The organism is Streptomyces sp. CA-294286 (genome assembly GCF_050947155.1).
GTDB lineage: Bacteria > Actinomycetota > Actinomycetes > Streptomycetales > Streptomycetaceae > Streptomyces.
The window spans coordinates 685,566-740,572 of record NZ_CP192005.1; the positions used below are offsets into that span (position 1 = coordinate 685,566).

52 protein-coding genes and 1 pseudogene (1 of these 53 only partly in view) are annotated in these 55,007 nt (G+C 72.3%); 28 read left to right on the plus strand and 25 right to left on the minus strand.

Going from position 1 to position 55,007, the window contains the following annotated elements; translation table 11 throughout:
- Positions 1-122: 122 nt before the first annotated feature.
- Positions 123-914: a hypothetical protein gene (locus ACQPZG_RS07840; RefSeq protein ID WP_433549302.1), complete on the plus strand. Its 792-nt coding sequence runs from the start codon at positions 123-125 to the stop codon at positions 912-914.
- A 73-nt stretch (positions 915-987) separates the two neighbouring features.
- Here the strand turns inward: ACQPZG_RS07840 and ACQPZG_RS07845 are convergent, their stop codons facing one another.
- Positions 988-1,767 (minus strand): GntR family transcriptional regulator, encoded by a 780-nt coding sequence (locus ACQPZG_RS07845; protein WP_433545108.1) that lies wholly within the window; start codon positions 1,765-1,767, stop codon positions 988-990.
- Positions 1,768-1,906: 139 nt separating this feature from the next.
- Between ACQPZG_RS07845 and ACQPZG_RS07850 the strand changes: the two genes are divergently transcribed.
- Entirely contained in the window at positions 1,907-2,782 is an 876-nt protein-coding gene (locus ACQPZG_RS07850; RefSeq protein WP_433545109.1) for a (2Fe-2S)-binding protein, read from the plus strand.
- 263 nt (positions 2,783-3,045) lie between these two features.
- Entirely contained in the window at positions 3,046-4,116 is a 1,071-nt protein-coding gene (locus tag ACQPZG_RS07855; RefSeq protein WP_433545110.1) for a DUF2637 domain-containing protein, read from the plus strand.
- Between the two features lie 47 nt (positions 4,117-4,163).
- Here ACQPZG_RS07855 and ACQPZG_RS07860 read toward each other — a convergent pair whose 3' ends face one another.
- From ACQPZG_RS07860 to ACQPZG_RS07870, 3 genes are all read right to left on the minus strand, one after another.
- Positions 4,164-4,697, minus strand: a complete 534-nt coding sequence (locus ACQPZG_RS07860) for an ATP-binding protein (RefSeq protein ID WP_433545111.1) — start codon at positions 4,695-4,697, stop codon at positions 4,164-4,166.
- Positions 4,698-4,890: 193 nt separating this feature from the next.
- Entirely contained in the window at positions 4,891-6,633 is a 1,743-nt protein-coding gene (locus tag ACQPZG_RS07865; protein ID WP_433545112.1) for a pyruvate dehydrogenase, read from the minus strand.
- 73 nt (positions 6,634-6,706) lie between these two features.
- Positions 6,707-8,167, minus strand: a complete 1,461-nt coding sequence (locus ACQPZG_RS07870) for a protein phosphatase 2C domain-containing protein (protein ID WP_433545113.1) — start codon at positions 8,165-8,167, stop codon at positions 6,707-6,709.
- Positions 8,168-9,764: 1,597 nt separating this feature from the next.
- Between ACQPZG_RS07870 and ACQPZG_RS07875 the strand changes: the two genes are divergently transcribed.
- A complete protein-coding gene (locus ACQPZG_RS07875) occupies positions 9,765-10,781 on the plus strand; it encodes a helix-turn-helix domain-containing protein (RefSeq protein WP_433549303.1) in 1,017 nt (338 codons plus the stop codon).
- 96 nt (positions 10,782-10,877) lie between these two features.
- On the opposite strand, the gene ACQPZG_RS07880 is transcribed toward ACQPZG_RS07875, so the two are convergent.
- Positions 10,878-11,444 (minus strand): CGNR zinc finger domain-containing protein, encoded by a 567-nt coding sequence (locus tag ACQPZG_RS07880; protein WP_433545114.1) that lies wholly within the window; start codon positions 11,442-11,444, stop codon positions 10,878-10,880.
- Between the two features lie 56 nt (positions 11,445-11,500).
- Here ACQPZG_RS07880 and ACQPZG_RS07885 point away from each other — a divergent pair, with 56 nt between their 5' ends.
- Positions 11,501-12,181 carry an AzlC family ABC transporter permease gene (locus ACQPZG_RS07885; protein ID WP_433545115.1) on the plus strand — a complete coding sequence of 227 codons (681 nt, stop codon included), beginning with the start codon at positions 11,501-11,503 and terminating at the stop codon, positions 12,179-12,181.
- A complete protein-coding gene (locus tag ACQPZG_RS07890; RefSeq protein ID WP_433545116.1) occupies positions 12,178-12,495 on the plus strand; it encodes an AzlD domain-containing protein in 318 nt (105 codons plus the stop codon). The genes ACQPZG_RS07885 and ACQPZG_RS07890 overlap by 4 nt, the downstream gene beginning before the upstream one ends.
- Here ACQPZG_RS07890 and ACQPZG_RS07895 read toward each other — a convergent pair.
- On the minus strand, positions 12,464-14,050 hold the full coding sequence (locus tag ACQPZG_RS07895) for an AlkA N-terminal domain-containing protein (RefSeq protein ID WP_433545117.1): 1,587 nt from the start codon (positions 14,048-14,050) through the stop codon (positions 12,464-12,466). The two genes, ACQPZG_RS07890 and ACQPZG_RS07895, sit on opposite strands and share 32 nt — an antisense overlap.
- Positions 14,051-14,220: 170 nt before the next feature.
- Between ACQPZG_RS07895 and ACQPZG_RS07900 the strand changes: the two genes are divergently transcribed.
- The gene (locus ACQPZG_RS07900; RefSeq protein WP_433545118.1) at positions 14,221-14,694 is read left to right on the plus strand and encodes a carboxymuconolactone decarboxylase family protein; all 474 of its coding nucleotides are present in this window, start codon (positions 14,221-14,223) and stop codon (positions 14,692-14,694) included.
- 266 nt (positions 14,695-14,960) lie between these two features.
- Here ACQPZG_RS07900 and rsgA read toward each other — a convergent pair whose 3' ends face one another.
- Positions 14,961-16,076 carry a ribosome small subunit-dependent GTPase A gene (gene rsgA / locus ACQPZG_RS07905; RefSeq protein ID WP_433549304.1) on the minus strand — a complete coding sequence of 372 codons (1,116 nt, stop codon included), beginning with the start codon at positions 16,074-16,076 and terminating at the stop codon, positions 14,961-14,963.
- A gap of 504 nt (positions 16,077-16,580) precedes the next feature.
- A complete protein-coding gene (locus tag ACQPZG_RS07910) occupies positions 16,581-17,135 on the minus strand; it encodes a CGNR zinc finger domain-containing protein (RefSeq protein ID WP_433545119.1) in 555 nt (184 codons plus the stop codon).
- A gap of 56 nt (positions 17,136-17,191) precedes the next feature.
- Between ACQPZG_RS07910 and ACQPZG_RS07915 the strand changes: the two genes are divergently transcribed.
- Complete coding sequence (locus tag ACQPZG_RS07915) at positions 17,192-18,808, plus strand: MFS transporter (protein WP_433545120.1); 1,617 nt, start codon at positions 17,192-17,194, stop codon at positions 18,806-18,808.
- An 8-nt stretch (positions 18,809-18,816) separates the two neighbouring features.
- Positions 18,817-19,407 (plus strand): DM13 domain-containing protein, encoded by a 591-nt coding sequence (locus ACQPZG_RS07920; protein ID WP_433545121.1) that lies wholly within the window; start codon positions 18,817-18,819, stop codon positions 19,405-19,407.
- A gap of 21 nt (positions 19,408-19,428) precedes the next feature.
- On the opposite strand, the gene ACQPZG_RS07925 is transcribed toward ACQPZG_RS07920, so the two are convergent.
- The 3 genes from ACQPZG_RS07925 to ACQPZG_RS07935 form a co-directional block, all read right to left on the minus strand.
- Positions 19,429-20,172: a hypothetical protein gene (locus tag ACQPZG_RS07925; protein ID WP_433545122.1), complete on the minus strand. Its 744-nt coding sequence runs from the start codon at positions 20,170-20,172 to the stop codon at positions 19,429-19,431.
- Between the two features lie 245 nt (positions 20,173-20,417).
- Positions 20,418-21,671, minus strand: a complete 1,254-nt coding sequence (gene dhbC / locus ACQPZG_RS07930) for an isochorismate synthase DhbC (RefSeq protein ID WP_433549305.1) — start codon at positions 21,669-21,671, stop codon at positions 20,418-20,420.
- Positions 21,672-21,742: 71 nt separating this feature from the next.
- Positions 21,743-22,582: a 2,3-dihydro-2,3-dihydroxybenzoate dehydrogenase gene (locus ACQPZG_RS07935; RefSeq protein ID WP_433545123.1), complete on the minus strand. Its 840-nt coding sequence runs from the start codon at positions 22,580-22,582 to the stop codon at positions 21,743-21,745.
- Positions 22,583-22,778: 196 nt separating this feature from the next.
- Here ACQPZG_RS07935 and ACQPZG_RS07940 point away from each other — a divergent pair, with 196 nt between their 5' ends.
- Entirely contained in the window at positions 22,779-23,432 is a 654-nt protein-coding gene (locus ACQPZG_RS07940; RefSeq protein ID WP_433545124.1) for a phosphotransferase family protein, read from the plus strand.
- Positions 23,433-23,439: 7 nt separating this feature from the next.
- On the opposite strand, the gene ACQPZG_RS07945 is transcribed toward ACQPZG_RS07940, so the two are convergent.
- The 3 genes from ACQPZG_RS07945 to ACQPZG_RS07955 form a co-directional block, all read right to left on the minus strand.
- Positions 23,440-24,468: an NAD-dependent epimerase/dehydratase family protein gene (locus ACQPZG_RS07945; RefSeq protein ID WP_433545125.1), complete on the minus strand. Its 1,029-nt coding sequence runs from the start codon at positions 24,466-24,468 to the stop codon at positions 23,440-23,442.
- Positions 24,469-24,566: 98 nt separating this feature from the next.
- Positions 24,567-25,697 carry a sensor histidine kinase gene (locus tag ACQPZG_RS07950; protein ID WP_433549306.1) on the minus strand — a complete coding sequence of 377 codons (1,131 nt, stop codon included), beginning with the start codon at positions 25,695-25,697 and terminating at the stop codon, positions 24,567-24,569.
- A 53-nt stretch (positions 25,698-25,750) separates the two neighbouring features.
- Positions 25,751-26,662 carry a response regulator transcription factor gene (locus ACQPZG_RS07955; RefSeq protein ID WP_433545126.1) on the minus strand — a complete coding sequence of 304 codons (912 nt, stop codon included), beginning with the start codon at positions 26,660-26,662 and terminating at the stop codon, positions 25,751-25,753.
- Positions 26,663-26,955: 293 nt separating this feature from the next.
- Here ACQPZG_RS07955 and ACQPZG_RS07960 point away from each other — a divergent pair, with 293 nt between their 5' ends.
- Complete coding sequence (locus ACQPZG_RS07960; protein ID WP_433545127.1) at positions 26,956-27,363, plus strand: VOC family protein; 408 nt, start codon at positions 26,956-26,958, stop codon at positions 27,361-27,363.
- On the opposite strand, the gene ACQPZG_RS07965 is transcribed toward ACQPZG_RS07960, so the two are convergent.
- Complete coding sequence (locus tag ACQPZG_RS07965; RefSeq protein ID WP_433545128.1) at positions 27,288-28,052, minus strand: helix-turn-helix domain-containing protein; 765 nt, start codon at positions 28,050-28,052, stop codon at positions 27,288-27,290. The two genes, ACQPZG_RS07960 and ACQPZG_RS07965, sit on opposite strands and share 76 nt — an antisense overlap.
- Positions 28,053-28,299: 247 nt before the next feature.
- Between ACQPZG_RS07965 and ACQPZG_RS07970 the strand changes: the two genes are divergently transcribed.
- A complete protein-coding gene (locus ACQPZG_RS07970; protein WP_433545129.1) occupies positions 28,300-28,752 on the plus strand; it encodes a CU044_2847 family protein in 453 nt (150 codons plus the stop codon).
- A gap of 123 nt (positions 28,753-28,875) precedes the next feature.
- Here ACQPZG_RS07970 and ACQPZG_RS07975 read toward each other — a convergent pair whose 3' ends face one another.
- Positions 28,876-30,096 (minus strand): YihY/virulence factor BrkB family protein, encoded by a 1,221-nt coding sequence (locus ACQPZG_RS07975; RefSeq protein WP_433545130.1) that lies wholly within the window; start codon positions 30,094-30,096, stop codon positions 28,876-28,878.
- Between the two features lie 17 nt (positions 30,097-30,113).
- On the opposite strand from ACQPZG_RS07975, the gene ACQPZG_RS07980 reads away from it, so the two are divergent.
- From ACQPZG_RS07980 to ACQPZG_RS08040, 13 genes and pseudogenes are all read left to right on the plus strand, one after another.
- Positions 30,114-31,754, plus strand: a complete 1,641-nt coding sequence (locus tag ACQPZG_RS07980; protein ID WP_433545131.1) for an acyl-CoA dehydrogenase family protein — start codon at positions 30,114-30,116, stop codon at positions 31,752-31,754.
- A 65-nt stretch (positions 31,755-31,819) separates the two neighbouring features.
- Complete coding sequence (locus ACQPZG_RS07985; protein ID WP_433545132.1) at positions 31,820-32,392, plus strand: GNAT family N-acetyltransferase; 573 nt, start codon at positions 31,820-31,822, stop codon at positions 32,390-32,392.
- 153 nt (positions 32,393-32,545) lie between these two features.
- Positions 32,546-32,629 (plus strand): putative leader peptide, encoded by an 84-nt coding sequence (locus ACQPZG_RS07990; protein WP_373312475.1) that lies wholly within the window; start codon positions 32,546-32,548, stop codon positions 32,627-32,629.
- 157 nt (positions 32,630-32,786) lie between these two features.
- Positions 32,787-34,493 carry a nitrite/sulfite reductase gene (locus ACQPZG_RS07995; RefSeq protein ID WP_433545133.1) on the plus strand — a complete coding sequence of 569 codons (1,707 nt, stop codon included), beginning with the start codon at positions 32,787-32,789 and terminating at the stop codon, positions 34,491-34,493.
- Positions 34,490-34,672, plus strand: a complete 183-nt coding sequence (locus ACQPZG_RS08000; RefSeq protein WP_433545134.1) for a hypothetical protein — start codon at positions 34,490-34,492, stop codon at positions 34,670-34,672. Before ACQPZG_RS07995 ends, ACQPZG_RS08000 begins: the two co-directional genes overlap by 4 nt.
- Positions 34,669-35,364 (plus strand): phosphoadenylyl-sulfate reductase, encoded by a 696-nt coding sequence (locus ACQPZG_RS08005; protein WP_433545135.1) that lies wholly within the window; start codon positions 34,669-34,671, stop codon positions 35,362-35,364. The genes ACQPZG_RS08000 and ACQPZG_RS08005 overlap by 4 nt, the downstream gene beginning before the upstream one ends.
- Positions 35,361-35,918: an adenylyl-sulfate kinase gene (gene cysC / locus ACQPZG_RS08010; protein WP_433545136.1), complete on the plus strand. Its 558-nt coding sequence runs from the start codon at positions 35,361-35,363 to the stop codon at positions 35,916-35,918. Before ACQPZG_RS08005 ends, cysC begins: the two co-directional genes overlap by 4 nt.
- The gene (gene cysD / locus ACQPZG_RS08015; protein ID WP_185027103.1) at positions 35,915-36,850 is read left to right on the plus strand and encodes a sulfate adenylyltransferase subunit CysD; all 936 of its coding nucleotides are present in this window, start codon (positions 35,915-35,917) and stop codon (positions 36,848-36,850) included. The genes cysC and cysD overlap by 4 nt, the downstream gene beginning before the upstream one ends.
- Before the next feature lie 2 nt (positions 36,851-36,852).
- Positions 36,853-38,199, plus strand: a complete 1,347-nt coding sequence (locus ACQPZG_RS08020; protein WP_433545137.1) for a sulfate adenylyltransferase subunit 1 — start codon at positions 36,853-36,855, stop codon at positions 38,197-38,199.
- A 168-nt stretch (positions 38,200-38,367) separates the two neighbouring features.
- Positions 38,368-39,480, plus strand: a complete 1,113-nt coding sequence (locus tag ACQPZG_RS08025; RefSeq protein WP_433545138.1) for an aliphatic sulfonate ABC transporter substrate-binding protein — start codon at positions 38,368-38,370, stop codon at positions 39,478-39,480.
- Between the two features lie 41 nt (positions 39,481-39,521).
- On the plus strand, positions 39,522-40,337 hold the full coding sequence (locus tag ACQPZG_RS08030) for an ABC transporter ATP-binding protein (protein ID WP_433545139.1): 816 nt from the start codon (positions 39,522-39,524) through the stop codon (positions 40,335-40,337).
- Entirely contained in the window at positions 40,324-41,334 is a 1,011-nt protein-coding gene (locus ACQPZG_RS08035) for an ABC transporter permease (RefSeq protein WP_433545140.1), read from the plus strand. The genes ACQPZG_RS08030 and ACQPZG_RS08035 overlap by 14 nt, the downstream gene beginning before the upstream one ends.
- Positions 41,335-41,338: 4 nt before the next feature.
- A pseudogene (locus tag ACQPZG_RS08040) lies at positions 41,339-42,103 on the plus strand (sirohydrochlorin chelatase); the annotation flags it as partial.
- A gap of 243 nt (positions 42,104-42,346) precedes the next feature.
- Here the strand turns inward: ACQPZG_RS08040 and ACQPZG_RS08045 are convergent.
- The gene (locus ACQPZG_RS08045; protein WP_433545141.1) at positions 42,347-43,363 is read right to left on the minus strand and encodes a ketopantoate reductase family protein; all 1,017 of its coding nucleotides are present in this window, start codon (positions 43,361-43,363) and stop codon (positions 42,347-42,349) included.
- Between the two features lie 130 nt (positions 43,364-43,493).
- Here ACQPZG_RS08045 and ACQPZG_RS08050 point away from each other — a divergent pair, with 130 nt between their 5' ends.
- Complete coding sequence (locus tag ACQPZG_RS08050; RefSeq protein WP_433545142.1) at positions 43,494-44,369, plus strand: AraC family transcriptional regulator; 876 nt, start codon at positions 43,494-43,496, stop codon at positions 44,367-44,369.
- Positions 44,370-44,381: 12 nt separating this feature from the next.
- Here ACQPZG_RS08050 and ACQPZG_RS08055 read toward each other — a convergent pair whose 3' ends face one another.
- From ACQPZG_RS08055 to ACQPZG_RS08080, 6 genes are all read right to left on the minus strand, one after another.
- Positions 44,382-44,933 (minus strand): DUF1697 domain-containing protein, encoded by a 552-nt coding sequence (locus tag ACQPZG_RS08055; protein ID WP_433545143.1) that lies wholly within the window; start codon positions 44,931-44,933, stop codon positions 44,382-44,384.
- 120 nt (positions 44,934-45,053) lie between these two features.
- The gene (locus ACQPZG_RS08060) at positions 45,054-46,238 is read right to left on the minus strand and encodes a S8 family serine peptidase (protein WP_433545144.1); all 1,185 of its coding nucleotides are present in this window, start codon (positions 46,236-46,238) and stop codon (positions 45,054-45,056) included.
- 307 nt (positions 46,239-46,545) lie between these two features.
- A complete protein-coding gene (gene mgt / locus ACQPZG_RS08065; protein WP_433545145.1) occupies positions 46,546-47,781 on the minus strand; it encodes a macrolide-inactivating glycosyltransferase in 1,236 nt (411 codons plus the stop codon).
- A 58-nt stretch (positions 47,782-47,839) separates the two neighbouring features.
- Positions 47,840-49,138 (minus strand): ABC transporter substrate-binding protein, encoded by a 1,299-nt coding sequence (locus tag ACQPZG_RS08070; RefSeq protein WP_433545146.1) that lies wholly within the window; start codon positions 49,136-49,138, stop codon positions 47,840-47,842.
- Positions 49,138-49,971 carry a carbohydrate ABC transporter permease gene (locus ACQPZG_RS08075; RefSeq protein WP_433545147.1) on the minus strand — a complete coding sequence of 278 codons (834 nt, stop codon included), beginning with the start codon at positions 49,969-49,971 and terminating at the stop codon, positions 49,138-49,140. The genes ACQPZG_RS08070 and ACQPZG_RS08075 overlap by 1 nt, the downstream gene beginning before the upstream one ends.
- Before the next feature lie 74 nt (positions 49,972-50,045).
- The gene (locus ACQPZG_RS08080; RefSeq protein ID WP_433545148.1) at positions 50,046-50,993 is read right to left on the minus strand and encodes a carbohydrate ABC transporter permease; all 948 of its coding nucleotides are present in this window, start codon (positions 50,991-50,993) and stop codon (positions 50,046-50,048) included.
- Between the two features lie 206 nt (positions 50,994-51,199).
- Between ACQPZG_RS08080 and ACQPZG_RS08085 the strand changes: the two genes are divergently transcribed.
- On the plus strand, positions 51,200-52,066 hold the full coding sequence (locus ACQPZG_RS08085) for a phosphotransferase enzyme family protein (protein ID WP_433545149.1): 867 nt from the start codon (positions 51,200-51,202) through the stop codon (positions 52,064-52,066).
- Positions 52,067-52,090: 24 nt separating this feature from the next.
- Here the strand turns inward: ACQPZG_RS08085 and ACQPZG_RS08090 are convergent, their stop codons facing one another.
- Both ACQPZG_RS08090 and ACQPZG_RS08095 read right to left on the minus strand, forming a co-directional pair.
- Complete coding sequence (locus ACQPZG_RS08090) at positions 52,091-52,891, minus strand: 3'-5' exonuclease (RefSeq protein WP_433545150.1); 801 nt, start codon at positions 52,889-52,891, stop codon at positions 52,091-52,093.
- Positions 52,892-53,005: 114 nt separating this feature from the next.
- Entirely contained in the window at positions 53,006-54,250 is a 1,245-nt protein-coding gene (locus ACQPZG_RS08095; RefSeq protein WP_433545151.1) for an SAV2148 family HEPN domain-containing protein, read from the minus strand.
- Between the two features lie 236 nt (positions 54,251-54,486).
- Here ACQPZG_RS08095 and glgX point away from each other — a divergent pair, with 236 nt between their 5' ends.
- Positions 54,487-55,007, plus strand: partial view of a glycogen debranching protein GlgX gene (glgX, locus tag ACQPZG_RS08100; RefSeq protein WP_433545152.1) — the start only. The gene runs 1,606 nt beyond the window's last position; only the first 521 of its 2,127 coding nucleotides appear in the window; its start codon is at positions 54,487-54,489; the stop codon falls past the right edge of the window.

A 55,007-nucleotide genomic window follows, 5' to 3' on the forward strand; every position in this document is an offset into this window, starting at 1 on the left:
GCGTCAATCCGTGCTGTGATGCGCACGACCGGACGTCCGAAGAACCATCCGTAGGACATCCGCACGGTTCTACTTCACAGCTCAATGGCGCGCTCGGGGAGGGCAATGTGGCGGACACCGCCATGTCTGGTTCCGGTACGGAGTCCGACTCGGAGTCGGCGGGGGCTTTCGAGGGGGGAGGCGGGCCGCTCCAGACCGCGGTGTGGCGGTTGCGCTCCCGCGGCTGCTGGACGGACGCCGCGGCCCTCCTGGAGGCCCGTTCCGGGGCTGCCGCCGCACTCCAGCGCGCGGCGCTGCTCGTGGAGCGCTGTCTGTTCACCGAACAGGGGTGGCCGGAGGCGGAGGAGGCGCTGCGCAGCGCCGAGGCCCTCGCCGGGGACGACGACGAGCGCGGCGGGGCGGCCTGCGAACGCGGCCATCTCGCCTACGCGTCCACCGTGTTGGGCGTACGGGACCGGGCGGACGAAGCCCGGTCGGCGCTCGGCCGGGCCGCGGCCCTGCTGCACCCCCACTCCGCCAACCGCCCGCTGCTCGACTTCCGGCGGGGCCTGATCGCCGAACACCTCTCGGACTCCCCGCAGTCCGCGCGCGCCGCCTACCGTCGCGCCCACGCGGGGGCCACCACCCACCACAAGCCGCTGCTGCTCTCCTTCACCTGGCGGCACCTGGCCGGACTGGCCCTGCGCGAAGGGGAGTTGGCCGAAGCGCGGCACGGGTTCGCGGAATCGCTGCGGATACGCGAGGAACTCGGCTACCTCGTGGGCACGGCGCCGGCGCTGGCCGCCCTCGCGGACGCCGAGCCCGAGCCGGAGGCGACGCGGCTGCGGGCGGAGGCGTCCCGGCTGTTCCACCTGCTGGACGGGGTCCCGACCTGGCTGGCGTCGCAGCTGTCGCCACCGGCCGCGGCGGTCTGAACCCGTTCGGGTGGACTTCGCGGGCCCGGGGGCCGTTCAGGGGCACGGGCGCCCGCACGACCGGTCCGCGCCCCTACGGCCGGCCGCCGCCCGCGAAGTGTTCTCGTACGAGTGACTCCACGACGGGCAGGTCCTGGTCGATCAGGGCTTCCAGCAGCGCCGTGTGCTCGGCGGCGTCCGCCACCAGCTCCGCCCGGCCGCCGTCGCGCGCACCCGCCGACGGCCATTGCGCCCGCCGGTGGAGGTCGCCGGCGGTCCGCACGAGCTGCGCGTTGCCGCTGAGGCCGAGCACCGCGCCGTGGAAGGCGCGGTCGGCCTCCGCGTACGCGGCCCGGTCACCCCGGGCGGCCGCCATGGTGGTGGCAACGGCGTGCGGGCGCAGACCGCGCCACTGCGCGGCCTCCACGGTGCGGGCGAGGGCGAGCATGGTCGGCACCTCGATCAACGCCCGCACCTGCGCCAGGTCGGACAGCTCGGCCTCGCCGCGTTCGGCGATCCTGAACCCGCGGTTGGGGACCACCTCCACCGCGCCCTCCAGGGCGAGTTGCTGCATCGCCTCGCGCACGGGAGTGGCGGAGACGCCGAAGCGGGCGCCGAGGGCGGGGCCCGAGTAGACCTCACCCGGGGCCAGTTCGCCACTGACGAGGGCGGCACGCAGCGCGTCGAGGATCTGGCCGCGCACGGAGTGCCGGACGAGGCGGGCCGTCGCCGGGCGGGGAGCGGCGGGCGTGCCGTGGAGGTACTCCCCGTGTGCCTGCGGGGCCCGCGACCGGCGGTCGCCACGGGCCTGTTCGGGTACCCGTTCCGCGGCCGGGGGGTGTGCGGCGGGGGCGTGTCGCCGGGGCTGCTCCACCTGGTCCACCTCCGTTGTGCGAGTTCTCGTGCGTCTGGGGCAGCCTAGGCGGCACGTCCCGCAGTTCAAACCCGGGAATGATCGGGTAAGGTAAGGCTTACCTGCACACGACCCAAGATTCGATTCGGTGGTCCCCTGCATGACCGTCCCCGCCCTGCTCCCCTCCGGCGCAGCACGCCCGCCCGCCGCGTCCGCCGTGGCGGACTCCTACGCGCGCCTGACCGAGGTCTTTCCCTCACTGGTCGTGCGGGAGCTCGCGGAGGGGGAAGCGGCTCCGCGCGGCGGCGGCTGGGTCGGCGCGGACGAGCTGTCCGCCGGGGGTACCGCCCTGGACGCGTTTCTGGCCTGGGACAACGCGCAGGTGCTGCGGGACTACGGGCAGCAGGCCCGCCCCGACGTGATCGCCAGTTTCGGCCTGCACCGGTACGCCTGGCCCGCCTGCCTGCTGATCACCGTGCCCTGGTTCCTGCACCGCAGGGTGCCCAGGACGCCGGTCTCCCAGGTCGCGTTCCAACGGGTCCTGGGCCGGATGACCGTACGGGTGGAGGAGTTCGCGTGCCTGCCGGGGGATCCGGCGGCGGCACTGCCCGGCGCGCGCGTCGTGCCCGACGAGGAGGCGCTGCGCGCGGAGGCGCGGGACGCGCTGGCCGAGCACCTGGAGCCGGTGCTGACGGGTTTCGGGCCGCGCATGCGACGGCGGGCGCACGCCTTGTGGGGCATGGCGACGGACGAGATCGTCGAGGGCCTCTGGTACGTGGCGCACCTGCTCGGCGAGGAGCAGCGGGCCATGGCGGAGCTGGAGCTGCTGCTGCCCGGCGCGACGGCCCCCTACCGCGCCGCCGCCGGCTTCCGTGAGCTGACCGGCCCGAACGGCGAGTCGCTGCCCACCCGGGACCGCGCCACCTGCTGTTTCTTCTACACCTTGCGCCCCGAGGACACCTGCACCACCTGCCCCCGGACCTGCGACGCGGACCGGGTGCAGAAGCTGCTCGCGCAGGCCGTAACCTCCGCATGATCGCCACGCCACCCGTTCGGGTGGCGTGATTCGAACCCAACTCCGCAGAGGGGTTTGGCAGTTCGAACAATCGCCACCTTTCCGCATGACGCGGAGTCCCGTTGGCGTTCTCTTGTCCCGAAACCCCTTGTGCACCTCGCGACGTGGGCCAATATGTCGCCGGAACGCACCGAGCGCGATCCGCGGTCCGCACTCCGTGGGCTGTCTCTTGGACCGTCTCCACGGACGTGGTCGCCGCTGCGCTGACGCAAAGGGACTCCGCAATGAGAATGACCGACATATCGCTGGACTGGCTGCTTCCTGCCGTCGTGATGATCGCGGGTGTCCTGGCGGCCGTCGCGGTGATCGCGCGCGGCAAGCGCGCGGGCGCGAAGGCCGGCGCGAGCAGCGAGGACTCGTGGGAGCGCAGCGAGGAGCGGCGCCGAAGGAAGGAAGCCTTCTACGGAAGCGCCTCCTACGTACTGCTGTTCTGCTGCGCCGCCGTGGCCGCCGCCCTGTCCTTCCACGGGCTGGTCGGTTTCGGGCAGCAGAACCTGAGCCTGTCGGGCGGCTGGGAGTACCTGGTTCCGTTCGGGCTCGACGGAGCCGCCATGTTCTGCTCCGTGCTCGCCGTACGGGAGGCCAGTCACGGGGACGCGGCGCTCGGTTCGCGTCTACTGGTGTGGACGTTCGCCGGAGCCGCGGCCTGGTTCAACTGGGTGCACGCGCCACGGGGGTTCGGGCACGCCGGTGCTCCGCACTTCTTCGCCGGCATGTCGCTGTCCGCGGCGGTTCTCTTCGACCGCGCGCTCAAGCAGACCCGCCGGGCGGCACTGCGCGAACAGGGCCTGGTGCCGCGCCCCTTGCCGCAGATCCGCATCGTCCGCTGGCTGCGGGCGCCCCGAGAGACCTTCGGGGCCTGGTCGCTGATGCTGCTGGAGAACGTACGGACGCTCGACGAGGCGGTCGACGAGGTGCGTGAGGACCGGCGGCAGAAGGAGCAGAACCGTCTCCGCAGGCGGGAGCACGAGAAGCTGGAGCGGGCGCAGCTGAAGGCCATCAACCGTCAGCACCGCGCCTGGGGGCGGGGGCGCGGCGGTCGGCAGGTCGACGTGCCGGCTCTGGGGGCGGGCGGACCGGGCTCCCCGCCGCATGCGGTCGCGGAGCCCGCCATACCCGAGCCGGGACAACTGCCGCTTCGCTCCCGGCCCTCCCTCCAGGCCGTGAAAGGCGCTGGGACCAGGGGAGTTGAGACGAGGACCGTCGATCTGACCGCCGAGGACGACACCCAGGCCCTGCCTCGGCTGGACTCGCTGGAACAGAAGCTCAAGGACCTTGAGCAGCAGTTCGGTTAGCCGGTCGGGCAGGTCCGCCCACACGGACGCGACGGGGGTTCGGCCGGTCACTCACCGGCCGGATCCCCTTCGAGTTCGAACCACACCACCTTGCCGGCACCGTGGCCCTGCATCCGTACGCCCCAGGCGTCGGCGAGGGCCTGTACGAGGAACAGTCCGCGGCCGTGCGTGCTGCCGTCGGGTTCCGTGTCGGCGAGCAGCGGCTCGGGGAGTTGCTCCAGCCGGTCGCGCACCTCGACCCGCAGCCTGCCGGCGGCCAGTGCGGCCGTCACCTCCGCGTCGCCCTCGGTGTGGATGAGGGCGTTGGTCACCAGTTCACAGGTGAGCAGTTCCGCGATGTCGGCGCGGCCGGGACGGCCCCAGCACCGCAGCAACTCGCGCAGACCGTGCCGGACTTCGGGCACCGCCGTCAGGTCGGCGTGACCCAGCCTCCGGCGCAGCCCCGCCGTCTCGTACCGTTCGCCGCACTCGGCCGCCGCCTGGGCGAGCGCCCTCGCGTCCGCGTTGGACGCCCGCGGGTCCCCCGCCGCCGCGCGTCCGTGCACGACCGGCCCGGCGCCGACCGGATACTGTCTCGTCATAACCCCCACCCGCACACCCCGGTTCGACCCTTTCGTCTCGAACGCCCTCACGGAATGGATGCCCCGCCGGGGAGACACCACGCATGTCCGGCGGGGGCTGTGTGAGTACCGGGTGCCGGGTTTCGCCCCATCGCCCGATGCACCGCTGCCGTTCCCGGCGTATCGATTGCGGGGACGGGGGGCGTACGCGGGCTTACGGGCGGGGAACGTTGCGCAGGTTGGAACGAGCCATCTGGAGCATCCGTCCCACGCCGCCGTCCAGCACCACCTTCCCCGCGGACAGAGCGAAGCCCTTCACCTGGGCGACCTTGATGTGCGGCGGGATGGACAGCGCGTTGGGGTCGGTGACGACCTCGACGAGGGCGGGGCCCTTGTGCCGGAAGGCGTCCTTCAGAGCACCCTTGAGCTCCTTGGGCTTCTCCACGCGCACCCCGTGCGCACCGCAGGCGCGGGCCACCGCGGAGAAGTCCGGATTGTGGTTGGTGGTGCCGAACGAGGGCAGTCCGTCGACCAGCATCTCCAGCTCCACCATGCCGAGCGAGGAGTTGTTGAAGAGGACCACCTTCACCGGCAGGTCGTACTGCACGAGGGTGAGGAAGTCGCCCATCAGCATGGAGAAGCCGCCGTCGCCGGACATGGAGACGACCTGACGGCTCCGGTCGACGAACTGGGCGCCGATGGCCTGCGGCAGGGCGTTGGCCATCGAACCGTGCGAGAAGGAGCCGATGACGCGGCGGCGTCCGTTGGGGGTGAGGTAGCGGGCCGCCCAGACGTTGCACATGCCGGTGTCGACGGTGAACACCGCGTCGTCGTCGGCGAGTTCGTCGAGCACGGAGGCCACGTACTCGGGGTGGATCGGGGTGTGCTTCTCGACCTTGCGGGTGTACGCCTTGACCACGCCCTCCAGCTGGTCGGCGTGCTTCTTCAGCATCTTGTCGAGGAACTTGCGGTTGCTCCTGGGCCGTACCCGCGGGGTCAGGCAGCGCAGCGTCTCGCGGACGTCGCCGCAGACACCCAGGTCCAGCTTGCAACGCCGCCCGAGGTGCTCCGGACGCACGTCCACCTGGACGATCTTCGCGTCCTTGGGGAGGAAGTCGTTGTACGGGAAGTCCGTGCCGAGCAGAATCAGCAGGTCGCACTCGTGCATGGCCTCGTACGCCGCGCCGTAGCCGAGAAGTCCGCTCATGCCGACGTCGTACGGGTTGTCGTACTGGATGAACTCCTTGCCGCGCAGCGCGTGGCCCACCGGGGCCTTGATCCGCTCGGCGAACTCCATCACCTCCGCGTGCGCGCCCGCGGTGCCGCTGCCGCAGAACAGGGTGATCTTCTGCGCGTCGTCGATCAGCGCCGTCAGCGCGGCGATGTCGGCGTCACCGGGCCGCACGACGGGACGCGAGGTGATGAGCGACTGCTCCTGGGCCTCCTCGGCGACCTGCTCGCCGGCGACGTCGCCGGGCAGGGAGACCACGCCGACTCCGCCCCTGCCGACCGCGTGCTGGATCGCCGACTGGAGGACCCGGGGCATCTGCTTGGGGGTGGAGATCAGCTCGTTGTAGTGGCTGCACTCGTCGAAGAGCTTGTCGGGGTGGGTGGCCTGGAAGAAGTTCAGGCCGATCTCGCTGGAGGGGATGTGCGAGGCGAGCGCCAGCACCGGGGCCATCGAGCGGTGCGCGTCGAAGAGGCCGTTGATCAGGTGCAGGTTGCCGGGCCCGCAGGAACCGGCGCAGGCCGCGAGCTTCCCGGTGATCTGGGCCTCGGCGCCTGCGGCGAAGGCGGCGGTCTCCTCGTGCCGCACGTGCACCCAGTCGATGGCGTCGTTGCGGCGAATGGCGTCCACGACCGGATTGAGACTGTCGCCGACGACCCCGTACATGCGCTGGACGCCCGCCTGCACCAGGATGTCGACGAACTGCTCGGCCACCTTCTGCTTCGCCATGACGCGGCGCACCTCTCCGTAGGTAAATAGGACAATCTTCCCGCTCCTGCCCATCAACCCACGAAAGATGCGCTCATGCCTCCCAGGCGGCCACCGCCGTACGGTCGTCGGCGTACCCCTTGACCCGGAGCGTCACGTCCGCGAGGTAGGCGGCGAGGCCGGGGGGGTCCTTCCTGGCCCAGCGTTCGGCCAGCTCGTCGGCGAACGCGCTCTCGCCGCGCAGTGGCTCCGCGAGGCCCGCGCTGCACAACAGGAGCGTGTCACCCGACCGGGCCACCGACGCCCGGAACCGGAAGGGGGAGGTCGGCGGGACGGTGTCCACGTGCGGTCCGGGGTGGGTGGGGATCCCCAGGTCCATGGTGAGCCGGTCGCCCTGCCCGGTCACCTCGGGTGTGCCGTGCAGCGGCGTCTCGTCGACCGGCGCGGGGGCCGGCACGGAACCGAAGCCGACCACCGGTTCGCCGACGAGCGCGTCGGGGCGTGGTTCCGGAGGCTCTATGTCCTGCCAACGACCGTCCCGCAGCCGCAGCAGGCCGCCTCCGCCGACGCCGAAGAAGACCCTGGTGCGGCAGTCGGGGTCGGCGGGAAGGAGCAGGCAGCGCAGATCGGCGGTGTGTTCCTCCGGTTCCAGACCGAGTTCCGCTGCGCGGGCGCGCAGCTTGCCGAAGGTGCGGTCGGTGAGGCGGTGCAGACCGGACTTGAGATCGCCGCGCCGCCCCGCCCCGATGTCCTCGGCCAGCCGCGCGTGGCTGCGGCCGACCGATCCGGCGATCCAGCGGCAGGCGTCGGCGGCCGCGAGGTGCGCTCCCTCGGCGGCCCGCGCACCGCTTGCGACCGCGACCAGGACGAGGGCGCCGCGGCCGTTGCCGAACCGGGCGGTGAGCAGTGCGTCCCGCCGGAGTTCGCCGCGGTAGCGGGCGGAGTCACCGCGCACGGAGGCGGCCCGCAGGGTGTATGTCCCGTACTGCGCGCCGTCGAGCACGGTGTCCGCGACGAGGCTGCCCAGGTCCTGCGGGTCGGCGAGGGGAAGGGCGGTCGGCTCGGCCTCGTAGGTGGGCGGGCCGTCGCCGATGTGCGTGACGGAGGGACGGTCGGGGGTGGTGGGGCGCTGGGGGGAGGTGGGGCGGCCGGTCGGCTTGGCGGCCGACGGCGTCCCTGGAGGCTCTCCCGGCGGCTCCCAGGCCGGGTAGGACGTGGGAAGCGGCGGTACGTGGCGCAGCGAACGCCCCTTCGGCCCGGCGCTGATGCGGGGGTCGGGGGCGGCGGGCGACGGGTGCGGGGGCAGCGCGGCCTCGGGTTCCGGGACGGAGGACGGCGCGACCGCGGGTTCCGGGACGGAGGACGGCGCGACCGCGGGTTCCGGGACGGAGGGGGCCGAGGCGGAGGGGGGCGCGGACGGAGGCGAGGACGCGGGAGGGGGTGCGGCCGGGGGCCGGGTGGGGGCCGTCTGTGGGGTGGGGGGTCCGATCTCGTCGGTCGCACTCGTGCGCGGGGCCTCGTCCGTCCCCTGCGTACCGGCGCCCGGGGCAGGCACGTTCGTGCGTGGTTCCGGGAACGGGGCCCGCCCCCGGCCTTCGGTCGGTTCGTCCCAGAGGGGGCGGGTACGACGGGCTCCGCCCCCCGCTCGTACTCCGGGAGCCCCGGGCGGCCCCGGGGGCGACGGCGGCGGACCCCACGTGGCCGAAGAGGACGCCTCGGGCTCCGGGCGTCCGGACGACGCCGTGAAGCCGGACCCGGAGGCCGGTCCTGCACCGCCGACGGGCGGGCCCGGGGGCGACGCCGGGGGCGCCGGAGGGACGTGCGGCACTCGGGACGTCCGGGGAGTCACGGGCGGGGAGGATGTCGCAGGCCCGGGGGGTGCGGCGGGCGCAGGGGGTGCGGTCCATTCCGCCGTACGGTCGGACGCGGGGTCCGTACGGTCCGACGGGGGGTCCGTGGCCTCCGACACGACATCCGTACGGGCCGACGCCGCGTCCGTAGGGGCGGGCACCGCATCCGTACCGGCGGGCGCCTCGTCCGGACGGGCGGATACCGCGTCCGCACGGGCGGGCACCGCATCCGTACCGGCGGGCACCGCATCCGTACCGGCAGGCACCGTATCGTCGCCGCCCGGAGTCGGAGGCCGTCCCGAGGCTGGGTCCCGTGCGTCGCGGGGGGAACGCGATGCGTCGCGGGGGTCGGCTTCGTGGGGCGGTTCCGGCTCCAAGTCGCGTCCAGGGCCAGGGATCCGCGCAGTGGCGGGGATCTGCGTGGAGGCGGGAACCTGCGCGCAGGCTGGGCCCGGCGTCTGTGCCGGGGCTGCCGGGCCTGCCGGGGCTGTCGTGCCCTGCTCATGTGCGGTGGTGGCCGGGGTCGGCTCTCCCCCTCCGTCCCCTCCGTGCGGATCCGCTCCCTTCTGCCGACGGGGAGTCGGAAGCCAGGCGTCCCACTCCCGCGTGGTGGGCCCGGACGCCTCCTGCCGCATGCCCTGGGGGTGCGGGCCGAGGGTACGGGGTGCGCCTCCGGGATCCGGCGGCTCCCACGAAGCCGGGGGGCGCGGGGCGCCGACAGGCGGGGTGTCCCGAGCGTCCGGAGGTGGTGCCGCCGGTGCGATCGGCGTGGAGTCGAAGTGGTCGTCGAGCGTGTCGGGTGTGCGGGTGGGCCCCGTGTCCGGGGCCGACTCGTCGTACAGCCGGTCCCACCAGTCGTCCTCGGCGTGCGTGCGCCGCTCCCCCTGCTGACTCATGCCCCTATTGTCCACCGCTGAGGCGATTCGGAAACGGGGCGGGAGGAAAAAAGACGCTCCGGCGACGAGCCTGCCCGCGCGGGCACGCTCCCGACGTCCCTCTCGGCCCACGGAGGTCAACTGCCGTGCGGCGCGCGCGCATCGCGGGGGCGGGCCACTCGCGTGGTGTCGGATTCGACGCGTGCGTGCGTCAGTTCGGATCCGGACGAACAGCATCTCGATGGCATCCCGACGGCCGCCCACGGGGTGCGTAGTCGCGCCGACGGGAAGGCGCTGGTGACAAAGGGGCAGGTGGTGCGTGGATGATGTGCTGAGGCGGCTTTGCGCCGTGGCTCATTCCCGCCACAGTGCGGCGCGAGGCAGGGCCGGCCACGGTGCGGTGCGACGGAAAGAGGTGGGTTCTGAGGTGCTGGGCGCGATAGGACTCGACGAGGCGGCGGAAGCGACGTACCGGACGCTGGTCGCGGTCGGGTCGGCCGAGGTGGCCGACCTGGCACACCGGTTGGGCGTGGGCGCGGCCGAAACGGAGCGGACGCTTCGACGGTTGGAGCGACAGGGCCTGGCCGCCCGGTCCGTCTCCGGCGCGGAAGGCTGGCTGGCGACGCCGCCCGGTGTCGCGCTCGGCGCTCTGCTCACCCAGCAGCGGCACGAACTGCGGCAGGCGGAGCTGGCGGCGGCGCTGCTGGCGGAGGAGTACCGGGCGGGGGCGGTGAAACCGGCGGTGCACGACCTGGTGGAGGTCGTGGTGGGGGCGAGCGCGGTGGCGCACCGTTTCGCCCAGTCTCAGTGGGGGGCGGCGGAGGAAGTGTGCGCGCTGGTCACCGGTCGGCCGGTCGTCGTGTCCGGCCGGGAGAACGTGGCGGAGGAACGGACGGCGGCGCGCGGGGTGCTGCACCGGGTGGTCCTGGAGCGCGGTGCACTCGAACTTCCGGGTGGGGTAGCGGAGTTGGCTGCGGCGCTGGGGCGTGGCGAGCAGGTCCGGGTGGTGGACCGGGTCCCGACGAAGCTCCTCGTCGTCGACCGGACACTGGCCATGGTCCCCCTGACGGGACGGGACGCGGAACCGTCGGCGCTGGTGGTGCACGCCAGCGGGCTGCTGGAGTCGCTGACGGGACTGTTCGAGGCGGTGTGGCGGGAGGCGCGCCCGGTGCGGCTGGGGCCGGGCGGCGACGGCTGCGACGTCTTGGCGGGCGGGCCGGACCCGGTGGATCTGAGGATCCTTTCACTGCTTCTGGCGGGCATGACGGATGCGAGCGTCGCCAAGCAGCTGGAACTGGGGTTGCGGACGGTGCAGCGGAGAGTGAAGGGGCTGATGGAGACGGCGGGGGTGACGACGCGGCTGCAACTGGGGTGGCAGGCACACGAGAGGGGATGGGTGGGGCGAGAGGTCTCGCGTACGCCGGGAAGCAGTGGCGGCACATAGGCGGCAGTCGCGGCCCCCGCGCGGTTCCCCCACTCCCCCGCGACGACTCCGAGCCCGTAGCCGGGCCGCCCCGCAGGACACCCTGGCGCACTCGGCCTACCCGGACGGGGAGTGAGCCCGTCCCCGACCCTTCGCGTAATGGCGTCGTGCGCGGTCCCGATTGCCGCAGTCGGCCGAGCTGCACCAGCGGCGGTTGCCGCCACGTGTGCGGTCCAGGAAGAACCAGCCGCAGCCCGGCCCCTCGCACCGGCCGATCCGGTCGACCGAGGGACCGGACAGCAGTTCCTCGGCCCGCAGCGCGAGGGCATCCGTCAGCCCCGCCGGTTCCCGGCGCAGGGGCAACTCTGCCGGTACATGGGCATATCGATGTGCCGACAGAACCATGCGGCGGAAAACCTCCCAGGCTGCGGACGGCAGCGGCGCGCGTTCGGTGTGGGCGTCCAGGATCTCCCCGAGCACCGCCCGGAGCCGGATCAGGCCGTCCGGATCGGACCCTACGAGTGCACCGAGACCGGCCCGCGCCGCCCAGGCACGCCACTCCTCCGGGCCCGACACGCGGTCCGCGCGACGCGTCTCGTCGGTACGCCAGGCAACCGTGTTGACGAGGTCGAGAGCGGGGTGCCCAGCGAGGAACTCGGTCTCACTGAATGCAAGTTGGGCCATTCCGGTACGATACCACTCTAACGCTCCTCAGCGATTTAGCTTGTTAGACTCTGTGGATGAGCGATTCACCTCGCGACCGGTTCCGGGCCGGTCTGCGCATAGGCGCCGGTTTCGCGGCCGCCTCCTTCCTGCTCTCCGTCTCCTTCGGCGCGGTCACCCAGGCCCAGGGCTGGGGCGTCGTCGTGCCTGTCGTCTGCTCGGCCGTGGTGTTCTCGGGCTCGGCCCAGTTCGCCTTGGTCGCCTCCCTGTCGACCGGGGGCCTCGGCACGGCGGTGGCCGCCGCGGCAATGATCAACAGCCGTTTCCTGCCGATGGGCGTGGCCGTCGCGGGCGACCTGCGCGGGGGACGGTTGCGGCGGGCCTTCGAGGGCCAGGCGGTGGTCGACGCGTCGTGGGCAGCCGCGCACCTGGGCGGCGGCCGGTTCGACCGGCTGTTGATGTTCGGGGCGACGGTCGTGCAGTGGCCCGCCTGGGTGGCGGGCACTGCTCTGGGTGTCGTGCTCGCCCCGGACTCCGCCCTCCAGCACACGCTCGGGCTGGACGTTCTCGCCCCGGCGCTCTTCGTCGCCCTGCTCCTGGACGAACTGCGCAAGAGTCGCGCCAACCGGCTGCCGGCCGCGCTGGGCGCCGTCCTCGCCGCCGGCCTGATCGCGTTCCTGCCCACCGGTCTCGCCCTGGTCGGCGCGGGCGCCGCCGCCCTCCTGGGGCTGCGGCGCACAAAGGGGGCGACGGCGTGAGCGCGACGACGCTGTGGGCCGCCGTCGCGGCGGTCGCCCTGATCAGCTTCGCGTTCAAGGCGGTGGGCCCCGCCGTGCTCGCCGGGCGCGAGCTTCCCGCGCGGGCGCGCACGGTGATCGCGCTGCTCGCACCGGTTCTGTTGGCCGCCTTCGTCGTGGTGGGGATCGCCGGGCCGGGCTGGTCGGGCCTCGACGTGGCCGTGATCGCGGGCCTCGGCGCTGTCGTCGTTCTGCGGCTGTGCCGCGTGCCGCTCCTGGCGGCGCTGGTGGGGGCCGTGCTCGTCACCGCGCTCGTGCGGGCGGCGGGGGGCTGAGCAGGTCCGTGTCCGGGGGCGCGGTGTGCCGTGCCCGCAGGTTCGCGGGTGCCGCATTCGCTGCCCCTGCGCCCAGGGGCGCCGCACCCCGGGCTCCCGCGACCGAGGTCCCGGTCGCGTCCGGGTTGCCGGCGTCCGGGCGCCACGGTCCCGGTGCTTTCGCGGGCGAGGTCCCGGCAGCGTCCAGGGGCTCGCGGAGGTGGGCGGTCGCGTACGAGCGCCAGGGCCGCCAGAGGTCGTCGTCCGGGCCGCCCGGCAGGAACACGTCCGGGTCGCCGAGTGCCCGCATCCGGATCAGAGCGACGGTGCGGGCGTCCAGGCCCGGGACGGCGGCCAGGGCGCGGGCCGCTTCCTCCCGGTCGGTGCCCGGGTCGAGCCGTACGGCACGGGACACGAGGGCCTCGGCCAGCGGACCCGCGTCGGGCTCACCGGTGAGGGCGTCCGGGCGGGGGAAGAGACGGTCGAGGGCTCCGCAGGGGTTCGGCAGGGTGTCCCCGTACGCCTCGACCAGTTCGGCGGCGCGGTCCCGCCCGATGCGCAGCCGCAGCGCGCACTCGTCCGGGTCGGCCGCGCCGGGGGAACGCAGCCCCGGGCGGGCTTCGACCCGGCGGGCGAGTCGCGGGTCCGCGCCGAGCCGCTCGTCGACGGCGTACGGGTCGGCGTCCAGGTCGAACAGGCGGCGCAGGCGCTGCACGGCGGTGGTGAGGTCGCGCAGGTCGGTGAGGGAGAGGCGGGCCGCCAGCCAGCCGGGGTGGGCGGCCTCCTCGACGGCGACGAGGCCGGTGCCGTGCGGGAGGCGCAGGGTGCGGCGATAGGTGCGGGCGTCGGGCTCGCCCCGTACCTCTTCGATGCGCGGGACGGCCTCGCGGGCCAGGAGGTCGAAGGTGGCGCGTGCGTCGTAGGGGCCGCGGTAGGCGAGCCGCAGCGGAATGCCCGCGGACAGCTCCGCGGCGGGCGGGGCGAGCCGGGTGCCGGACTCGGTGCGCAGCTCGGTGGGTGTCCGTGCGTAGGTCCTGCGGAGGGTGTCGTTGAACTGGCGCACGCTGGCGAAGCCTGCCGCGAAGGCGACGTCCGTGACGGGCAGGGCGGTCGTCTGGAGCAGGAGGCGTGCGGTGTGGGCGCGCTGGGCGCGGGCCAGGGCGATGGGCCCCGCGCCCAGCTCGGCGGTGAGCTGGCGCTGGACCTGCCGTGCGCTGTAGCCGAGCCGGGTGGCGAGGCCGGGGACGCCCTCGCGGTCCACCACCCCATCGGCGATCAGCCGCATCGCCCGGCCCACCGCGTCGGCCCGTACGTTCCACTCCGCGGACCCGGGCACCGCGTCCGGGCGGCAGCGGCGGCAGGCCCGGAAGCCGTCGCCCTGGGCGGCGGCGGCCGTGGCGAAGAAGCGGATGTTGCGGCGCCGTGGGGTCACCGCGGGGCAGCTCGGGCGGCAGTAGATGCCGGTGGTCGTCACCGCGAAGAAGAACACCCCGTCGAAGCGGGCGTCACGGCTGCTGACGGCTTCGTACCGCATGTCCTGCCGGTTGTCCGTCCGGGTGTGCGGCTCCACGCTCATGCCTCCAGTGTGCGTCCGCGGAGGGCACCGGGCTCGCGGGATTCGGACGCCGAGGCCGCGGGCGGCCCCGGCGTGACCCGCCTCACACCGGACGGCGTCACACTTCCGCGCTGCGACCCGTCATAGGGGTGTCGGCACAGGGTCACCACCCCAAGGAACGGGAGTTCGTCATGGAAGCTCGTCTCAACCTCTTCGGCAGCCCTCTCGCGGGCAAGCTCATGAAACACATCGGGTCGGCGGGCAAGGTCGTCTCGGACTCGGCCCTGCCCGCTGCCACCCAGGAACTGGTGAAGATCCGCGCCAGTCAGATCAACGGGTGCGGCTTCTGCACGGACATGCACACCAAGGACGCCGCCGAGGCCGGTGAGACCGCGACGCGTCTGCACCTGATCGCGGCCTGGCGCGAGGCCACGGTCTTCACGGACGCGGAGCGTGCCGCGCTGGAGCTGACCGAGGAAGGCACTCGCATCGCCGACGCCGGCGGTGGCGTCTCGGACGAGGTATGGGCGCACGCCGCCAAGCACTTCGACGAGGAACAGCTCATGGCTCTGGTGTCGCTCGTCGCCCTCATCAACGCCTACAACCGGGTGAACGTCATGATCCGGATGCCCGCGGGCGACTACCGGCCCGGCCAGTTCGGCTGAGCGCACGGAGACGTGGAAGAGGCACCGAGTACTCCCGGTGCCCCCGTGCGGCAAGGCGGAAGGGGTTACCGAGTACTCCCGGTGCCCCTTTCCGCCCGCCCTGCCGCACGCGGGCAGCCGGGCAGGCGAGGGTGGCCCCCGTACGCGGGCCGCCGACGGGCGAAGGCGGCCCGTGCCGTACGCGGGCGACCGACGAGGCAAAGGCAGCCCCCGCCGTACGCGGCCGGCCGGCCGGGCGAAAGCGGCCCGTGGCCTGCGCGGCGGTGCTACCGGATCCTGCCGCCGCGCTTGGCCGCCATGTTGGCCCGGCCTTCGGAACTCCTCTGCTTCCAGCCGCGCAGCATCTCCTGACGCAGCCGCGCGTCGGTCTTGGCGACGATGCGCTGGTTCTCGCGCATCAGCTTGCGCCAGCTCTCCAGCCGGCGCTCGGGCAGGCTGCCGTCCTCGATCGCGGCGAGGACCGCGCAGCCCGGCTCGGCCACGTGCCCGCAGTCGTGGAACCGGCAGTCCTGCGCCAACTCCCCGATCTCCGCGAATACTTGGTCGACCCCGGACCCGGCGTCCCACAGCCCGACACCCCGCAGCCCCGGCGTGTCGATGAGCACTCCCCCGCCGGGGAGGGCGAGCAGGTTGCGGGTGGTCGTGGTGTGCCTGCCCTTGCCGTCGATGTCGCGGGTGGCCTGCACCTCCATGACGTCCTGCCCCAAGAGGGCGTTGGCCAGAGTGGACTTCCCCGCGCCGGAGACGCCGAGCAGCACGCTCGTACCCCCGGCGACGACCGCCGTGAGGGCGTCGAGGCCCGCACCGGTGACGGAGCTGACCGGCAGCACCTGAACGCCCGGCGCGACCGTCTCGACATCTTCGACGAGGTACGAGAGCCCCGTGGCGTCCGGCACCAGATCGGCCTTGGTGAGGACGACGACGGGCATGGCTCCGGACTCCCAGGCCAGTGCGAGGAAGCGTTCGATCCGGCCGAGGTCGAGTTCGACGGCCAGCGACACGGCGATGACCGCGTGGTCGACGTTGGCCGCGAGGATCTGTCCTTCGGACCGCTGGGAGGAGGTGGACCGTACGAAAGCCGTACGCCGAGGCAGCAGCGTACGGATCAACTGCGGGTCACCGGTGGGCTCGACGGCGGCCCAGTCGCCGGTGCACACGACGCGCAGCGGGTCGTGCGGGGTCACCAGCACGGTGTCCGCGCGGATCAGCCCTTCGGTCGTGACGACGTCGGCCTGACCGCGGTCCACCCGTACGACCCGGCCGGGCATCAGGCCCTGCTCGGCGTACGGGGTGAACTCGGCTTCCCACGCGGCGTCCCAGCCGTACGGCTGGAGCGGGTGCGCGGACAGGTCGGAAACCTGGGAGTGCTCGTGCAAAGGCAGGAAAGACAAGGGGGAACCCTTCGAAACAAGGGCGGCCCCGGCACCGCGCTCGGTCGGCGCGGAAGGAGAAGTGGTCAGCCGGAGGCCACGGAGGTGGAGTGGACGAGCCTTCGAGTGCACGCAGCACTCACCATGACGACAGCCATCGGTCACACCTCCTGCCTGGAACAGCTGACTACCGGCGACTCTCGGCCGCCGGAGGAACGTGGCACACCCTAGTCACGGCCCCGAGCGGTGCGCCAGCTATTTTCCCGGGCCCCTTTCGCGGGCCCCGTTCCGGGCCTCTTCCCGAGCCCCCGGCGACCGAACTGGCGCCGCGGCGACGGCATTTTGGACGCACGGGCGTGAACGAGGAAGCCGACGTACTTGCGGGTGCGGGCGCGAACGAGGGACCCGGGGTACTTGGGGGTGCGGGCGTGAACGAGGGACCCGGGGCACTCCCGGTGTGCGGGCGCGCGCGGGAAGAAGGCGGCGGAGACGACGGCATGTCCGCGGGCATACGCGTCACCCCCGGCGCGTGACCGGCTTCGAGGTCCGCCCCCGGCGGTGCGCCGCCACCCGCTCCCTGGTCGCACAACGACGGGAGCAGTAGCGGCGCTCCGGGCCACTGCCGTGGGCGAGGTAGACGTTGCGGCAGGAGGCGGCGGCGCAGACCCCGCCCGGCGCTGCGTGGCGGTCCCAGAGCAGGATCGCCAGTGCGAGGCAGGAGGACGCGAGGAACCACTCGCCCCACGGGGCGTCGTCGTCGCTGTCCAGGTGGGGGTGCCAGTCGGTGGTGCCGGAGTGCGAGGTGAGGCGGAAGCGCCCCCGGGTGCGGGCCAGCAGCCCGTTGAGGACGGCAGCCGCCTCGTCGAGTCCGGGGGCGGCGAAGACCTCGCGCAGGAGAAGGGCGACCGCGCGCAGCTCCGCAAGGTCGCTCTCGCCGAGTTCCAGGGGGCCCGCCTCACCGTGTTCCCGAAGCACGTCGGTGACGGACGCGAGCAACGCGACGCCTTGGTCCTCGTCGCACAGCACGTTGACAAGAGCTGCGGTCCGCCGGGCGGTGTTCATCGAGAGCATCCGCAGAATGTAACGCAACTAGCGAGACTTTGCGTTACCTGCGTACCGTCCTCGCCATGCTGAAACGTCACCGCGGGGAGCCGGTCGGGGCCGTGCGCCAACTCAGGGAGCGGGTCGGGGCGGTGCGTCACCGCACGGAGCGGTTCGGGGCCGTGCGCCAACTCGGCGAGCGGTCCGCGGCGGTGCGTCACCTCAGCGAGCGGTCCGCAGCGGTGCGCTACCTCACCGGGGCCACCGCCGCCCGCACCGGAGACGACATGTCCGGCCCGGCCGTGCTCCTCCTGGCCCTCGCGGTCACCGGTTCGACCGCAGCCGCGTCGTCCCTGCTGGCAGGGCTGACGATCGCGGCGGCGGCGGGCGGGCCGGTCTTCGGGGTGCTGCTCGACAGAACCCGCCGCCCCGGCCGGCTGCTCGCCGTCGCGCTCGGACTGTACGCGGCGGCTCTCCTCGTCGTCCTGCTGCTCCTGGGGCGCGCACCGGTCCCCGTCGTCGTCCTGGTCGCGGTGGGAGCGGGACTGTTCGGTCCCGCACTGTCGGCCGGGTGGACGTCGCAACTCCCCCTGGTCGTCGAGGAGGAGGGCCTCGGCCGGGCCAACGCACTGGACGCGTCGACGCTCAGCGTCGCCGGGCTCGTGGGCCCCGCGCTGGCGGGCGGGGTCGCGGGACTGGCCGGGGCCTCCGCGAGTGTCGCCGTGTCGGCGACACTGATCCTGACGGCGCTGCCGGTGGCCTGGACGCTGCCGGGGTCCCGTACGGCAGTGCCCGGCTCACGACCGGCAGCCGGGGAAAGGGTCCGCGCAGAAGACGGCCGCGCGGCGGAGACCCGCACAGAAGACGGCCATGTGACGAAGTCCCGTACGAAGGACGGCCGCGCGGCAGCGACCCACGTCGAGGACGCCCACACGCCAGCACCACCCCTGGAAGACGCCCGCGCGCCAGCGGCCCTCGCGGGAAGCGCCCACGCGCCCGCACTTCCGGTCGAAAACGCCCGCACGGAAGGCACCCCCGGCCGTCCCGTGCCCGCACGGTCCGTCCTCGTCGACCTGGCGGACGGCTTCCGTGCCGTCGGGCGCAGTCGTCCACTCGCCCGTGCCACCGCGGCCTCGGTCCTCTCGTGCACCGGCGAGGGCGTCTTCGTCACCGTCGCCCCGCTGCTCGGCGCGGTCGCCCTGGGCGGTGCGCACCACGGTGCGCTGATGCTGTCAGGTACCGCGCTCGGTGCGCTCGCCGCCAATGCCGTACTGGCCGGGCGGCCTCGGCTGGTGCGGCGGCCCGACCTCGTCATCGCGCCGAGTGCGCTCGTGGTCGGCGTCGCATGTCTCCTTGCGGCGACCCTGCACCCGGTGGCGGTCATCGCGGCAGGGGTGCTGGCCGGAATCGGAGCGGGGCCGCAGCTCACCGCGTTGTTCGCGGTGCGCCACCGGGAGTCGCCGCCGCTGCTGCGCGGCCGGGTCTTCACCACGGGCGCCTCGCTCAAACTCACCGGTTTCGCACTGGGCGCGGCCCTGGCCGGTCCGCTCGCCACCCGGTCGGTGCCGGTGGCACTGCTGGTGGCGGCCGGGTTCCAGGGAGCGGCTGCGGCGTGCGGCGCCCGCGTACGGATCCGCCTCGGACGTGCCGTAAGGCTTTCGTCATCGGTTGATCATGGCCGGAAGCAGCGGTCCCGCAGTTGAATACGGGTATGGACAAGCACGGAGTCAGAGGATTCTTCAGCAGGCGGATCGTGGCCGGAATCGTGGTGGTGGGGGTGCTCGCCGCCGGGTTCGGAGCATATTGGTTCCAGCCCTGGAAGCTCTTCACGGACGAGACGGTGCGGGACGAGGCGCCGGTGGCGGCACCGGCCCCCCGGACGACGGGAAGCCCCGAGCAGGGTGGCATGCCGGGAGACACGGAGAAGCCCGCGGCCGTCGGGCCGGTGGCGGTGTCCGCCGGGAACCTGATCAGCCACGAGCACGCGACCAGCGGTTCCGTGAAGGTCCTGCGGCTTCCCGACGGCAGTCGGACACTGCGTTTCGAAGACCTTGAGACGAGCAACGGGCCGGACCTGCGGGTGGTGCTGAGCGACGCCAAGGTGGTGGAGGGCAGGGCGGGTTGGCACGTCTTCGACGACGGCGCGTACACCACCTTGGCGAAGCTCAAGGGCAACAAGGGCAGTCAGAACTACGCCCTGCCCGCGGACCTGGATCTGGACCGGTACCGGAGCGTCAGCATCTGGTGCGACCGCTTCGACGTGTCGTTCGGTGCCGCCGAACTCACCGCGGTGAAGGCCTAGTCGGTCACGGGGACCGACCGGTCACATGTGGCGCGTCAGGACCTGCGCCACCGTGTCCAGTGCGGTGTGCAGCTCCAGGTGGTCGTGGGCTTCGAGGGTGGTGTCGAGGAGGGGGCTGTCGGTGGAGAGAGTCGTCAGGCCGGTGTCCTCCTCGCGGCCGAGGCGGACGGTCAGGGTCTCCCCGGAGTGGAGGGTGAGGCTGACCGTCGCGGCGCTGGGCAGCGGCTGGAGTACGGAGATCTCGGCGTCGGTCCGCCCGGTCTGCGCGCCGAGCCGGCGCGGGGTACTGCGGGAGGCCCGGTAGACGTGCGAGTGGTGCAGAGCGATCTGGAGCCGGTCGGAGAGCTCCTCGGCGGTCTCCTCGCGGTCGGCGTCCGCGAGTTCGTCGAGGAGGAGGGCGGCGATGGAGCGGTAAGCGAGGGCCAGCTGCCAGCCCGCAGTGGTGAGCGGGCCGGGGTCGTGGGAGTGGCTGAGCGGTTCGAACACGTCCGCCGCCTGCCGGGCCACCGCGTCCACCGCTGCCGCGCCGACCGACTCGGGGCGCGGGGCGGGGGCTGCGTCCCTGTCCTGCCGGTCGATGCCGCGCGCGGCGAGGTCGGCGTAGACGGTGTCCCGGGCGACTCCGGCGACCGAGGCGAGTTCGGCGGGGTTGCGGGTGCCGGTGAGCCAGGCCGCCTCGATCAGCTCGGCGCGGTTGTCTTCGGTGCTCTCACCGAGGGCGGTGAGCGCGTTGAGCCGGGGCGAGGACGTGTCGGATGCGTTCATACGGGTCACCGTAGGGCGGGAGGCCCATCGCGTCCGGCAGCACCGCGCCGCACCACTGGACCGCACCGCCCGCGTGGCGGAGGGTGCGGTCCAGTGGTATGCGCCGAGCCGTACGGGTGGGGCGGCATCGTCCCTCCGGCACGGTCGGACGACGGGACGGCGGCGGGACCGGTCGCGCCGTACGGGACGGCGCCGTGGTCGGGCCGTACGGTTTCGGCAGGGGGTGGGTGTCGGCAGGGGGCGGTCTACTGGTCGGCGCCGACCGCGTGCAGGAAGGTACGGAACTTCGCACCGGTCTCGGCGGTCTCCGCCTCCGGCTCGGACGCGGCGACGACGCCCGCGCCCGCGTACAGCCGCAGCGTGCGCCCCTCGGCCTCGGCGCAGCGGATGGTGACGACCCACTCGCCGTCGCCGTCGGCGTTGCCCCAGCCGATCATGCCGGTGAAGAACCCGCGGTCGAACGGCTCCGTCTCCGCGATGACCTGACGTGCCGTCAGTGTGGGGGTGCCGCAGACGGCGGGCGTCGGGTGCAGGGCGGAGGCGAGTTCGAGGGCGGAGGCGGCGCCCTCCTCGGGCAGGGTGCCGGTGACGGTGGTGGAGAGGTGCCACATGGTGGCGGTGCGGATCAGGGTCGGCTTCGCGGGGACGTCGAGGGTGGTGCAGTACGGGGCGAGCGCACCGTGCACCGCGTCGACGACGACCGCGTGCTCGTGCAGGTCCTTCGCGGAGGCGAGCAGCGCGGCGGCCCGACGGACGTCCTCGGCGAGGTCCGCGCTGCGCGGGGTGGATCCGGCGAGCGGGTTGGCGACGACCTTGCCGCCGCGCCGGGAGACGAGGAGTTCGGGGCTGGCGCCGATCAGGGTGCGGCCGGCGGCGGTGTACTCCGTACCGGTGGGACCCGTGCCGGTGGGCAGCGCGAACGTGTAGCCGGACGGGTCGCGGCGGGCGAGGCGCTGGAGCATCACCGGCAGGTCGAGGGGGGCGTCGGCGGTGAGTTCCAGGGTGCGGGCGAGGACGACCTTGCTGAACTCGCCGCGCCACATGCGGTCGACGACGGAGGCGACCCCGGCCCCGTACACCTCGGGCGCGGGCACCGGCACGACGTCCCACTGCGTCTCGGCGCGCAGGTCGGCGGGCAGGGCGATCAGCGGGTCGGTGGCGAGCGGCGGGGCGTCCTGGACGCGCTCGGGCACGGCGAGGGCGGCGGGTGCGTTCTGGTCGAAGCGCACGGCGCCGATGACGACGGGGTTGGCCTGCCCTTCCCGGCGGGCCGCGTCCAGGGTTTCGGTGACGCGCTCGGTCAACGGGTGCGTGTCGTGCGGGACTTCGCGCACCGGGCCGTCGGCGAGGAGGGTACGGGTGGGAGTGGCGAGGAAGCGGGCGCCGGGGGTGTAGGCGTCCAGCAGACCGGTGGCCGCGCCGACGGCGGGGTGTGCCACTTCGGCGGAGTGTCGCGACGCGGGGACGGTGGCGGTGGCGAGTGCGGGTGCCGTCGACACGGTGTCCACGGGGTCTCCAATGCTCGTGAGGATGTGGGGGCGGAGCGAGAGAGGGAGGTGCGGGGGGCGGATCAGCGGAGGGTGGCGCCGCCGTCGACGTAGATGTCCTGCATGGTGATGTGGCGCGCGCGGTCGGAGGCCAGGAACAGGACGGCGTCGGCGATGTCTGCGGGCTGGGCGATCCGGCCGAGCGGTATGCCCGTCCGGTAGGTGCCCAAGTCGCCCTCCACAACCCCCTGTTCGGCGTCCGGCCGGCCCTCCCACAGGCCGCGCTGCATGGGGGTGTCGGTGGAACCGGGGGCGACGACGTTGCAGCGGACGCCGCTGCGCGCGACCTCCAGGCCCAGGCACTTGGTGAACATGGCGGCGGCGGCCTTGGAGGCGGCGTAGGCGGCCATGCCGGTACGCGGGATGCCCGCCGCGTTGGAGGCGACGGTGACGATGCAGCCCTTGCGGCGCTGCGTCATGCGGGCGGCGGCGGCCCGGGAGGTGTGGAAGACGCCGGTGGTGTTCACGGCGAAGGTGTCGGCCCAGTCCTGGTCGGTGAGTTCGGTGGCGGGGGCGGTACGGAGGATCCCGGCGACGTTCACCAGCAGGTCCAGCGGCCCGAGTTCGGACTCGACGCGGGCGACGGTCTCTTCCACCGCCCGGCTGTCGGTGACGTCCAGGGGGTACGCGGTGACCGCACCCGCCCCGTCGTTGCCGGCGTCCTCGGTCAGGGCCGCGGCGAGGTCCCGCACGCCGGCCGAGGACCGGTCGGTGGCGGCCACGGTCGCACCACGGGCCGCCAGCGCCCGTACGACCGCTTCGCCGATGCCCTGTGCGGCACCGGTGACGAGCGCGACGCGACCGGCGAACTCATCCGCCACGGACGGCAGGTATGACGGTTGTCCCGGTATGTGCTCCGGCATGGACGCCCCTCCTTGAGCTTCTTAGGTGAGCCTAACCTAATGCACGTCGAAGATCGAGAGGGGGTCGGCCCGACGCGGGCCCGGCGCCGTCGAAGGGGACGCGGCGGCACAGCGCCCCGACGGTCGGCGTCAACCGGTCGTGTGGACCGGGCAACGAGACGCACACCCGGGGCCTTTCATGAGCAAGGCTGGACCCATGGAACATCTGCCGCACGGATACACGAACCACACCACCTACCACGCCGGTGTCGTCACCAAGGCGTACAAGGGCCGCGACGCGCAGCGCCGGATGGAGCGGGAGGCCGCCGCGCTGTGCGGCCTGGGGGCACTCGGAACCGCCTTCCCCGTGCCCCAGTTGATCGGCTGCACCGGCGAGAGCCTGAGCATGACCTTCCTGGAGGGCGTGCACGGCCAGGACCTGATCGACGCGGGTCACGCCGAGGAGGTGCTGCGGGCCTGTGGGGCGGCACTGAGGGCGGTGCACTCGGTCGACGCCACCGACGTCTTCCCCCGGGCCAGGCCGGGAACGGTGCTCGTGCACGGGGATTTCGGGCCGAACAACCTTCTGCTCACCGGCGACGCGTCGCGCGTCACCGCGCTCCTCGACTGGGAGTGGGCGCACTGGGGCGACCCCGTCGAGGACCTGGCGTGGTGCGAGTGGATCGTCCGCACGCACCACCCCGAGGACGTAGCCGCGCTCGACGGCTTCTACGAGGCGTACGGGCACCGGCCCGACTGGCAGGTGCGGCACCGTGCGATGGCCGACCGGTGCCGCGAACTCGTCGACTTCCAGCCGCACCGGGTGTCCCTGCTGATCGCCACCGAAGGCTGGACGGAGTACCGCAGTTGACGGCCCGTCAAGCCGACGGCGCCGCCAGCACCTTGGCCTCCACCTCCGGATCGAGACCCACCACCGGCCGGTCCGAGCGCTGCGGGGCCGTCCCGCCCGACGCACTCAGCCACTGCCAGGTGTCCGCCACGGTCTCGGCGACCGGGCGGCAGCGCAGCCCCGTGGCGAGCGCCTTGGCGACACCCTTGCGGTGAACGGTGTCGTGATCCTCGCCCGGCGGCAGCCACACCGGCAGGTCCAGCCACGGCTCGATCCCGTACGAAAGGATCGACTCCGGCTCTTTCCAGCACAGTTCGGCGGTCACCGAGCCGGTCGCCCGGACACAGGACTCCAGCAGTTCCCCCATGGTGGTGTGCCCTTCCGGGGAGACCAGGTTGTACGGGCCGGACAGCTCGTCCCGTGCCGCGTCCAGCATCCACGCGGCGAGGTCGCGGGCGTCGATGAACTGGATCGGCAGGTCGCGCGGGCCCGGGGCGAGGACCGGACCGCCGCGGGCCACCCGGTTCAGCCACCACGGGAGCCGGCCGATGTTCTCGCCGGGACCGAGGATCAGGCCCGCCCTGGCGAGCACCGTCCGATCCGCGCCGAAGGCTTCCACCGCGGCGTCCTCCCCGCCGCGCTTCATGTGCGCGTAGCCCCCGTCGCCCGGCTCGACGAGCGCACCGTCCTCCTCCTGACCGGCAGGTGCGGGGTGCGCGTACACCGATCCGGACGACACGTAGACGTACCGCCGGGCGTGGCCGGCCAGCAGTTCGGCCGCGTCCCGCACGGCAGCGGGCGTGCCCGACCAGGTGTCGAGCACCGCGTCCCAGGTCGCGCCGTCCCGTACGGCGGCGTCGAGCGCGGTGAGATCGCCGAGACGGTCACCGTGCAGGGCACGGACGCCCGGCGGCGGCGCATGGGTGCCGCGGTGGAAGACGGTGACGTCCCAACCCCGTTCCAGCGCACCCTCGGTGACGGCGCGTCCGACGAACTCGGTCCCGCCGAGGACGAGGAGCTTGAAGGGCGTCGCGGGTGCTGTCTGCGCTGCGTTCATGAGCGTCATCATGCCCGCGGACCCGCGGGCCTGCGGCGGGGTTCGCTCGTAGCGCAGGGGCCGTCGCGGCCTGCGGCAAGCCCACCTGTGGGGTCACGTCACGCGGGGGCCGAGGGCAGCGTCACCTCGAACCGGCAGCCACCGGGCACGTTGCGGACCTCCGCCCGCCCCGCGTGGGCCTCGACGATGCCGCGGACGATGGCCAGCCCCAGGCCCGCGCCGCCCGGGGGCGTCCGGGCCTCCGTGCCGCGCCAGCCGGTGTCGAAGACCCGTGGCAGGTCGGCCTCCGGGATGCCGCCGCAGCCGTCGGTGACGGAGACCACGACGGTACGGGGCTCCGGTCCCGGCTCCGCGGCGACGGCCACCGTGCCGTCGGCAGGGGTCCGCCGAATGGCGTTGACCAGCAGGTTCGACAGCACCCTGGACATCTCCCGGCCGTCGACCTCGACCGGCACGGCGTCGACCCGCTCCCCCACGAGGTGCACACCGTGCTCGCGGGCAAGCGGATCCGCGCCCGCCAGGGCGTCGCCCACCAGGTCGTACAGGGACAGCCGGGCGGGAGTGAGGGCGAGCGACCCGGCGTGGATCCGGGACAGCTCGAAGAGGTCGCCGACCATGACGTTGAGCCGGTCCACCTCGGTGCGGATCTGCCGGTGGTAGCGGGCCGGGTCCTCGGCGACCCCGTCCTCCAGCGCCTCGGCCATCGCCCGCAGTCCGGCCAGCGGGGTGCGCAGGTCGTGCGAGATCCAGGAGACCAGCTCGCGCCGCGACGTCTCCAACGCCTGCTCGCGCTCCCGCGAAGCCCGGAGCTTGCCGCTGGTGGTCGCCAACTCCTCGGCTAGTTCGGTCAGTTCGGCGGTGGCGGAGCCGTCTGGGGCCGCGAAGTCCCCGCCGTCCCCGAAGGACCGGGCGGCGTTCGCGAGCGCTCTGCTGCGGGCGACCACCCAGCGTCCCAGCAACAGGGAGGTGGCGAGCGACACGACGGCGGCCATCGCGACGACGGTGGTGACGACGGCCAGGTCGTGGGCGTTGATGAGCATCGCCCAGCAGACGGAGAGCGTCCCGGCGAGCATGGCGGCGACGGTCACGGCGACGACGACGGTCAGCGAGACGGCCACCGACCGCCGTCGCAGCAGGCGCAGGGCGAGCGCCCCGCCGACCCCGGCGACGGCGGCGCCGAGCGCGGCGAACAGGGCGATCAGAGCGAGGTCGCTCGCGTCGGCGACCATGCCGCCCATGCCGGTCACCCTCGCGTACTCCGGGAGGCTCCCGGTGCCGCCGGTCATGCGGGACCGTCCGGACCCGGCCGATGCGCCACGGCACCGGGGAGGCGTGCGGGACTGCCGGACACGTCCGCTTCTCGACCCGCGTCCTTCCGTCCGGCGTCCTCCCGTCCGGCGTCCTCCCGATCCGCGTCCTCCCGGCCCGCGTCGGACGCGTTCGTGCCCGCCCGTACGCCGGGCGCGGATCCCGTACCGGCTCCCGCGCCGGGGCCCGCTCCCGCGTCGAAGCGGTAGCCCGCCCCCCATACGGTCTGGATCAGCGCCGGAGCGGCCGGGTCCGTCTCGATCTTGCCGCGCAGGCGGCGCACGTGGACCGTGACCGTGGAGAGGTCGCCGAAGTCCCAGCCCCACACCTCCTTGAGCAGGTGTTCCCTGCTGTGCACCCGGCCCGGGTTGCTCAGCAGATACGTGAGCAGGTCGAACTCGCGCAGGGTCAGGGCCAGCACCCGGCCGTCGCGGGTGGCCCGCCGGGCCGCCGGGTCGATCTCGATGCCGGCGGCGCGCAGCCGGGGGCCGGGAGCGTCGCGGGCCGTGGCGGCCCGGCGCAGTACGGACTCGACGCGCAGCACCAGCTCGCGGGGGCTGAACGGCTTGGTCACGTAGTCGTCCGCGCCGACCTCAAGACCGAGGATGCGGTCCTCCTCGTCGCCGCGCGCGGTCAGCATGATCACCGGCACCGGCCCGGACTCGGCCCGTAGCCGCGCGCACACCTCCAGGCCGTCCATGCCCGGCAGCATCAGGTCGAGTACGACCAGGTGGGGACGGTGCTCCGCGGCGGCCCGCAGCGCGGCGGGCCCGTCGCCGGCGTGCCGCACGTCGAAGCCGGCCTTGCGGAGGTAGCCGGTGACCACCTCGGCGACGGTGGGGTCGTCGTCCACCACGAGGATCGAACTGTTGCTGTCGTACTCCATGGTCGACAGTGTCACCCGGTTCGGCCGCCGGGTTGCACCGGGCGCCGCTTACCGTTTCGTGACGCCGGACCTCCGCCGGGCCCCATGGTGTCGCCGCGGGCGTACGACCGTGGCCCTGCCCTGCCCGGCCCGTACGCCCGCGCATGCCGCCCGCACGTACGACCGTTGCCTGCACCCACGCCCGTGTCCATGCCCCGTGCCGTTGGGCAGGCCGCCCACGCGCGCACGACCGCGCTCGTCCGGCGTCCGATTTCTTCAAGATCCACCGTGCCGCGCCCTCCTACAGTGCTCGCATGACTCCTCGACTCGAATCCGTCGGCATCGTCACCTCCGACATGGCCGCCTCCCTCGACTTCTACCGGCGTCTCGGCGTTCCCGTCCCCGACGGGGCCGAGTCCGCTCCGCACGTCGAAGCCACGCTGCCCGGGGGGATGCGCGTGCTGTGGGACACGGAGGAGGTGGTCCGTTCCTTCGACCCGCAGTGGACGAAACCGCAGGGCGGCGACCGGGTCGGGCTCGCCTTCCTCTGCGAGAGCCCCGCCGAGGTCGACGCGGTGTACGACGGCCTGGTCGCCGCCGGATACACCGGCAGCCTCAAGCCGTGGGACGCCGAATGGGGTCAGCGTTACGCCGTGGTACTGGACCCGGACGGCTGCGGGGTCTCCCTGTTCGCCTCCCTGCCGGCGGCGAGCGAGGCGTAGGCACTCAGCGTCATGCCCGCCAACTCCCGTGTCTCGCGGGCCAGATGGGCCTGGTCCGCGTACCCGGACGTGTGCGCCACGGCCGCGTAGGGCAGCCCTCCCCGTACGAGCGCCAGGGCGCGCTGGAACCGCAGCACCCGGGCGAGCGTCTTGGGGCCGTACCCGAAGGCGTGGAGGGAACGGCGGTGCAGTTGGCGCGCGCCGAGCCCGACCGCGTCGGCGGTCGCGGCGACGCTGTGTCCGGCGTCCAGCAGTGCGGCGACGGCGCGCGGCAGCGGGTCGGGCCGAGGCGCTCCGGCCGCTTCGCGCAGCACGGCCTCCTCCAGGGCGACCGCCGGGTCCGGGGCTTCGCCCACCCGCTGCGCCAGCTCGTCCGCGCGGGCCCACAGGGCGGCCAGCTCGACGCGCTCGTCCCGCAGTTCGTGTGCCGGAACACCGAGCAGCGCGGCGCCCGTACCGGGCGCGAAGCGCACCCCGACGAACCGCGCACCCGGGCTGTCGCTCGTACCGTGGACCCGGGTGTCGGGCCCGGCGACGATCAGTGTGCCGTCCACCCACAGCAGGTCCATGCACCCGTCGGGCAGCACCGGGTACACCGGCGCGCCGGGCGCGGGGGCCGGGTCGGCGTCCCGCTGCCAGACGACGGCGCCGTCCAGTCGGGAAGGCCGTTCCAGGTAGCTGCCGGGCATGCTCACCAGGCTATCCCGGGGGGCCGGGTCGCCGCCCGTGCACCGCGCGCTGTGCAGGGGATCCCGGGCCGCCGCCCGGTGCACCACGCCCGCTGCCCCGGAGGTTCCCGGGCTGCCGCCCGGTGCACCACGCGGTGGGGGTCTTCGGCCGATCCGCTGCACAGCGGCTTCCCGTTCGTGAACAATGACGTCCACGCGCACCGGTTGGTCAAGCCACTTCTGCACGGGGGCCGTTATGAGCGCGCTGATGAGGTTCGAGACGGCCGACGGCGCCGAGGTCGTGGTCGAGGTGGACCGCGTCGCTCCCGGGGCGAAGCTCGTCGCGCGGGGGAGCAACCGCCTCGCGCAGGCGGGCGAGACCTTCGACGGCGCCCTCCAGGGCATTCGCTCGGCCGCCGACGCCGCGCTGCGGGTGTTCCGGGAGGGCCCGCTGCGGCCGGACGGGGTCGAGCTGGAGTTCGGGGTGAAGCTGACCGGGGAGGCGGGCGCGGTGATCGCCAAGACGGCGGTGGAGGGGCACATCACGGTGAAGCTGTCCTGGTCGTCCGAGGGGACGGACCTGCCGACGGGCGCGGACGGCTCCTCGGCCGTCACCGGTACGGGCGCCTCCGGCACGCCGGGGACGGGTTCCCCACCCGCCGCGCCCAGCACGCCGGCCCCGCCGGACGCCTCGCCCGCAGACGGAGCCCCCGCCCCCTGACCGGCCCACCGCTGCTGTGGCGGGCGGCGTGCGTCACCAGCGATGCCCTGGCGTGGCTGCTGGGCGCGACCAGGGCGAATTCTCGCCGGGGTGCTCGACCAAGCCGGGCAACGGGTCGCACTGCTACAACCCGCCCACCGTGTCCCCGCGCTGCCCCTCCGCGGCCCTGTCCCGGGAGGACAACCGTCCCTTCACGTCGTCCGGCGGCAGGAACCGCGACCACCGCTCCGGGAACTCCGACGGCATGTCCGGGTTCGTACCCGTCCACTCCCCCTCACCGTCGTCGCCCAAGTCGTCGCCCTCGTCCGTCTCCCACGCGGCGCTCCGCTCCAGCTCCGCCGCCTTCGCACGGGCTATCACCGCCGCGGCCTCCTGGGTGCGCAGCCGGTCGTTCTCGGCGCGGGCGGCGGCCGTCGCCACGGACGGCCACACCCGGTCGATGGCCGCGTTCACCGCCGCGCCCACGAGCACCGCGAACGCGGACACCCCGATCCACAACAGCACCGCGATCGGTGCGGCCAGCGATCCGTAGATCGTGCCGCCCTCGACGGTGCTGGTGACGTAGATGCGCAGGAGGAAGCTGCCCAGCACCCACATGCCGAGCGCGATGAGCGCCCCGGGAACGTCCTCCACCCACGGCGAACGGACCGGCACCGACACGTGGTAGAGCGTCGTGAGGAAGACGACCGACAGCACTATCACCACCGGCCAGTACAGGACGCTGACGACCTCCGTCGCGAAGGGCACCAGGGCCACCACCCGGTCCGGTCCCACCACCATCAGCGGCAGCACCACCGCGCCGATCAGCAGGGCGACCACGTAGAGGAGGAAGGCGAGCAGCCGGGTCTTGACGATGCCGCGGTGCCCGTCGAGGCCGTACATCACGGTGATGGTGTCGATGAAGACGTTGACGGCGCGCGAGCCGGACCACAGGGCGATGGCGAAGCCGATGGAGATGATGTCCGGGCGACCCGTTCGGGTGACGTCCTCCAGGAGCGGTTTCGCGAACTCGTGGACGCCGCGGTCGGAGAGGACGGCCTGGGAGGCGCTGAGGATGTTCTCCTCGATGGACTTGACGGTCTCGGTCGCCGTCCAGTCGTCGATGTAGCCGAGCAGTCCGATCAGCCCGAGCAGGAGGGGCGGCAGGGACAGCAGGGTGAAGAAGGCCGCCTCCGCGGCGAGTCCGAGGATGCGGTACTCGATGCACGAGTTGACGGTGTCCTTGAGCAGCAGCCAGACGAGCTTGCGCTTGGAGACGTTCCGGTAGAGGACCCGGGCGCGGTGGAGCCGGTTCTCCTTGCGGTGCTTCCGCGGCCGTCCGGGTGTTTCTTTTGCTGGCTGCACCTCCTTACCGTATCCGCATGGCAGCCACCACCCACACAGTCACCAATCAGGCCCCGCCCCTGGTGGGGTACGACGTCTACACGGCGGACCGGGCCCTGTCCGAGGCCGTCGAGCGGCACACGGACCCCGCCCGTCTCCCCGAGGTACGGGAGGAACTCTCGACCCTGGGCAAGGCCGCCGGGTCCGCGCAGGCGCAGGAGTGGGGGGCGCAGGCGAACGAGCACCCGCCGCGGTTGCACACCCACGACCGGTACGGGAACCGGATCGACGAGGTCGAGTTCCATCCGTCGTGGCACCGGCTGCTGGGCCATGCCGTCTCGGCCGGGCTGACGAACGCCTGGGGGCGGCCGGACGGGCACCTGCGCCGGGCCGCCGGGTTCCTGGTGTGGACGCAGGCGGAGGGCGGGCACGGCTGTCCGGTCTCGATGACGCACGCGGCGGTGCCGGCGCTGCGCGCGGACCCGTCGCTGGCGGCGGTCTGGGAGCCACGGCTCACCTCGGCCGTGTACGGGCAGGAACTCCTGCCGGCGACGGACAAGCCCGGGGCCCTGTTCGGCATGGCCATGACGGAGAAGCAGGGCGGCAGCGACGTCCGGGCGAACACCACCGAGGCCGTTCCGATCGGCGGCGCGGGGGAGGGCGAGTACGCACTCACCGGGCACAAGTGGTTCTGCTCCGCCCCCATGAGCGACGGCTTCCTGGTCCTGGCGCAGGCGCCGGGCGGGCTGAGCTGCTTCCTGGTGCCGCGGGTGCTGGAGGACGGGACCCGCAACACCTTCCGCATCCAGCGGCTCAAGGACAAGCTGGGCAACAGGTCGAACGCTTCGAGCGAGGTGGAGTTCGACGGGACGTGGGGGCGGCTCGTCGGCGAGGAGGGGCGCGGGGTGCGCACCATCATCGGGATGGTGGCGGCGACCCGGCTGGACTGCGTGATCGGTTCTGCGGCGCTGATGCGCCAGGCGGTCGCGCAGGCCGTGCACCACGCGGCACACCGCCGGGCGTTCGGCGGCGAGCTGATCGACAAGCCGCTGATGCGCAACGTCCTGGCCGATCTGCACCTGGAGTCGGAGGCGGCGACCGTCCTCGCCATGCGTCTGGCCGCCGCGTACGACAGCGACACCGAGCAGGACCGGGCGCTGCTGCGGCTCGCGGTGCCGGCCGCGAAGTACTGGGTGACGAAGCGGTGCACGCCGGTGGCGGCGGAGGCGCTGGAGTGCCTGGGCGGCAACGGGTACGTCGAGGAGTCGGGCATGCCGCGGCTGCTGCGCGAGTCCCCGCTCAACTCGATCTGGGAGGGGTCGGGCAACGTGCAGGCGCTGGACGTGCTGCGCGCCCTCCAGCGGGAACCGATGGCACTGAACGCCTTCCTCGCCGAGGTCGGGCAGGCACGCGGCGCCGACCACCGTCTCGACGGGGCGATCAAGGGCCTGCTGACGGAGCTGGCCGACCTGGACGGCATCGAGGGGCGGGCACGGCGGCTGGTCGAACGGATGGCGCTGGTGCTCCAGGGCTCGCTGCTGGTGCGCTGGGCGCCCTCGGAGGTCTCGGACGCGTTCTGCGCGTCGCGTCTCGGCGGGGACTGGGGGTCCGCGTTCGGCACGCTGCCGGGGAGCCTGGACCTGACGTCCGTGGTGGAGCGGGCGCGCGTGGAGTTCTAGAGCGCCCGACAGCGGGACGGGGGCCGCCGGGAGGGGCGTGCCGGGTGCGTGGTTCCCTGGCCGTCATGAGCAGCATCGACGTGACCACGTGGTCCCTGGAACAGACCTCGCCCGACGACCACTCCCCCGTCCCGCTCCCGCCGGGCGGCCCGCTGCGGGTCGTACGCGCCGAGGTGCCTTCGCCGGAGTTGAGCCGGTTCCTGTACACCGCGGTCGGCGGCGACATCAGCTGGACGGACCGACTGCCCTGGTCGTACGCGCAGTGGCGACAGGCGGTGGAGCGGCCGGGCGCGGAGACGTGGGTGGCGTACGACAGGGGCACTCCCGCCGGGTACGTCGAACTCGACGCGCAGGCGGACGGTGCGGTCGAGATCGTCTACTTCGGTCTGATCCCGGCCTTCCGCGGGCGGCGGTTCGGCGCTCCCCTGCTCTCGTACGGAATCCAGCGCGCCTGGGACCTGGCCGAGCGCCACCCGGGACGGGAGGCCACGCAGCGGGTGTGGCTGCACACCTGCTCCAAGGACGGCCCACACGCCATGGACAACTACCTGAAGCGGGGCTTCCGGCTCTTCGACACCCAGGTGGAGTCCGAGACGGAGGCCGCTCAGCCGGGCCCCTGGCCGGGCGCGTACGCCTGAACCAGCGACACCCCGCAATGTCCGCATTCGTCTGCATACCCACCCTTGCGTGAACACGTGACCGGCAGCACACTGTCCCACCATTCGGGACAGTCTTGTCCACATTGCGGACAACAGTGGACTGGCCGGAGATCCGCGTGCCACGCTTCCGTCATGTCTTCAGCTGGAGTTGCCTTGGTGAGTCGACGTCACGTCGACCTCGGCCGCATGTCCAGCGCCATCTGTCCGGCCTGCTGACAGCCCAGCACTGCCGCACCCCCCTTTCACCCGTCTCCCTCGCTCGGTCCTGGGCGTCGCTGCGCACCCCCGCGCCTCTTTCGCGCGAGTGTGCAGGTCAGAGCCGCCTGTCCGCAGTCTTCCGTAGACACCCGCAGTCCCGAAGGACGTAACCGCCATGCCTGCCACCCCAGAGAAGCCCGCCGCGGGTGCTGCCGTCGCCGCTCGCCGCAAGGCCGGTCGCCACCGCGGCGAAGGCCAGTGGGCCGTAGGGCATCACACGCCCCTCAACGGAAACGAGCAGTTCAAGAAGGACGACGACGGTCTCAACGTGCGGACACGCATTGAGACGATCTACTCCAAGCGCGGTTTCGACTCCATCGACCCAAACGACCTGCGGGGCCGCATGCGCTGGTGGGGGCTCTACACCCAGCGCAAGCCCGGCATCGACGGCGGCAAGACGGCGATCCTGGAGCCGGAGGAGCTGGACGACGAGTACTTCATGCTGCGGGTGCGGATCGACGGCGGCCGGCTCACCACCGAGCAGCTGCGGGTGATCGGCGAGATCTCGCAGGAGTTCGCGCGCGGCACCGCCGACCTCACCGACCGGCAGAACGTGCAGTACCACTGGATCCGCATCGAGGACGTGCCGGAGATCTGGCGCCGACTGGAGGCCGTCGGCCTGTCGACGACCGAGGCGTGCGGCGACACCCCGCGCGTCATCCTCGGCTCGCCCGTGGCCGGAATCGCCGTCGACGAGATCATCGACGGCTCGTGGGCGATCGACGAGATCCAGCGCCGGTTCATCGGCAACCCGGACTTCTCCAACCTGCCGCGCAAGTTCAAGTCGGCGGTCTCCGGCTCCCCGCAGCTGGACGTCGCGCACGAGATCAACGACGTCTCCTTCGTCGGCGTCGTCCACCCCGAGTACGGGCCCGGCTTCGACCTGTGGGTGGGCGGCGGACTGTCCACCAACCCCAAACTGGGCGTACGGCTGGGCACGTGGGTCCCGCTGGAGGACGTGCCGGACGTGTACGGCGGCGTCATCGGCATCTTCCGCGACTACGGCTACCGCCGGCTGCGCAACCGCGCCCGGCTGAAGTTCCTGGTCGCCGACTGGGGCCCGGAGAAGTTCCGGCAGGTGCTGGAGGACGAGTACCTCAAGCGCAAGCTGTCCGACGGCCCGGCCCCCGAGCAGCCGTCGGGCGTCTGGCGCGACCACCTCGGCGTGCACCGGCAGAAGGACGGGCGCTTCTACGTCGGCTTCGCCCCGCGGGTCGGCCGGGTGGACGGCTCGACGCTGACGAAGATCGCGGAACTGGCCGACGCGCACGGCTCGGGCCGGCTGCGGACCACCGCCGAGCAGAAGATGATCGTGCTCGACGTGGCCGAGGAGCAGGTCGATTCGTTGGTGTCGGGTCTTGAGTCGCTGGACCTGAGGGTCACGCCCTCGCCGTTCCGGCGGGGCACGATGGCCTGCACCGGCATCGAGTTCTGCAAGCTGGCGATCGTCGAGACGAAGGCGCGCGGCGCCGCCCTGATCGACGAACTGGAGCGCCGCATCCCGGAGTTCGACGAGCCGATCACCATCAACATCAACGGCTGCCCGAACGCCTGCGCGCGCATCCAGGTCGCGGACATCGGCCTGAAGGGCCAGTTGGTGCTGGACGCCGACGGCAACCAGGTCGAGGGCTTCCAGGTGCACCTGGGCGGGGCACTGGGACTGGAGGCCGGGTTCGGCCGCAAGGTCCGCGGTCTGAAAGTCACCTCCGCGGAACTGGGCGACTACGTGGAACGCGTACTGACCCGTTTCCAGGAGCAGCGCGAGGACGGCGAGCGCTTCGCCACCTGGGTGACGCGCGCGGCGGACGGAGACCTGTCGTGAGCGAGCGCGCGGCCCCCTTCCACTGCCCGTACTGCGGTGACGAGGACCTGCGGCCCAACGAGACCGGACACGGCGCATGGGAGTGCGCGGCGTGCAACCGGGCGTTCCAGCTGAAGTTCCTGGGACTGCTCTCCCGGGGCGTCGCGACGAGCAAACCGACCGAGGAGAAGGGGATATGACAGCCGTTCAGGAAGACCTGCGCACCCTGGCCGAGCAGGCGGGCCGCGACCTGGAGGACGCCTCCGCGCTCTCCATCCTGACGTGGGCGGCCACCACCTTCGGCGGCCGGTTCTGCGTGACGTCCTCCATGGAGGACGCCGTCGTCGCCCACCTCGCGTCCCGCGCGTTCCCCGGGGTCGACGTCGTCTTCCTCGACACCGGCTACCACTTCCCCGAGACCATCGGCACCCGTGACGCCGTGGACGCGGTGATGGACGTCAACGTCATCACGCTCACCCCCCGGCGGACCGTCGCCGAGCAGGACGCCGAGCACGGCCCGAAGCTGTACGAGCGCAACCCCGACCTGTGCTGCGCGCTCCGCAAGGTCAAGCCCCTGGAGGACGGCCTGAGCGGATACGACGCGTGGGCCACGGGCCTGCGCCGCGACGAGTCCCTCACCCGGGCGAACACCCCGGTCGTCGGCTGGGACGAGAAGCGCCGCAAGGTCAAGGTGTCGCCGATCGCCCGCTGGACGCAGGACGACGTGGACGCCTACGTCGCGGAGCACGGCGTCCTCACCAACCCCCTCCTCATGGACGGTTACGCGTCCGTGGGCTGCGCCCCGTGCACCCGCAGGGTCCTGGCGGGCGAGGACGCGCGCGCCGGACGCTGGGCCGGACGCAACAAGACCGAATGCGGGTTGCACGGATGACGAAGGATCAGGAGACCACTGTGACCGGAGCCACCGTCTGGCTCACCGGCCTGCCGAGCGCGGGCAAGACCACCCTCGCCCACGCCCTCGCGGAGAAACTGCGCGCCGAGGGCCGCCGGGTGGAGGTGCTCGACGGCGACGAGATCCGCGAGTTCCTCTCCGCGGGGCTGGGCTTCACCCGCGAGGACCGGCACACGAACGTCCAGCGGATCGGCTACGTCGCCGAACTGCTGGCCCGCAACGGGGTACTGGCGCTCGCTCCGGTCATCGCCCCGTACGCGGACAGCCGCGAGGAGGTCCGCAAGCGGCACCAGAACGAGGGCACCGCGTACCTGGAGGTGCACGTGGCGACCCCGGTCGAGGTGTGCTCCGTACGCGACGTGAAGGGTCTGTACGCCAAGCAGGCGGCGGGGGAGATCTCCGGGCTGACCGGGGTCGACGACCCGTACGAGGCGCCGGCCGATCCGGATCTGCGCATCGAGTCCCACACGCAGTCCGTGCAGGAGTCCGCGGCGGCGCTGTACGCGCTGCTCACCGAGAGGGGTCTGGCATGACGACCGCCGCAACTGCCGCAGAGGGTCTGCACAGCCCCTTCGCGCTCAGCCACCTCGACTCGCTGGAGTCCGAGGCCGTGCACATCTTCCGTGAGGTGGCGGGTGAGTTCGAACGGCCGGTGATCCTCTTCTCCGGCGGCAAGGACTCGATCGTCATGCTGCACCTCGCGCTGAAGGCGTTCGCCCCCGCCCCCGTACCCTTCACGCTCCTGCACGTGGACACCGGGCACAACTTCCCCGAGGTGCTGGAGTACCGGGACCGGGCGGTCGCCCGGCACGGGCTGCGGCTGCACGTCGCCTCCGTGCAGGACTACATCGACCGGGGCGTGCTGCGCGAGCGGCCCGACGGGACGCGCAACCCGCTCCAGACGCTTCCGCTGACCGAGAAGATCCAGGAGCTGCGGTTCGACGCGGTCTTCGGCGGCGGACGCCGCGACGAGGAGAAGGCGCGGGCCAAGGAGCGGGTGTTCAGCCTGCGGGACGAGTTCTCGCAGTGGGACCCGCGCCGTCAGCGGCCCGAGCTGTGGCAGCTCTACAACGGGCGGCACGCCCCCGGCGAGCACGTCCGCGTGTTCCCGCTGTCCAACTGGACCGAACTGGACGTGTGGCAGTACATCGCCCGCGAGAAGATCGAACTCCCCGGGATCTACTACGCGCACGAACGCGAGGTGTTCGCCCGCAACGGCATGTGGCTCACCGCCGGCGAGTGGGGCGGCCCGAAGGAGTCGGAGACGGTCGAGAAGCGGCTGATCCGCTACCGCACGGTCGGCGACATGTCCTGCACCGGCGCCGTCGACTCGGACGCGACGACGCTGGAGGCGGTCATCGCCGAGATCGCCGCGTCCCGGCTCACCGAGCGGGGAGCGACGAGGGCCGACGACAAGATGTCCGAGGCCGCGATGGAAGACCGCAAGCGCGAGGGGTACTTCTAACCATGACCACCGTGAACACCGCCGCCGCGGTCGACCAGTTGAGCACCACCACCCTTCTTCGCTTCGCGACCGCCGGGTCCGTCGACGACGGCAAGTCCACCCTGGTGGGGCGGCTGCTGCACGACTCGAAGTCCGTGCTGACCGACCAGTTGGAGGCCGTCGAGCACGCCTCCCGCAACCGGGGGCAGGCGACGCCGGACCTGGCGCTGCTGACGGACGGCCTGCGCGCCGAACGCGAGCAGGGCATCACCATCGACGTCGCCTACCGCTACTTCGCCACACCCCGGCGCCGCTTCATCCTGGCCGACACCCCCGGACACGTGCAGTACACGCGGAACATGGTGACCGGCGCGTCCACCGCCGAGCTGGCCGTGGTCCTGGTCGACGCCCGCAACGGGGTCGTCGAACAGACCCGTCGGCACGCCGCGGTGGCCGCGCTGCTGCGGGTGCCGCACGTGGTGCTGGCCGTCAACAAGATGGACCTGGTCGACTACGCGGAGCCCGTCTTCGCGGACATCGCCCGCGAATTCACCGCTTACGCCAGCGAGTTGGGCGTACCGGAGATCACGGCGATACCGATCTCCGCGCTCGCCGGGGACAACGTGGTGGAGCCGTCCGCGCACATGGACTGGTACGGCGGGCCGACCGTCCTGGAGCACCTGGAGACGGTGCCGGTCGCCCACGACCTCACCGCCTGCCACGCCCGCTTCCCCGTCCAGTACGTGATCCGGCCGCAGTCCGCCGAGCACCCCGACTACCGTGGGTACGCGGGACAGATCGCCGCCGGCGCGTTCCGGGTCGGCGAGCAGGTCGCCGTCCTGCCGTCGGGCCGCACCAGCACCATCGCCGGAATCGACGCGCTCGGCGAGGCCGTCGACATCGCGTGGGCGCCGCAGTCGGTGACGCTGCGCCTGACCGACGACATCGACGTCTCGCGCGGCGACCTGATCGCCCCGGCGGGGGACGCGCCGACACCCACCCAGGACGTGGAGGCGACCGTCTGCCACGTCGCCGACCAGCCGCTGTCGGTGGGCCAGCGGGTGCTGATCAAGCACACCACCCGCACCGTGAAGGCGATCGTCAAGGACATTCCGTCCCGGCTCACCCTGGACGACCTGTCCCAGCACCCGGCCCCCGGTCAGCTCGTCGCCAACGACATCGGGCGGGTCGTCGTACGGACGGCGGAGCCGCTCGCCCTGGACGCGTACGCGGACTCCCGGCGCACGGGTTCCTTCCTGCTGATCGACCCGGCGGACGGCACGACGCTCTCCGCGGGCATGGCGGGCGAGTCGTTCGCCACCCACGCGGCCGTCAACTCCGTGGCGGACGAAGAGGGCTGGGACTTCTGATGGCGGTCACCGACGCGTACGCGTCCTTCGCGAAGGAGGGCGGCCGGATCGGCAGCGGCACCCTCGGCAGCGGTCAGGGCGGGGTCGGGCGATGTGTGCGATGACGTACGCCTCCCCCGCACCCATCCCCTTCCGCACGCACGAGCGAAGACCCGAGGACCCACCAAAATGCCTGCCTCCCGTTCCCCCCTGCGCCGGTCCCTGACCGCCGTCGCCGCGACCTCCCTGCTGGTCGGCGCGCTCGGCGCCTGCGGCTACGGCTCCCAGGCCAAGGACCAGGACAGGGCCGTCCCCGTCGCCCGGGGGGAGAAGGTCGGCGGCCTCGACGAGGTGAGGATCGGCTACTTCGCCAACGTCACGCACGCGACCGCCCTGGCGGGCCTGCAAGAGGGCCTGTTCCAGAAGGAGTTGGGCGGCACCAAGGTCAAGGCTCAGGTCTTCAACGCGGGCCCCTCCGAGATCGAGGCGCTGAACGCCAAGGCCATCGACATCGGCTGGATCGGCCCGTCCCCCGCCCTCAACGGCTTCAGCAGGTCCAAGGGCCAGAACCTGCGCATCGTCGGCGGTTCCGCTTCCGGCGGCGTCTCACTCGTCGTCCACGGCGAGAAGGTCAAGTCGCTGGACGACCTCAAGGGCAAGCGCCTCGCCACCCCGCAGCTGGGCAACACCCAGGACGTGGCGCTCCTGAACTACCTGTCGCAGAAGGGCCACACGGTCGACGCGAGCACCGGCAAGGGGGACGTGACGGTGCTCCGGCAGGACAACAAGGAGATTCCGTTCTCCTTCAAGTCCGGTGCCATCGACGGCGCCTGGGTTCCGGAGCCGACCGCGTCGAAGCTGGTGGCGGACGGCGGCACGGTCCTCCTCGACGAGAAGAAGCTGTGGAAGGACGAGAAGTTCGTCATCACGAACATCATCGTCCGGCAGGACTTCCTGACGAAGCACCCCGATGTCGTCGAAGCGGTACTGCGCGGCTCGGTGAAGACCAACGCGTGGATCAAGGCCAACCCCGACCGGGCCAAGGCGAGCGTCAACGCGAAACTGAAGGCGGACTCCGGCAAGGAACTTCCCGCACAGGTGCTCGACCGGGCGTTCAGGAACGTCGAGGTCATCGACGACCCGCTCGCCTCGACCCTGCGCGACGAGGCCCTGCACGCACAGAAGGTCGGCCTCCTCAAGGACCCGCTGCTGGACGGCATCTACGACCTGCGCCCACTGAACAAGGTCCTTGCGGCGGCGGGCAGGCCGGCCGTCGAGGACGCCGGGCTGGGCGTCAAGTAGTTCCTTCCGTACGCCCGTTCACCCCACAGGAGGCGTGAGACATGACCACCGCACTCGCCAAGCAGGAGACGTCGGCCGCCGCACCGGTCGCACCGCAGGCGTCGTCGCCGTACGCGGCACGCATCGACCACGTCTCGAAGTCGTTCGGCCGGCCGGGTCCGGGGCAGCAGCTCGTCCTGGACGACGTCAGCATCGACGTCGCACCGGGCGAGTTCGTCACCCTCCTCGGGGCGTCGGGCTGCGGCAAGTCGACGCTGCTCAATCTGGTCGCCGGGCTCGACAAGCCGTCGGCCGGCGCCATCGACGTGCCCGGCGGGCGGCCGGCCCTGATGTTCCAGGAGCATGCGCTGTTCCCCTGGCTCACGGCGGGGAAGAACATCGAGCTGGCGCTGAAGCTGCGCGGGGTCCCGAAGGCGGACCGCCGTCCGGAGGCGGAGCGGCTGCTGGAACTCGTACGGCTGAAGGGCGCGTACGGCAAGCGGGTGCACGAGCTGTCGGGCGGCATGCGTCAGCGCGTCGCCCTGGCCCGCGCGCTCGCCCAGGACAGTCAACTCCTGCTGATGGACGAGCCGTTCGCGGCCCTCGACGCCATCACGCGCGACGTCCTGCACGAGGAGCTGACCCGCATCTGGTCGCAGACCTCGGTCTCCGTCCTGTTCGTCACGCACAACGTGCGCGAGGCGGTACGGCTGGCGCAGCGCGTCGTCCTGCTGTCCTCGCGCCCCGGGCGGATCGCCCGCCAGTGGCAGATCGGGCTGCCGCAGCCGCGTCGCATCGAGGACGCGGCGGTGGCCGAACTGTCCGTAGAGATCACTGAACAGCTGCGTGGGGAGATCCGCCGACATGGCCAGCACTGACACGACCCGGGCCACCGGAGACACGGAACCCACCGGACCCGTCGGGGACACGGAACCCGCCGAGGGCACGGGCTCCACCACGGGAGCGGCAGGCACCTCGTCCGCCGCGGCGAGGAAGGCCGCCGCGGACGGCCCCGCCGAGAGCCTGGCCGGGTTGGAAGCGGGTCTCGACGCCCTGGACTCCGCGCCCGCCCGCGAACGCGTCGGCCTCGGCCGGATCCTGCTCGCCAAGGTGGTTCCGCCGCTCGTCGCCATCGTCCTCGTCGTCACCGTCTGGCAGCTCGCCGCGGCCTCCGACCTCAAGCCGGACTACGTCCTGCCGGGCCCGCTCGACGTGGCGGACTCGGTGCGCACGATGTGGCTCGAAGGCACCCTCCTCGGCTACATCTGGACGAGCATCTCGCGCGGCGCGCTGGGCTTCGTGGTCTCCGTGGCGATCGGCACCCCGCTGGGGTTGCTGGTGGCCCGGGTGAAGGTGGTGCGGGCGGCGATCGGCCCCATCCTCTCCGGCCTCCAGTCCCTGCCCTCCGTCGCCTGGGTCCCGGCCGCGATCATCTGGTTCGGTCTCACCGACGCGACGATCTACGCCGTGGTGCTCCTCGGCGCGGTGCCCTCCATCGCCAACGGGCTGGTGTCCGGCGTGGACCAGATCCCGCCGTTGCACCTGCGGGCCGGGCGCACTCTCGGCGCCCGCGGCTTCGACAGCGTGCGCCACGTCCTGCTCCCCGCCGCGCTCCCCGGCTACCTCGCCGGGCTCAAGCAGGGCTGGGCGTTCTCGTGGCGCTCCTTGATGGCCGCCGAGCTGATCGCCAGCTCGCCCGACCTGGGCACCGGACTGGGCCAGTTGATGGAGAACTTCCGCGTCAACAGCGACATGTCCGGAGTACTGGCCACGATCATCCTCATCCTGATCGTCGGCATCGGCATCGACCTGCTGTTCTTCTCCCCCCTGGAACGCCGCGTGCTGCGCAGCCGCGGCCTCCTCGTCAGGAGCTGACCCCGTGCACCGCGCCCCCTCCCCCTCCCCCGTGCTCCTGGTCATCGCCCACGGCAGCCGCGACCCGCGCCACGCGGAGACGGTGCGCGCGCTGACGGCCCGGGTCCGGGCGCTACGACCGGGGCTGCGCGTGGAGACGAGCTTCCTGGACTTCAACGCGCCGTCCGTCGAGAGCGAGCTGGACCGGCTGGCGGCCCAGGGGGAACGCGAGGTCCTCGCCCTGCCTCTCCTCCTCACCCGCGCCTTCCACGCCAAGGCCGACATCCCCGCCGTACTGGACGCCGCATCGGTGCGGCTGCCGGGGCTGCGCATAAGGCGGGCGAACGTGCTCGGCCCGTCCCCCCTGCTGCTCGCCGCGGTGCAGAGGCGCCTGGCGGAGGCCCTGCACGAGGCCGGGCTGCGGCCCGGCGACAGAAGCTCGACCGGGGTCGTCCTGGCCTCGGCGGGCTCCACGGACCCGGAGGCGATCGCAGTGATCGCTGAAATCGCGCGGGAGCTGCGGAACACCGGCTGGTGCTCCGTGCGACCTGCGTTCGCCTCCGCGGCACTGCCCCGTACCGAGGACGCGGTACGGGCCCTGCGCACGGAACCGGGGGTGAAGAGGGTGGCGGTCGCTCCGTACGTCCTGGCCCCCGGTTTTCTGCCGGACAGGATCGCCCGGGGGGCGGCCGAGGCGGATCTGCTGGCCGGTGTGCTGGGCGACTGCCCGGAGCTGGCGCGCCTGGTGCTACGGCGGTACGAGGAGGCGGGCGGCCCGCAGCAGGCGGCGCCCGCCCCCGCCCGTACCGTTTTGGGAGGCGTGGGCCCCGCGCCCACTTCCGCGGCGGCTCAGCGGAGACACCGTGCGGCGCCGACGCCTGCGGCCCGGCGCAAGGGGTTGAGCGTTCTGCCCTCCGGGCGAGCGGGCTGAGAACGGGAGAGCGCCGCCGGGCCCCGGGCCGCCGCGCCCCCGCCGCGCACGCTTCGCGTGCCCGGTACGTGCGGCTGCCGGAGGGGGTCCGGCAGCCGCGACTCAGAGCCCCGCTTCTTCGACGGCCACCCGCCGTGCCACCTCCTCCACCGGCATCGATCCGGCCGCCTGCCGCTCCCGGGCGAACTCGTTGGCCAGCCGTCGCAGGACGTCGTTCACCGGAGTCGGTACGCCGTGCACCCTGCCGAGCAGGACGATCTCCCCGTTCAGATGGTCGGCCTCGATGCTGCCGGTGCCGCGCGCCAGACTCTGCCAGGAGGACCCGCCGCCCGGTTCCTGCCCGTCGAGCGCAACCTGGATGATCCGGCCCTCCCGCGCCTCGGCCTGTTCGGCGTCGCTCGCCCACCCGAGGCCCGCCGCCGTGAGGACCGCGCGGCCCTCCGCGACCGCGCGCCGCACGAGCTCGCGGCCCGCCGCCGAGCCGAGGGCCGCCGTACCGGAGACCGCGTTCAGCGAGTTCGCCAGGTTGCTCAACAGCTTGGCGTACTTCCAGCGCATCACCTCCGGCACGACCGGTGCCAGGAAGCATGCCCCCTCCAGATCGGCGGCGATCGCCCGGACCGTGTCGTCCACGCCCCGCGGAAAGCTCCCGAGGTGCAGGACTCCGCTCACCGGGGAGCCGCCCGCCGACACCGCGCCGGCCGCGACGAAGGTCGCCGGAAGGTACACGCACATCGCGTACACACGGCGGAAGCGGCGCAGCGCGAGGCGTTCGTTCTCGACGCCGTTCTGTGCGCAGACCAGGGGCAGCACCTCCCCCGCGGTGCCGCCGCCCGCGACCGGCCGTCCGCTCCAGGCGTCGAGGGCGGCGATGCTGTCCTGCGTCTTGACGGCGAGCACGAGAACGTCGTCCGTGCGCAGCTCGACCTCCTCCGGGCCCTGGGCGCACGGGAGCCGCAGGGTACGGGTCCCTTCCGGCGTGGTGAGACGGAGTCCCGTCGTGCGCAGGGCCTCCAGGTGCGCGCCGCGTGCCACGAGGACGACCTCGTGCCCGGCCTCCGCCAGCCTGCCGCCGAGGGCGCCGCCGATCGCTCCGGCCCCGATGATGACGTACCGCACGAGGATCTCCCCACTGTTGGCGTGTGCTGTCGTCGCCGATCATGCCCCCGACCTTCGCGGGCACAGGATGTCGGGTGCGGCAGGGTGGACCTCTCGTAGCGTGGCGGCACAACAAGGAGGGAGGTCCGGGGTGCTGGACCGGCTGAACCTGGCCATGGAGCACATCGAGGTCCGGCTGGCCGGGGAGCGGGAGGTCGAGATCGCCGAGCTGGCGCGGATCGCGATGACGTCGGAGTACCACTTCCGGCGGATGTTCTCGTCGCTGGCGGGGATGCCGCTGTCGGAGTACGTGCGGCGCAGGCGGCTCAGCGTCGCGGGCGCCGAGGTGCTCGACGGTCGGCGGACCCTGCTGGAGATCGCCGTGCGGTACGGGTACGGGTCGGGCGAGGCGTTCGCGCGGGCGTTCCGTGCGATGCACGGCGTCGGTCCGGGCGAGGCCCGGCGGACCGGTGCGGCACTGCGCTCGCAGCCCCGGATGTCCTTCCGTCTCGTCGTGGAGGGAAACAGCAGCATGGAATACCGAGTAGTGGAGAAGGACGCGTTCCGCGTGGTGGGCAAACGTGCGCGGGTGCCCCTGGTGCACGAGGGGATGAACCCGGCGATCGGCGAGTTCATCCGCGGTTTGGACAAGGAGGAGCTGGCACGGATCGCGGCGCTTTCCGACCAGCGTCCGGACGGGATCGTCGGAGTCAGCGACGACCTCGCGGACAGCCGGGCGGAGGGCACGGAGCTGGACTACTACCACGGGGTGGTGACCGGGGCGGCGGACGTCCCGGAGGGGCTGGACACGTTGCGGGTGCCGGCGGGGACGTGGGCGGTGTTCACGAGTTCCGGCCGGTTCCCGCAGGCATTGCAGTTCCTGTGGCGTGACGTGTTCACACAGTGGTTTCCGTCGAATCCGTACCGGAGCAGGCCGGGCCCGGAAATCCTGCGGACCCGGTTGAACGCGGACGCCACCGAGGCGGAGGCGGAGCTGTGGATTCCGGTGGAGCGCACCGCCGTGTGAGGCAGCGGGCTTTCACTGGGTGAGTTCGACCAGTTTCACCACCGTGTTCCAGTTTCGGGTGGTGACGGTGAGGTCCTTGTGCAGTGCGGGACGGGACAGGGCCTCACCGAGCTTGGAGCGGCCGAGGCCGTCGGGGGCGTAGAGGTACAGCACCCGGTCTCCGAGGCGGAATTCCTCGGGGAGGTACGACGCCTGGTCGAGTGCGGCGTATCGCGCGGGGTCGAGCGGGCCGGAGGAGAAGGTGGCGTGCAGTTGCTTTCCTTCCAGTTCCGCGGCGGGGAAGGGGCACGTCTGCGCCACGGTGCGGAGATAGGTGTGGTCCCGGACCACGCAGTCGACGGGGAAACCGAAGTGTTTCTCCATGGCGGCCCTGAGGTCGAGAGCGAGAACCTCCTCGGAAGCGGTCGATTCCGTACGGAAGACGGCGTTGCCGCTGTTGAGGTGGGTACGTACGCCGGTGTGGCCCAATTCACCCAGGAGAGCGCGCAGTTCTGCCATCGGCACCTTGCGGTGGCCGCTCACATTGATGCCGCGCAGGAGGGCGGCGTACGTTTTCCGCGTCATGTTCCGACGATAGACGCCGCCACTGACAACGCCTCCGCGCGACCATCGAGCGCCGATCGCCGGCCCCGGCCGCCGTGCCCCGTGGGGGAAGGGCACGGCGGCCGTGCCGGGGGTCGCCGACTACTCGACGATCTTGAGCAGCTTGTTCGGGGTGCCCGCGGACGGGTTGGTGATCTTGCCTGCGGTGGCGCCGCCGGTCAGTGCCTCGGCGACCTGGGCCGGGGTGGCGTCCTGGTGGGCGGCCAGGTGGACCGCGGCCGCACCGGCGACGTGGGGGGTCGCCATCGAGGTGCCGGAGATGGTCTTCGTGGCGTCGTCCCCGCCGATCCAGGGGGCGGTGATGTCCGAGCCGGGGGCGTACAGATCCACGAGCGAACCGAAGTTGGAGAAGCCGGACTGGGCGTCCGTGTTCGTGGACGAGGCGACCGTGAGGGCCTCCGGGACGCGGGCCGGGGAGTGGTTCTTGGCGTCGTCGGCGTCGTTTCCGGCGGCGACCGCGAAGGTGATGCCGGACGCGATGGCCTTCTCGACGGCTGCGTCGAGGACGGGGTCGACGCCGCCGCCGAGGCTCATGTTGGCGACGGAGGGGCCCTTGTGGTTCTTGGTGACCCAGTCGATGCCCGCGACGACCTGCTCGGTGGTTCCGGAACCCTGGTCGTCGAGGACGCGGACGGCGACGATCTTCGCCTTCTTGGCGACGCCGTGCGCGGCGCCTGCGATGGTCCCGGCGACGTGGGTGCCGTGCCCGTTGCCGTCGTCCGCGTTGTCGTCGTTGTCGATGGCGTCGAACCCGGAGACGGCGCGTCCGCCGAAGTCCTTGTGGGTGATCCGGACTCCGGTGTCGATGACGTAGGCGGTGACGCCCTCGCCCGCCGTGTCGGGGTACGCGTACTTCTTGTCCCCGGCGGTGTCGGCCTGGTCGACGCGGTCCAGACCCCAGGACGGCGGGTTGTCCTGGACGGCGCCGGCGTGGAACGTCTTGTTCTGGACCACCTTGGAGACGGCGGGGTCCGCGGCGAGGCGCCTGGCCTCGGTCTCGGTCAGTCCGTCGGCGGAGAAGCCGTTGACGGCCGCGGTGTAGTCGCGCTTCAGTTCGCCGCCGTAGGACTTGGCGAGAGCCTTCTTGTCGGCCTTGGCGTCGAGCATCACGAGGTAGCTGCCCGCGACCGCGCCTTCGGCGTTCGCGCCGATGACGACCCCTTCCGCGGGGGCCGCGCCCGCCGTGGGGGCGGTGAGGGCGGACATGCCTGCCACGGCGGCGACGGTGGTTATCGCCGCGATCAGCTTGTTCTTGTTCATGGCCATGAAGAGGGTTCTCCTCGCCATTCTTTTGTGGGGGGAATGTGGGGGTGGCCCCCAAAGGACGGAAGGTCTCCGGGGGTTGGCACGAAACACTGGCCGATTGACGGCCAGAGATCAAGACCTCCAAACGGCTGTGATCCACGGAGCGGAAATCCGTAATGGAAAATATGGACAGGGCACCCCGAGTCGGACATGAATCCGTCTGCACGCCGACCGGGCTTGCGCAGGCGTCAGTTGAGCATTTTACGAAAAACCCGGACCTTGCGGATTTCGCGAGGTCCGGGCTCCTTCACTTCTTTTCCTCATCTCCTCAATTGGGGAGTTCCGCCTCGATGAGGTCGGCGGCCCGCGGGGTTCCGCCCTCCGCGGCCATGCCGTCCGCGATCTGCCGCAGACTGCGTGCCACCTCCGGGTCGGAGACGAGGAACTCCGCGGCGGCGCGCAGACGTTCGGCGGTGGCGTCTTCCGTCTCGATGCGCCGGGCCACGCCGAGACCCTGGAGCATGTCCGCGTTGCCGAACTGGTCGACGGCCTGCGGGACGGCGATCATCGGGGTGGCCGTGGCGAGTCCCTCCTGGCTGCCACCGGCGCCCGCGTGGGTGACGAAGAGGTCGGCCTGCCTGAGGATGCTCAACTGCGGTGCCCAGCGCGTCACTTCCACGTGGGCCGGGATCTCGCCGAGCTCGGACTCCTCGACGAACCTGCCGATCTGGAGCACCAGGTGCCAGCCCGGCAGGTCGCCGAACGCCTTGACGCACTCGCGGTAGAAAGCGGGCTGCTTGGTGAAGGAGGAGCCGAGCGAGACGAGGACGACCTTCTCGGCAGCGGCCGGGCGGCGCCACTCCCCCTGGTCCGCGCGCGCTCCCTGGCAGGCCCCCACGAAGGTGTGGACGGACTCGTCGACGCGGTCGGCGTTCGGCTGGAGCACCTTGGGGATGAGCACCAGGGAACGGGTCGGCGCGATGAACTGGAAGAAGTCCTCGGCGGGCATGTCGTTGTCCCGCAGCCAGTCGCGGAAGCGGTCCATGTACGCCCGCCCCCGCTCGGTCTTCAGGAGACCGGCGTACATCGGCTTCGCGACCTCTTCCTCGTACCCCTCCCAGGCGACCATGTTCGGCGACAGGGAGATGGCGGGCACGCCCCAGCGGTGGGCGAGGACGGGGGCCGGATAGGCGGTGATGTCGTGGAGGACGAGGTCGGGTTCATCGCCCTCGAATGCCTTGATCAGCTGCGGCAGCGCCTGGATGCCGTTGTGCAGGAACGGTTCGAGGTTGTCGATGAGTTCGGTGCCCCAGACCTCCGGGTCGGCGCCCTCGTCCGGCAGGGTCGAGGTGTAGACCACCGGCTCCGCGCCGGTCGCGGCGACCTTGTCGGCATACGGGGCGGGGATCGCGTAACTCACCCGGTGACCCCGGGCGACCAGCTCCCGGATCACTTCGAGGCTGGGGTTGACGTGCCCGGGAAAGGCGATGGAGAACATGGCGAGGTGCGCGGGGGCGCGGGACGCGCCGGTTCCGGGCGTGGCAGGGCGAGGTGTGGCGTTCATGCCCGCACTCTAAGCGAGACGAGACGTCTCGTACAAGTGATTTCTGTGTCGGCTCGGTTCAGCGCTGGTAGCGGGCCAGTACCAAGTTGCCGTCCCTCTCCAGGCGTTGGCGCAGTTCCTCCTCGTCGATCGCGCCGCTGTAGTACTCCTGGTACGCGGGCGTGGCCACCTTGTCCTTCCACTCGGGGTAGCCGCGGACCGCCTGCGCGGGCGCCGGGCGCAGATGGGCCGCGAGGGCGGTGCCGGTGACCCAGCCGTCCTTCCCGGTGCGCAACGAGGGGTCCTTGAGGGCCTCGGTGCCCGTCGGCAGCATCCAGTCGCCCTTGGCGAGGCGCACCATGTTCTGCGGCTGGAGGAAGAAGTCGATGAACTCCACCGCCTCCTTCTTGTACGGGCTGTCCTCGGCCACCGACAGGGTCTGCGGGCTCACCCCCTGGGCCGGGCCGTCCTTGCCCGCGGGCGCGGGGAGCACCGTCCACTCGAAGCCCTCGGGGGCCTGCTCGTTGATCTGCTGCCGGTAGGAGAACCCGAGCGGGACCATCGCGTACTTGCCGCCGAAGAACCCGGGAAGGGTGTCGGAGCCGCCCATGCCGAGGGTGGCGGACGAGGCGGAACCGTCGGTGTTGACCTGGTCGTGAATGGTGCCGGGGACGACCGCGTCGTCCTCGGTGAAGCGAATCCTCACCTTCCCGTCGTCGTCCTCGCGGAACAGTTGGCCGCCCGCGGACAGGCCGAGGTTGAGGGTGGCGGAGACGGGCTCCTTCAGCGGCCAGGCCACGCCGTACCTCTTCGCCCCCATGTCCGCGGTGAGCTTCTTGGCGACCTGGCGGAACTCCTCCCAGCTCCAGGGCGCGCCGGGGGTGGGGATGCGCACGCCCGAGGCCTTGAGCAGCCTCGCGTTGGCGATCAGGACGCGCGGTTCCTGGAGGAAGGGGACGCCGTGGATCCTGTTGTCGAAGGTGGCGGTGGACCAGCTCCGTTGCGGGATGTCGGCGCGGAGGCGGTCGGGGAGGAGGTCCGTCAGGTCGGCGAGGTCGCCTCCGTGGGCGAAGTCGGCGAGGTCGTCGGAGGCGTCGTGGATGATGTCGGGCGCCTCGCCGCCCTCGAAGGAGGTGAGGAGATGGTCGTGGACGTTGTCCCAGCTGCCCTGGACGTATTCGATGCGGATCGTGGGGTGGGCCTTGTTCCACTCGGCGACGAGTCTCCTGTTGATGTCGACGGACTCCTTCTGCCAGGCCAGCGACTGGAAGCGGAGGGTGATCACACCGTGCTCGTCGGGGCCGCGCTCGGCGGCCGAGCAGCCGGTGAGCAGAAGGGCCGACGCGGCGAGGGCCGCGGGGAGCCTGCGTACCCGCATCAGCTCTTCACCGCCCCGGCCAGCATCCCGCCGGTGATCCGCTTCTGGATGAGCGCGAAGACCACCAGCGAGGGCAGGGTGGCGAGGAACGCGGCGGCGGCCAGCGGACCGAGATCGGCGACGCCCTCCGCCCCGATGAAGTGGGTGAGGACGACCGGCAAGGTCTGCTTCTCCGGTGACTTGAGCAGGACGAGCGCGAAGAAGAACTCGTTCCATGCGGTGATGAACGCGAACAGCGCGGTGGCGACGAGCCCGGGGGCGAGCAGCGGCGCGGTGACCGAGACGAGCGTACGGAAGGTGCTCGCGCCGTCGACCGCAGCCGCCTCCTCCAGCTCGGGCGGCACGGCGCGTACGTACCCGACCAGCATCCACAGCGCGAAGGGCAGCGACCAGACGACGTACACCATGATCAGACCGGGGAGGGAGTTGATCAGGTGGAGGTTCTTCAGGATCAGGAAGAGCGGGATGATCACCAGGACGAACGGGAACGCCTGGCTGACCACCACCCAGCCGGTCGCCGCGGTGGTCAGCCTGCTGCGGTGGCGGGCCACCACGAAGGCCATCGGGGTGGCGACGGCCACGGCGATCAGGGCGGCGGCGCACGCGGCGACGAGGCTGTTCCCGGCCGCTTGCAGGAGGGGCTGTTCGTCGAAGGCCTGCCGGAAGTTGTCGAGACCGGGGCCCTTAGGGATCCAGGTGGGGTGCAGGTCCCCCAGTTCGCGCGGGGACTTGAAGGCGGTCGAGACGAGCCAGAGGAACGGGAACGCGAGAAACACCAGGTAGGCGAGGAGTGCGAGGTACTGACCCGCGCGAGCGGGCCTGCCGGCGCTCATGGGGCTTCGGCCGCGGCTCCTGCGCCGCTCAGGGGCACGGGGCCGGCTGCGCGTGCCGCCGGGGCTTCGGTAGCTCACTTGTCCGCGCCTCCCTTGAGTCGACCTGCCAGGAACACGGCGAGGAGTACGGAGACGACCGCCACCATGACGCACCCCATGGCCGCCGCGTAGCCGAACTGGCCGTACCGGAAAGCCTGCTCGTAGGCGAAGAGCATCGGCAGGCGGGTCCGGCCGCCCGGCCCGCCGCTGGTCAGGACGTAGACCAGGGCGAAGGAGTTGAAGTTCCAGATGAAGTTGAGCGCGGTGATGGAGAGCGCGATCGGCTTCAGCGCCGGCCAGGTGACGGCACGGAACCTGCGCCAGGCCCCGGCGCCGTCGAGTGCCGCGGCCTCGTGCAGTTCGTGCGGGGTGTTCTGCAGACCCGCCAGGAGGGCGACGGTGGTCTGCGGCATGCCCGCCCAGATGCCGACGAGGATCACCGCGGGCAGGGCGGTGGCGAGACCGGTGAGCCAGTCGCGGCCTTCGCCGAAGCCGAGGGTGCGGAGCGTCTCGTTGAGGATGCCCGCGTCGGGGTGGTAGACGAGCCGCCACATGATGCCGACGACGACCTCGGGCATCGCCCACGGGACGATCGCCAGGGCGCGCGCCAGCCAGCGGAACCGGAGGTTCTGATTGAGCAGCAGTGCCAGGCCCATGGCCAGCAGGAACTGGGGGATCGTGACACCGACGGCCCAGAGCAGGCCGATCCGGAAGGAGTCCCAGAAGAGGGTGTCGTGCAGGAGGTCCGAGAAGTTGAGGGTGCCGATCCACCGGGTGGGCGCGGTGCGGCCCGACTGCGCGTCGGTGAAGGCGAGGGAGATGCCGTAGAGCAGCGGGCCGACGCTGAGGACCAGGATCGGGATCAACGCCGGCAGCACCAGGAACCAGGTGCCGACATCGGCCGCCCCGCCGGTTCTCGCCCCGTCCGGGCGGGACGACGGCCCCCGCCTCCCCGCATCACCCCTTTTGTTGTCCGATTTCACCTATCGGGCTCCTTCAGGCAGTTCGGGCGGTTCGTGCCGTTCTGGTAGCCCCGGTGGTTGCCGTCATCGTGCTGACGGGCCGTCGGTTCGTCAAGCCGACCTGCGCGGTCGGCCTGGACGGATGCGAGACTTTGGCGGATGCACCACCCGTTCCCAGGTATCGGGCGTGCAATCGCTGGGATCTATCCGTTCGGGAGAGCACGACGATGGACGAGACGCGCGCACGCGAGGTGCTGGAGGCGACCGGGCTGGGCGCCGGGGCGAGGCTGCTGTCCCTGGGCGAGAACGCGGTGTTCGCGGTGGACGCGCCGGACGGGTCCTTCGTCGCCAAGGTGGGCCGGGCCTCCCCCGACCTCGCGGCCCGTGCCGAACGGGAACTGGCCGTCGGCGAGTGGCTGGCCGGCGCGGGCGTGCCGGCCGTACGCCCCGCCGCGGCACAGCCGTGGCTGGTGGACGGTCACCCGGTGACGCTCTGGCACCGGCTGCCCGACGCAATACGGCCGTCCGAGCCGCGCGACGTGGCCGAGCTGCTGAACCTGGTGCACGCGATTGCCGCCCCGCCGTTCGTCCTGCCGCCGCGCGATCTGCTCGCGGGGGTGGAGCGCTGGCTGCGGTTGGCGGGGGACGCCATCGACTCCGAGGACGCGGTCTATCTGCGCGGCCGCCGCGACGGCTTCGCCACGGCCGCCGCCGCCCTCGTCCCGCACCTCGCTCCGGGACCGATCCACGGGGACGCCCTGCCCCGCAACGTACTGGTCGGCCCGCAGGGCCCGGTCCTGGTCGACCTGGAGACCTTCTCCCACGACTTCCGCGAGCACGACCTGGTCGTCATGGCGCTCTCCCGGGACCGCTACGGCCTGCCCGCCGAGGCGTACGACGCGTTCGTCGGCAGGTACGGCTGGGATGTGCGCGAGTGGGACGGCTGCACGGTGCTGCGCGGCGCCCGGGAGACCGCGAGCTGCGCCTGGGTGGCCCAGCACGCGCCGACCAACCCGAAGGCCCTTGCCGAGTTCCGACGGCGGGTGGCCTCGCTGCGGGAGAACGACCCGAAGGTGCGCTGGTACCCGTTCTGACCCGCTGCCCCGGCCGCGCTCCGCTCAGCCCGACGTACGCGTGGACGTGCCGACCGCCGGGGCGCTGTGCTCGGAAGCGGCGTGCTCCGGGGGGCTGACGGCCGCGCTCGGGGCACGCACCGGCCAGGCCGGGTCGACCACCGCGTCCGCCGTGCCCTTCTTGCGGAGGAACTCCTGGAAGCCGGTGGCCCAGTCGGCGTACCACCGCACCTGCTCCTGGTGGAGTTCGGGCAGGCCCAGGGCGGCGACCGTCGGGTGCCGTTCGGCTATCGCGATGGCCACCCGCACGGCGGCGAGCGCGTCGGCGGATGCCTCGTGCGCGCCGTCCAGCACCACCCCGTACTCGACGCAGACCGCTTCGAGGGTGCGCTTGCCGCGCCGGTAGCGGTCCACGGCCCGGTCGATGGTGAGCGGGTCGACGACGGGTCCGATGCCCGCGTCGCCCGTCGCCCGCGCCATCCGGTCGCCGAGCGCGGGCAGTCCGTGCCTGGCGAGTTCCGCGGAGAGCAGGGTCAGGTCGAAGGCCGCGTTGTACGCGACGACCGGGATCCCCCGCGCCCAGCCGTCCACCAGGAGTTGTGCGACCTCGTCCGCGACCTCGGACGCCGGCCGCCCCTCGGACGCGGCCCGTTCGGTGCTGATGCCGTGTATCGCGGAGGCCTGCGCGGGGATCCGCACCCCGGGGTCGGCGAGCCACAGCCGCTGCCCGGTCACCGCCCCGCCCCGTACCTCGACGACCGCGGCCGTCACGATGCGCGAATCCAGCGGCTCCGTGCCCGTCGTCTCCAGGTCGAAGCCGATCAGCGATTCCCCGTGCCATCCCATCCCTGGGCCTCCTTGAGTGTGCTCCCCCATCGGAGAACAACCCTCGCACGCACCACTGACAACGCGGCTCGAAGACCGCTCACGCCGGTGGCACGGACCCTTGACGGAGCCCGGTCACGACACCGGCCGGGAGTCCGCCCACACCGCTTCGAACTCCTCCCGGTACGTCTCGAAGAGGCCGTGCTCGGTCTCCTGCCCGTGCCGCACCACCCCGTCGCGCCCGCCCCGCCCCCCGCCGCGCAGGACCAGGACCGGCGCCTCCATGCCGCGCGCCCTGCGCAAGTACGACTGGACGACAGCGAGTCCGCCGGACCCGTCGCCGTCGACGAGGTAGGCGGTGAAGCGGGGCGTCTCGTCGAAGACCTGGATCTGGAAGGCGCCCTGGTCACGGAGGCTGGCCCGCACCCGCCGCATGTGGAGGATGTTCATCTCCACGGATCGACTCAGCTCGCCCTTTTTCAGGCCGAGTTCGCGTTCGCGTCGCTTGACGGAGCTGCTGGCCGGGTTGAGGAAGAGCAGCCGGACCCGGCAGCCGGCCTCGGCGAGCCGCACGAGCCGGCGGCCGGAGAAGTTCTGCACGAGCAGGTTGAGACCTATCCCGATCGCGTCGAGGCGACGCGCCCCGCCGAAAAGGTCTTCGGCGGGCAGCTGCCGTTGCAGCCGCACCCGGTCGGGGTGGACGGAGACCACGTCCGCGTAGCGGTCGCCCACCAGGTTCTCGACGGCGTCGACCGGCAGCCGGTCGGCGGCGGGAGCGCCCGAGCCCGCGCCCAGGATCTCCAGCAGGCGGGCGGAGGCGCGTTCCGCCTGGGCGAGGACCGTCACGGACAGGGCCCGGTTGCGGGAGACGACGTTCCGGGTGACCTCCAGTTCGTCGAGGGCCAGCTCGACGTCGCGCCGGTCCTCGTAGTACGGCTCGAAGCACGGCCAGTGCTGCACCATGAGCTCGCGCAGCTGCGGCAGCGTCAGGAAGCTGAGCACGTTGTCGTCGGCGGGGTCCAGCAGATACCCCTTGCGGCGGCTGACCTCGCGGACGGCCACCGCGCGCTGCACCCATTCCTGCCCTGCGGGTCCGGCGGCGGCCACCACCCACTCCTCGCCGTGCACCGGTTCGTACACGGGGCGCAGGACGGCAGCGACGACGGCGCGCATCCGCTGTTCGACCAGGTTGAGCCAGATGTAGGCGCGGCCGGCCCGCTGGGCGCGCGTGCGCACCTCGGTCCATGCCTCCGTGCCCCAGTCCAGCTCCGCGCCGATCTCCCGGGGCCGCGCGAGCGAGACGGCACCGGGCGGGACGTCGCCCTGTCCCCCCTCGTGCTCCGTCTCCCCTGGGGGCAGCTCCAGCCCTCCCGAGCTCACCCGCGCACCGCCTTCTGCTGCTTCTCCCGGTCCGCTCCCGCGGCCACGTCAACGATCAAGGAAGGGTACTCCGCATGGGGCGGCGGGTGCAGCCGATCCCTGAGACGATACGGAGGTGGGCGAATTATGTTCACAACACCTGGGCCACGGAACCGCATTGAGGGACGATTCGGGGGAAGATCTGACGCTACGGCGTCCACCAGCGGGAGCACCGCAGAGCGGGAAGAGTCGAACGCATGCAGATCTGGCCAGGAGAGGCTTATCCCCTGGGCGCCACGTACGACGGCGCCGGCACCAACTTCGCGGTCTTCTCGGAGGCCGCAGAACGCGTCGAACTGTGCCTTCTGCACGACGACGGTTCCGAGACGGCGGTGGAGCTGCGGGAGGTCGACGCGTTCGTACGCCACGCCTACCTGCCCGGCATCATGCCCGGACAGCGCTACGGTTACCGCGTGCACGGTCCGTACAACCCTTCGCGGGGCCTGCGCTGCAACTCCGCGAAGCTGTTGCTCGACCCGTACGCGAGGGCGATCAGCGGTGAGATCGAGTGGGGCGAGTCGGTGTACGGCTACCGCTTCGGGAAGCCGGACTCGCGCAACGACCAGGACTCGGCGCCGCACACGATGGCGTCGGTGGTGGTCAATCCGTACTTCGACTGGGGGGACGACCGGCCGCCGCGCACCGAGTACCACCGGACGATCCTCTACGAGGCGCACGTCAAGGGCCTCACCATGATGCATCCGGACCTCCCGGACGA

What these genes read in the sequence shown, in the direction of transcription:
- ACQPZG_RS07840 (WP_433549302.1), top strand. Translation starts at nt 123, where the DNA reads ATGTCTGGTTCCGGTACGGAGTCCGACTCGGAGTCGGCGGGGGCTTTC.
- ACQPZG_RS07850 (WP_433545109.1), top strand. Translation starts at nt 1,907, where the DNA reads ATGACCGTCCCCGCCCTGCTCCCCTCCGGCGCAGCACGCCCGCCCGCC.
- ACQPZG_RS07855 (WP_433545110.1), top strand. Translation starts at nt 3,046, where the DNA reads ATGAGAATGACCGACATATCGCTGGACTGGCTGCTTCCTGCCGTCGTG.
- ACQPZG_RS07860 (WP_433545111.1), bottom strand. Translation starts at nt 4,697, where the DNA reads ATGACGAGACAGTATCCGGTCGGCGCCGGGCCGGTCGTGCACGGACGC.
- ACQPZG_RS07865 (WP_433545112.1), bottom strand. Translation starts at nt 6,633, where the DNA reads ATGGCGAAGCAGAAGGTGGCCGAGCAGTTCGTCGACATCCTGGTGCAG.
- ACQPZG_RS07880 (WP_433545114.1), bottom strand. Translation starts at nt 11,444, where the DNA reads ATGGCCCAACTTGCATTCAGTGAGACCGAGTTCCTCGCTGGGCACCCC.
- ACQPZG_RS07885 (WP_433545115.1), top strand. Translation starts at nt 11,501, where the DNA reads ATGAGCGATTCACCTCGCGACCGGTTCCGGGCCGGTCTGCGCATAGGC.
- ACQPZG_RS07895 (WP_433545117.1), bottom strand. Translation starts at nt 14,050, where the DNA reads ATGAGCGTGGAGCCGCACACCCGGACGGACAACCGGCAGGACATGCGG.
- ACQPZG_RS07900 (WP_433545118.1), top strand. Translation starts at nt 14,221, where the DNA reads ATGGAAGCTCGTCTCAACCTCTTCGGCAGCCCTCTCGCGGGCAAGCTC.
- ACQPZG_RS07910 (WP_433545119.1), bottom strand. Translation starts at nt 17,135, where the DNA reads ATGCTCTCGATGAACACCGCCCGGCGGACCGCAGCTCTTGTCAACGTG.
- ACQPZG_RS07915 (WP_433545120.1), top strand. Translation starts at nt 17,192, where the DNA reads ATGCTGAAACGTCACCGCGGGGAGCCGGTCGGGGCCGTGCGCCAACTC.
- ACQPZG_RS07920 (WP_433545121.1), top strand. Translation starts at nt 18,817, where the DNA reads ATGGACAAGCACGGAGTCAGAGGATTCTTCAGCAGGCGGATCGTGGCC.
- ACQPZG_RS07925 (WP_433545122.1), bottom strand. Translation starts at nt 20,172, where the DNA reads ATGAACGCATCCGACACGTCCTCGCCCCGGCTCAACGCGCTCACCGCC.
- ACQPZG_RS07935 (WP_433545123.1), bottom strand. Translation starts at nt 22,582, where the DNA reads ATGCCGGAGCACATACCGGGACAACCGTCATACCTGCCGTCCGTGGCG.
- ACQPZG_RS07940 (WP_433545124.1), top strand. Translation starts at nt 22,779, where the DNA reads ATGGAACATCTGCCGCACGGATACACGAACCACACCACCTACCACGCC.
- ACQPZG_RS07945 (WP_433545125.1), bottom strand. Translation starts at nt 24,468, where the DNA reads ATGAACGCAGCGCAGACAGCACCCGCGACGCCCTTCAAGCTCCTCGTC.
- ACQPZG_RS07950 (WP_433549306.1), bottom strand. Translation starts at nt 25,697, where the DNA reads ATGGTCGCCGACGCGAGCGACCTCGCTCTGATCGCCCTGTTCGCCGCG.
- ACQPZG_RS07955 (WP_433545126.1), bottom strand. Translation starts at nt 26,662, where the DNA reads ATGGAGTACGACAGCAACAGTTCGATCCTCGTGGTGGACGACGACCCC.
- ACQPZG_RS07960 (WP_433545127.1), top strand. Translation starts at nt 26,956, where the DNA reads ATGACTCCTCGACTCGAATCCGTCGGCATCGTCACCTCCGACATGGCC.
- ACQPZG_RS07965 (WP_433545128.1), bottom strand. Translation starts at nt 28,052, where the DNA reads ATGCCCGGCAGCTACCTGGAACGGCCTTCCCGACTGGACGGCGCCGTC.
- ACQPZG_RS07970 (WP_433545129.1), top strand. Translation starts at nt 28,300, where the DNA reads ATGAGGTTCGAGACGGCCGACGGCGCCGAGGTCGTGGTCGAGGTGGAC.
- ACQPZG_RS07980 (WP_433545131.1), top strand. Translation starts at nt 30,114, where the DNA reads ATGGCAGCCACCACCCACACAGTCACCAATCAGGCCCCGCCCCTGGTG.
- ACQPZG_RS07985 (WP_433545132.1), top strand. Translation starts at nt 31,820, where the DNA reads ATGAGCAGCATCGACGTGACCACGTGGTCCCTGGAACAGACCTCGCCC.
- ACQPZG_RS07990 (WP_373312475.1), top strand. Translation starts at nt 32,546, where the DNA reads ATGTCTTCAGCTGGAGTTGCCTTGGTGAGTCGACGTCACGTCGACCTC.
- ACQPZG_RS07995 (WP_433545133.1), top strand. Translation starts at nt 32,787, where the DNA reads ATGCCTGCCACCCCAGAGAAGCCCGCCGCGGGTGCTGCCGTCGCCGCT.
- ACQPZG_RS08005 (WP_433545135.1), top strand. Translation starts at nt 34,669, where the DNA reads ATGACAGCCGTTCAGGAAGACCTGCGCACCCTGGCCGAGCAGGCGGGC.
- cysC (WP_433545136.1), top strand. Translation starts at nt 35,361, where the DNA reads ATGACGAAGGATCAGGAGACCACTGTGACCGGAGCCACCGTCTGGCTC.
- cysD (WP_185027103.1), top strand. Translation starts at nt 35,915, where the DNA reads ATGACGACCGCCGCAACTGCCGCAGAGGGTCTGCACAGCCCCTTCGCG.
- ACQPZG_RS08020 (WP_433545137.1), top strand. Translation starts at nt 36,853, where the DNA reads ATGACCACCGTGAACACCGCCGCCGCGGTCGACCAGTTGAGCACCACC.
- ACQPZG_RS08025 (WP_433545138.1), top strand. Translation starts at nt 38,368, where the DNA reads ATGCCTGCCTCCCGTTCCCCCCTGCGCCGGTCCCTGACCGCCGTCGCC.
- ACQPZG_RS08030 (WP_433545139.1), top strand. Translation starts at nt 39,522, where the DNA reads ATGACCACCGCACTCGCCAAGCAGGAGACGTCGGCCGCCGCACCGGTC.
- ACQPZG_RS08035 (WP_433545140.1), top strand. Translation starts at nt 40,324, where the DNA reads ATGGCCAGCACTGACACGACCCGGGCCACCGGAGACACGGAACCCACC.
- ACQPZG_RS08055 (WP_433545143.1), bottom strand. Translation starts at nt 44,933, where the DNA reads ATGACGCGGAAAACGTACGCCGCCCTCCTGCGCGGCATCAATGTGAGC.
- ACQPZG_RS08060 (WP_433545144.1), bottom strand. Translation starts at nt 46,238, where the DNA reads ATGGCCATGAACAAGAACAAGCTGATCGCGGCGATAACCACCGTCGCC.
- mgt (WP_433545145.1), bottom strand. Translation starts at nt 47,781, where the DNA reads ATGAACGCCACACCTCGCCCTGCCACGCCCGGAACCGGCGCGTCCCGC.
- ACQPZG_RS08070 (WP_433545146.1), bottom strand. Translation starts at nt 49,138, where the DNA reads ATGCGGGTACGCAGGCTCCCCGCGGCCCTCGCCGCGTCGGCCCTTCTG.
- ACQPZG_RS08075 (WP_433545147.1), bottom strand. Translation starts at nt 49,971, where the DNA reads ATGAGCGCCGGCAGGCCCGCTCGCGCGGGTCAGTACCTCGCACTCCTC.
- ACQPZG_RS08085 (WP_433545149.1), top strand. Translation starts at nt 51,200, where the DNA reads ATGGACGAGACGCGCGCACGCGAGGTGCTGGAGGCGACCGGGCTGGGC.
- ACQPZG_RS08090 (WP_433545150.1), bottom strand. Translation starts at nt 52,891, where the DNA reads ATGGGATGGCACGGGGAATCGCTGATCGGCTTCGACCTGGAGACGACG.